Here is a 56,177-nt window from a genome sequence, read left to right on the forward strand (position 1 = left end):
GGTCGTCCGGAACTCCCACCACTGCGACCTCGGCGACGGAAGGATGTTCGGAGATGACCGATTCGACCTCGATCGGGTAGACGTTCTCACCCCCGGAGATGATCATGTCCTTCACGCGGTCGGTGACGAACAGGTAACCGTCCTCGTCGATGTGCCCGGCATCGCCGGTGCGCAGAAAACCGTCCTCGGTGAACAGGGCGGCGTTCTCGGCCTCGCGTCGCCAGTAACCCGGTGTGTTGTTGCGCGACCGGCTCACGATCTCACCGGTTTCGCCGCGGGGGAGCGGTTCACCGGTGGCGAGGTCACGGATCTGGACCTCGATCCCCGGCAGTCCGGTGCCGGCCGAACGTAGGAGGTAGGAGCGCGGACCGTGCGGGTCGTGGTCCTCGGCACGCAGCGCTGTGAGGGCGCCCATCGTCTCGGTCATGCCGTAGCGCTGCACGAAGCGGCAGTCGAGGGTGTCCATGGCGCGGGCGAGTTGCGTGGGCGTGATGGGGGAGGCGCCGTAGGCGACGACGCGCAGGCTCGACAGGTCGTAGTCCGACAGGTCGGGCATCTCGACGAGCATGTTGATCACCGACGGCACGAGGAAGGCATGGGTGATGCCGTGCTCGGAGATGGCGGCCGCCACCAGATTCGGGCGCATCTCACCGAGCAGCACCAGGTGCAGGCCGGCGGAGAGCGACGTGCTCATCCACCCAGCGCCGGCGATGTGGAACAGGGGCAGTGCGTCGAGCGACACCGAGTCCTCGGTGAATTCGTACAGCGCGAAGTTCTGCGGCTCATTGAACAGGTTGTGATGCGTCGCCACAACACCTTTGGGACGTCCGGTGGTACCCGAGGTGTAGAGCTGCAGCAATTCGGTCCGCGGGTCGTCGCCGAAGCCGGGATCGATGCCGTCGCCGGAGGCGAGGAAGTCGTCCCACGACCGTGCGCCGGGAACCGTGCTCGCGTCACCGACCACGACGATCTGCGTACCGGGCAGGACCTCGGCGGCGGCGCGCGCGGAGGCGGCGAACTCCTCCTCGACGATCAACACGTCGAGCTGCGCGTCGTCGGCGATGTCGGCGATCTCGCCCGGGTTCAGGCGCCAGTTGAGGGGGGTGAACACCAGTCCGGCCTTGGCGCAGCCGACGAACGAGGCCGCGCCGGGAAGGCCCATGCGCAGGAGCGCGCCGATGCGCCCGGACGTGACCGGAACCGTCGTGAGTGCCGAGGCGACCCGGCTGGTGAGGGCGTCGAACTCGGAGTAGGTGAGTGTCGTGCTGCCGGAGCTGACCGCCGCACGATCCGGATGCTCGACTGCCAGCTGCCGAATTCGGTTGGGAAGGTGCAACTCGCTCACATCACGCTCCTGATCGACACGGCCGACGCGCGGACATGCCGTCCACGCCGGTCCAGTCGATCACGAGCGTGACTGCTGCCACAAAGACCTGCGGCCGCACGAAACGTTAGGACAAACCTATGGGCGCACATCGAGACCGAGGTCGTGTGCGAGATTCTCGTGAATCCCGCCCACGACCCCGGGCTCGAACCGGTCGATCAGCCGATCTCGAGCTCCCCCATCCGCGACCACTCGGTGCCGGGAATCTCCGTGTTGAGGATGCGCGGGGTCTCGCTCAGCGCCGGGCGCATCGCATCGAGTCCCTTGCGGAAGTGATCGGACTTCACGTGCTCGGCACCCGCATCCCCATCGCGGAAGGCCTCGACCAGAACGAATTCGGACGGATCGTCCACGCTGCGGGACCAGTCGAACCACAGGTTCCCGGGTTCGCTGCGGGTCGCCTCGGTGAACTCCGCGGTGGTCTCGAGCCAGTTGTCCTGGTACTCGGGCTTCACCTTGAAACGGACCACGATGAAGATCATCTTGCCTCCGGTCAGTAGATGTTCGACGGGCGGATCATGCCTTCGGCGAGGTCGCCGAAGCCGGGCGCGTGGATCGCCCCGGGGTGGCCCATGACCTCCTCGACCACGGCGGTCTCGGTGGTGATGAGCAGGGCCGCGATCGAGGCCGCACTCTCGAAGGCCGCCCGCGTGACCTTGAACGGATCGATTACGCCCTCGTCGAACATATCGCCGTACTCACCGGTGAGGGCGTTGAATCCGTGACCGAGCGGCAGTCCCTCGACGACCTCGGCGACCTGGTCACCGTCGAAGCCCGCATTGATGGCGATGCGGCGCATCGGCTCGGCGAGCGCCCGTCGCACGACATCACGTCCTACCGCTTCGTCGCCGGGAAGATCGAGGTCGGCCAGTGCCCGGTGGGCCTGCCCGAGGGCCGTGCCCCCACCGGCGACGACACCCTCCTCGAGTGCCGCACGGGTCGCGGCGAGTGCGTCCTCGACCCGCAGCATCCGTTCCTTGAGTTCGACGCTGGTGGCGCCGCCGACCTTGATGACCGCGACACTGCCGGTCAGGCGCGCCAACCGTAGCTGCAGCGCGTCCTGGTCGGCGTCGATGCGGGCCCGGTGGAGCTGGGTCTCGAGCTGCGAGATGCGCGCCTCGACGAGTTTCGGATCGCCGTGACCACCGACGATCGTCGTGTCGTTCTCGGTCACCGTGATGCGATCGCACGAGCCGAGGTGCTCACGGGTGACCTCGGACAGTTCGATGCCGGTGTCCTTGGCAACGACATGACCGCCGAGCGCCACCGCGAGATCCTCGAGCTCCGCGACCCGCCGGTGACCGAATCCGGGTGCGCGCACGACGACCGACTGCATCGTCTTGTGCATGTTGCCGCCGACGAGCAGATGCAGGGCCGGCCCGTCGACGTCCTCCGCCAGCACCACCAGCGGCCGGTCTGCGCGTTTGGCTGCCTCGATGCTGGGCATGATGTCCTGCACCTGGCTGATCTTCTTGTTGGTGAGCAACACCAGCGGGTTCTCGTGGACCGATTCCATCCGCTCGGGATCGGTGACCATATAGCCGGAGATGTACCCGTGGTCGAACTCGATGCCGTCGACGACGTCGACGGACATGCCGAGCGTGTCGGATTCCTCGGTGGTGACGATGCCGGAGCGTCCCACATGGGCGACGGCGTCGGCGATGACCTCGCCGATCGCGTCGTCGTCGCTGGCCGCGAGGGTCGCGATGCGGGCGAGGTCGTGGCGGTCGCGGATCTGCACGGCGTGCGCACGAACGGCATCGACGACGACGGGGACCGTGCGTTCGATACCGCGACGCACCCGCATCGGATTGGCCCCCGCCTCGACCGCCCGGAGCCCCTCGCGGACCATGGCCTGCGCGAGCACGGTGGCGGTGGTGGTGCCGTCGCCGACCGTCCCGTTGGTCTTCATGGCGACTTCCTTGACCAGTTGCGCCCCCATGTTGGCGAACGGGTCGCGTAACTGGATCTCCCGGGCGATCGTGACACCGTCGTTCGTGATGGTCGGAGGACCGGTCAGCTTCTCGAGTACGGCATTGCGGCCCTTGGGGCCGAGCGTCACCTTCACCGCGTCGGCGAGAGCATTGACGCCGTATTCGAGCAGTGTCCGGGCTTCCTGTTCGAACCGCAGATCCTTGGCCATGGCGGGATTTCCTTTCGTCGGTGACGCGGTTCAGGAGCCGGGGACGAGGATCGCGCGGCCGCGTACGCGACCGGCGTCGAGATCGTCGATGGCCTGCTGGAACTGGTCGAGCGGGTACTTCGTGGTGTGGAGCGTGACCTTGCCTTGCGCGGCAAGGACCATCAGGTCCTGCAGGTTGTTGTAGGAGCCGACGAGATTTCCGATGAAGTTGATCTCCGTCGAGATGACGTCGATGGTGGGCACGTCGATGTTCTCGCCGTAGCCGACGACGTAGTAGTTGCCGGCGCGCCGCAGCATCGCCACGCCTTCCTTCGTGGCGCCGCCTTCACCCACGAAGTCGACGACGGCCTCCGCGCCGTTGCCGCCGGTGAGGTCGAGGACCTGCTGCACGTGCGTGCCGTCGGCGACGATCGCGTGGTCGGCGCCGATCTCGGCCGCGAGCGCCGTCGCGTCCGGATTGCGGTCGACGACGACGAGCGTGGCCGCCGAGATCGCCTTCAGCACCTGGATGCCGATGTGCCCGAGACCACCGGCGCCGATCATCACGCAGGTGTCGCCGGGGCGAAGTACCTTCGCGGCCTTGGCAACAGCGTGGTAGGCCGTCAATCCGGCGTCGGCGAGAGCGGCGACGTCCGCGGGTTCGAGAGAGTCGTCGATCCGGACGACGCTGCGGGAGGTCGTCTTCAGGTATTCGGCGTAGCCGCCGTTCGTATCGATGCCGGGGAAGGCATTGTTCTCGCAGTGGACGTCGTCACCGGAGCGGCACGCGCGGCACTGACCGCACGTGATCAGCGGGTGCAGGATCACCTTGTCGCCCACCGCGACGTTCGTGACCGCATCACCCACCGCGTGCACCCAGCCGGCGTTCTCGTGACCGATCGTGTACGGCAGTTCGACGCCGCTCTTCTCGGCCCACTGCCCTTCGAGGATGTGGATGTCGGTGCGGCACACGCCGGCCCCGCCGATGCGGACGATCACATCGAGCGGCCCTTCGATCTTCGGTTCCGGGACCTCGGTGAGCTGGAGTTTGGTGTGGTACCCCACGACCTGCACGGCCTTCATGACACTCTCCTGACGGGAACGGGCGAAGTTGATCGGGCGTCGACGATCTGCGGGACCGCCGCCCCGTCGTCGTCGGAATAACGGGTGGCGAGCAGGCCCCGGCAGAAATGGGAATTGCCTTCCATGGAAATGCGCACGGACTTCGCGAACCGCAGTCGCATCGGAATATTCTCGGCCGGAATGGTTCTGCCCTCGTCGTCGACGAAGACCCGGCCGGCCGGGCACAACGTCAGGCCGAGGGCCAGACGTCGCCGGATCAGAGCGGACCGGTACCGGCCCGGCGGGATGTCGCTCAGCGTGAGCGACCCGATGTCGTCGAGGGTGACGGACGTATCGCGGAGCAGCGCCTCGATGCAGCGTTCGAGTGCTGCGAGGTGCGCCTTGCGCAGGAAGATGCGGCGCAGATCCTCGAGGCTGTCGACGGCCTCGACCCCGAAGGTGCCCCGATATCCCGCATTCGCCGCGAGACCACTGTTGATCTTGTGGCTGTCGTGGTGATCGTCGAGCAGGATCCGTACGTGCCCGATCCCTTCCACTGCCTCGAGCACGTCCTGCGCATCCGAGGCCATCAGGTACGCGAAGTTGGGGGAGCAGAAGGCGGTGGGCAGACGCAGGTGCACGGTGACACCCTCGTCGTCGAGGACCACCGAACGGACGAACCCGAGATCGGTGATGGGTTCGTCCAGTTCGGGGTCGACGACGTCCGACAACGCCCCCAGGACGTCGTCGGCCGTCACCGGTTCGGTGGTCATGACGACACCGCTTCCTGCGCTCCCGCGGCGACCTCGACCCCTTCCTGCCCGGCCGGTTCGGGAAGCCGCAATTCGGCCGGCACGTCGATGTCGTACAGTGCGGCGGCGTTGAGGCCGAGGATCTTCTTCTTCTGGTCGGTCGTCAGCGGCGCGTACTCGGTCATGTCCTCGGGGATCTGGAAATCGACGAACTTCTCGATCAGCCACCGCGGTGTCCACAGTGCGTAGTCGCTCGAGAACAGGATCTTGTCCTCTCCGATCCAGTACATCAACTCGCCGATGATCTGCGCGAAATAACGCGGGCGGGTGTGGATGAACGGAATCGCCACGGCCAGACCGCCGTACACATTGGACTCCTGCGTCGCGATCCAGCAGAAGTCCTCGAGGCGGGGCAGACCCACGTGTTCGACGATGAACCGCAGATCCGTGTAGTCGGTCGCCACCTTGTCGACGTCGGCGACGTCGAAGGCATCCCGATCGAGGGGCCGGATGGTCGGGCCCTTGTGGACGTGGATGTTCTTGATGCCCAGTTCGATGCACTCCTCGAGGTACCGGCGCGACCACTTGTCGTCGAGCTTGTATCCGCGTGAGTCGCCGAACCATTCGGCAGTGTAGAGCTTGACGCCCTGGAGGTTCATGCTCTCGGCGTCACGACGGAGCTGTTCGAGGCCGGCCTCCTCGTGGCGAGGATCGTAGGCGTGGTTGTAGGTGAGCTTGCCGGGATGCTTGCGGGTGAGCTCGAGGCACTCCTGCGTCTGCCCGAAACCGGTCTTGTAGAACTCGCTCAGCAAGGTCGCCTGGAAGATCGCGTGGTCGACGTAGCCGTCGACGAACAGGTCCTTCATGAACCTCTCGCTGCCGTAATAGGCGTAGGTGTCGAAGTCCCACACCTCCTCCTGCGGGCTGAGGTTCTTGTGGTAGTCGTAGAAGCAGTCGATGAACTGCTGACCGTGGATGTTCTTCAGGTTGGAAGGTCGTGCGTCCCAGATGTGTACGTGAGCATCAACGATGAAGTAGTTCTCGTCGTCCTTGGTGTACATGTCGTCCTCGATTCCTAGGGCGCGGTGAGGTCGAAGCCGATGTACTCGGCGGCATCCTCGGGGCTGGCGAACAACATGGTCTTGTCGTCGAGATGCACCATGCGTCCGTAATGGGTCGAGCTGATCTCCTCGAAGACGGAACCGTCGAACTCGCTGCCGAGAGCGTCGGTGAGCTCGTCGTAGTCGAATTCGAGCAGCTTCGTGCCGTCGACGCGGATCATCGAGGGGTACTCCGTCAGTTCCACTCCGTCCTTGGCGCCCATCACGTCGGCGACGACCCGTCCGATCGGAGTGTTCATGAGCGTCACTCCGCACTTGTTGGAGAACTCGGTGGAGGATCCGAAATTCATGCTCACTGGTCCAGCTCCTTCGGTGCTTCCAGGCCGATCTCCTCGAGCAGGGATCGGAACTTGGACTGGGCGGATTCGAAACTCGAGGCGAAGGTGACCGCCTTGTCGGACGGCTGCGACCAGATCGGCTGCAGCGATCGTGCCGCTTCGATGCAGCGAGGCACCCACGTGCTCATCCAGGTGGCGAACACCTCCTTGTTGGCTTCGCCGAATTCCTCGTCGCGCGTGAGCATCCGGTACAGGGCCCGCGTGTAGGCGAGATCGCGGTCGTAATCGTGCTCTCCGGTGCCGACGATCGTCGGCGTGATGTAGTCGCCGTTCCGCGCGGCGATCTGCATGATCAGTTCGGATCGGAAGAGCGAGCCCACCAGCTGTTCGAAGACGATGTTGGTGGCGAACAGCAGTTCGCACCAGTCGCCGACCGCCGTCAGCCGTTCGACGACCTCGCGGGTGGCCTGCCATTCGGGAGCGGACTGCCAGACCTCCTTGTGCGCCGACCCGTCGAACGGCACACCGGATTCGGAGAGGTCGAGATTGAACAGCGCCAGATCCTGCGCGAAGCGCAGCTTGTGCGCTGCGTTGACCGCCACCGCGGTGTTGATCATATTGGTCGGGCCGGACCGCTGGATCGAGGTGAACACGTGCAGTCCCAGACCGTTCTCGGCGTGCATCCAGGCGCCGAGGTTCCGCGCGATGAACGTCAACCAGGGGGTGTTCCAGACCTCGTACGCGCGTGCTCGTTTCGCGTTCTTCAGGCACAGGTCCACCTGCCGGACGACCGCCGCGTTGTTGCGGTAGATCGACTGGTCCCATTCCTCGTTGGGATCCCGGAATTGGTGCCAGTCCGACGATTTCGCGATCGTCCATTCCTTCGGGTAGCCGCCGGGGCCGTTGCCGAAGCCGTAGATCCAGCCCTGGCTCAGGTGCCGCTCCGGGTCGGGTTGCACGTCGACGGTGACGTCCTCGTAGGTCGTCGCCCGCAGCTTCGCCGGCTTGTAGTAGTTGTAGGTGCGGCTCTTCGAACTCGGGAACTCCAGGGCGCCGGCCTCGGCATCGGTGAACTCGATGCGCGGAAAACTGCGCCGCTGGGGCTCTGCAGTGGCGGTCATCTGTGGATTCTCCTGTCGCTGGGACGAAGTGGGGACTTCGATCACTCGAAGGTCGGGCTGGTGAACTTGTCGTAGAAGATCTGGTCCTTCGGGACGCCTCTGCTCTCGAGCAGATCCAAGGTCGCGTCCACCATCGGGGGTGGGCCGCACAGATACGTCTCGCACCGGTGCAGTTCGCTCTCGTGGGCACCGACGACGTCCGGGACCATTCCCGTCTCCACCCCGGTGAGGCCGTCGGGTAGGGAGTCCGCGTTCTCCGACAAGCATGGCACGAAGGCGAAGTCTCGTAACGTATTTGCGAATTCTCGTATCTCGTCGAGATAGAACAGGTCGGCGGCGGTGCGGGCACCGTAGTAGAAGCGGACCGGCCGGGTGTCGCCGGTCTGGCTCATGTGCCGTAGCAACGACAGGATGGGAGCCATCCCCGCACCTCCGCCGATGCAGACGACCGGTAGTACGTGGCCGTCCTTGAGGGTCGACGATCCGTAGGGGCCGGTCAGGGCCAGTTCGTCGCCGACCTTCAGGCCGTCGTCGAGCAGGCCGGAGAAGACACCACCCGGGTACTTCTTGATGAGGAACTGGACGCGGCCGGAGGTCGCGGGGGTGGTGGCCATGGAGAACGACCGGTGGTCGTCCGTGCCGGGAATGGTGATGTCGGCGTACTGGCCGGCCTTGAACTCGAACGTCTCGGGCTCGACGGGGCGGAGTTCGAGGGAGACGATGTCGCGCGTCACGGGCTCGATCGAGATCACCTGTGCGCGCACGTTCTGGATGGGCACTCCGCCGAGGAGTTCGTCCTCGTCGAAGTTGAGCAGTTCGATGGTGCAGTCGCTGAACGAGTGTGAGCGGCACAGTAGTACGTAACCCTCTTCGACTTCTGCGTCGTTGCACGCGAAGGTCGAGTAGCGATCCATCTGGATCTCGCCGTCGAGGACGTAGGACTTGCAGGCCGAACATTGCCCCTCACGACATCCGTGCATCAGGTGGATGCCCTGCCGGAAGGCCGCGTCGAGGATCTTCTCGTCCTCGGCGACGTCCATCTCGATGTCGACGGGTTCGAAGTGGATGCGGTGAATGTCGGCCACTGGAACCTCCTGTACTTCGGGTAGGGGACCCGGCCGGCGCGGATGCAGGGGATGTCACCGCGCCGGCCGGATCGGGGTGTGTCAGAGCGGAGTGGCACCGGCGCGGTATTCGGCGACGTGCGCTTCCCGTTCCGCGTCCGACATCTGGTTCAACAGCACGTTCGGGCTCTGGAAGGTGTTGCCCCGCACGTCGTCCAGAGTCCACATCTTCTTCGGATCCAGGTCGAGATGCGGCTGCCCGATGAGGGTCTTGCCGTCGTCGCGGACGTAGCCGAGATCCTGGACGATGTCGGCGAGATCCTTGTCGTGGTGCAGGGTCTCCCATTCACGGAAGCCGGTGAGACGTCCCATGTTCGGAGTCTCCCGCCCTTCGTACTCGCTGCGGAAGGCGACCGCGTCGGTCCAGTAGCAGGGCTCCGAACAGTAGGTGCGCCACTGGTCGTCGACCTTCTCGACCACCATGTCTTCGCGGACGAGGCACGGCACCATGCAGGTCCAGCACCGGTGGGGGTACTGGTAACCGACGTCCTCGAAGGCGATCGGCTTGTTGCGGCCGGGATGCGCGAGGCGGTTGTAGTTCTCCCACCACTTGCCGAACTTCGAGTACCAGCCGGGGTACTTCTCCTCGAACCACTCGAAGTCGGCGTCGGTCATCGCGTCGATCCGCCAGTAGTTCACCGGCCAGCCGGTCGCGAAGAACCGTGCCACCTCGTGCACATAGCCCTTCTCGGTGATGCGCTTCCACGCCTCCTCGACGAGGTCGTGCGGGATGGTCAGCCCGTACTTCTCGAGCGGCAGCAGGTAGCTGCGGTAGTAGTCGTCGTAGATCCACCGCCGCCACATCTCCGCATATGATTCGCGGTCCTTGCGGCGGTCCTTCGTGCCGTACTCGATGAAGGTGCCGATCGCGGCGTCGACGACGCAGTGGTTGTTCCACCAGGCGTACCGCAGGTCGCGCTCGAGGAGCGGACGGTTGCGCTCGTCGGCGAGAGCCATCAGCAGGATCGAGTAGCCGTTGGAGATGTGCCGGGACTCGTCCGACTGCACCGAGTGGAAGACGGTCGGCAGCAGATAGTCGCCGTTGGCGGCGGCCTCGTCGGGCATGGCGACGAAAAGCGTGTTGGTGAAGGCGGTTTCCGCGACCACTGTCAGGTAGATGTTCGCCGCCGTGATCGCGTCGCCGGTGATGAAGCCTTCACCGAACTGCCGGCCGATGGTGCCTGCGTAGTTGTTCGCGAAGGCCTTCTCCGTGATGTCGAAGCCGGCCGGATCGATGTAGTTGTTCATGTACAGCTTCTTGAGGTTCATCTGGATCGTGGAGTGACGAACCTCGTCGATCATCTGCACCGCGAGCCCGTTGTGGATCTCGGGATTGGGCACGGCGTCGATCGCCATGGGCATGGCTCGTGCCGCCGAGATCTCGGGGAACGGGATGATCGACAGGAACAACTTCTGCCATTCGAGCCAACGTTGCTGGACCTGGCGGAACATGTTGCCGCGGATCGCGCCGTCCATCGCGCCGTAGACGCGGTTGTCCTTCTCCTCCTCCATGGGGAAGTACGACCGCATGATCTGCTTGAGCGGATCCTTCTTCGGGGCCTTCTCGAAGGTGTAATCGGTGCCGAAGCGGGTCGCGGGTGTCGCGAAGGTGGGTTCCCACGACAGTTCGGTGATCTTCGCATGCGCCTTGGTAAGGCTCTGCCTGCTCAATGTGTGCCTCCTGGATCGGGAGCCGGCTGCTGCCGGCCGTGGGAGATCGGGGGTGATGCCGATACAACCGCGTAGGAAACACACAATCTGTCTCAATGTGAGACGCGGATCACAGTTTGAAGCGTTACAGTGACGATCGAACAATCCGAACAGCGATCCGTGGCGACCGACAATCGGGAGATCGACGGTGAGTGCACACAGGCCGGGCGCTGCGTCGAAGCACGCAGCGCCCTCTGACGAACTCGGAGGTAGTGCGATCGGATCAGGCGACGGTGGGCGGATGCGGAACTGGTTGCGCGTGTCCTGGCTCCGGTCGGCGCAGGCGAACGTCGATACCGACCAGCCGGGCGCCGACTACATCGACCCGGATTCGGTGGACACGGTGCTCACACGTGCCGCTGCGCCGGTGCTCGACGCGATGGCGCAGGAGATCGAGAGCGAACCGGTCTCACTCATTCTCACCGACGCGTCGGGAACCGTGCTGCGCCGACGCCTCGGGGACATCGGTCTCGCCGCTGCCCTCGACAGTGTTCACCTCGCCCCCGGGTTCCGGTACGCGGAGACGAACGTCGGAACGAACGGCATCGGAACGTCACTCGAGGTGGGCGCCCCCCTGCTCATCCGCGGGGACGAGCACTACAACGGACGTCTGCGGCGATTCTCGTGCGCGGGTGCTCCGGTGACCCACCCCGTGACCGGAGCCGTGCTCGGCGCCGTCGACCTGACCACGCTGGCCGAGAACACCAATGCACTGTTGCTGTCGTTCGCGAAGATGGTCGCGCAACGTATCCGGGAACAGATCCTCGAAGAGGCCGGCGAACTCGACAGGGCGCTGCTGCGCGACTACCACCTGGCCTGTCAGCATTCGGGGCGGCCCGTCATCGCCATCGGCGACGAAGTGCTCATGATCAACGACCTCACACACCGCGTGTTCGATTCGCGCGACCAGGCCGCGATCATCGACCGCACCCGCGACTCGCGGGGCCGGTCCGAGCCGTTCACACTCCTCGCCGACCTCCCGAGCGGCGTCACCGCGCGACTGTCGTATCGCCCCACCTTCGTCGACCACAGGCTCGCGGGCGGCATCGTGCACATCAAGGAGCAGGTGGACGGACGACGAACGCGCTCCGGTGACCGCGATCGGGCACCCGTCCTCCGTTCCGTCGCAGGAACGAGTGCCACCTGGACGCGGACCGTGGAAGAGATGATCGACGCCTGCGCCCGGGGCGAGTGGATCGTCGTCGACGGTGAGCCCGGCACCGGGAAATCCACGTCGGTTCGGGCGGTACACGAATACTCCCGGAACGGACACGAGCTCGTCTGCGTGGACGCCTCGACGTCGAGCACCGACGAGATCGTCGAGCGGGTCGCTACGGCCGTGGAGGACGGTTCGGATCTCCTGATCCATCGTGTCCACAGCCTCGACGAGGACACGCTCGATGCCGTGAGCGATCTCCTGCTCGACGTGTCGTCGAACTCCGCTGCGGACGACTCCTGGGTGGCGGTCACGATGCACTCGGCCCAGGGCCTGCCCGACACTCACCCGTTGCTGCGCTTGTTCCCGAAGACGGTGCAGGTGCCACCGCTGCGCCATCACATCGAGGACCTCCCAGAGCTGTCCCGATACTTGCTCGACGGCATGGGCGCTGCGAATCTGACGTTGTCCCGTGCCGCGGCGAACCAGCTCGCACGAGTCTCGTGGTCCGGCAACGTGGCACACCTGAAATCGGTGCTCGAGGACATCTGCAGGCGCCGGCGGTCCGGAACGATCGAACTCGACGACCTGCCCGCGGAGTGCCGGTCGACCACCCGCCGCCGTCTGACGAGACTCGAGTCGCTCGAACGCGACGCGGTCGTCGAAGCCCTCGCGCTCCACAACGGCGACAAGGTGGCCGCGGCAAAGGCACTCGGGATGTCGCGCGCGACGATCTATCGGAAGATCCGTGAGTACGGGATCGAATACAGAGCAAGATCGGTCAGGTCTCGCGACCACTCGTGATGCGAGCATGACGGCATGCGCGAAACTACCGACGAGCTCGGCGAACTCCAGACCCTCCTCGACGCGTCACTGTCCCGGTCCACCGGGCATCTGCGGTCGATCATCGACCGGCAGAGCACTGCAACCGCACAACAACTCGTCGAGGTGCTCACGGGCATGTGTGTACTCACGCTGGCGACGGTCACCGCCACCGGTGAACCACGGATCAGCGGCGTGGACGGCCACTTCCTGCACGGGAAATGGCATTTCGGTACGGCCCGCAGTGCCGCCAAGGCCCGGCATCTCGCTGCTCGTCCCGCCGCCGGCGTGGCCCACATGCGCGGGGAGGACCTGGGGGTGTTCACCCACGGGAGGGTGGAGATCCTCAACCCGCAACACGGTGCGCCGGCCGACGACTGGCCGGAACTGCTCGCGTACTTCAAGTCCTTCTACGGTGCGGATGCGTTCGACTGGGACAACGATGTGGTCTACTACCGCCTGCACCCCGGGTGGACGACCGTCTACGCGCCCGATATCGCGAAGCTCGTCGGCGGGTGACGATCGAGCCGTCCGAGTCGATCAGTCCTGCAGCGAGTTCCCACCCAGCACACCGCGAAGGTGTTCGGTCTCTGCGGGCAGCCTGTCGGGTGTGAAGGCCCAACGGCCGCCCGTCCACGGATCGGTCAGCTGTTCGTCCGCAGGCAGGTGCTGGGCCGCGCCTCGAAGGATCTGCACGACCGGATCGTCGTCGTCGTCCGGTGGATCGCCTGCGAAGACCATCGAGATACGGCCGTTACCACCGGCTCTCGTGATCCGGACGATCTGCACGAGGTCGTCGTGGTCGTAGCCGTACGGGAATCCGGCGAGGACGACGAGCGCCGGTGAGGTCGGCGTGCTCCCGTCGACCTGCTGTGCGAGCGCGTCCAGATCCGCGGCATCGGCCAGGCCCCGGAGTTTCGCCGGGACCTGTGCTCGGTCGTGAACGGGTGGTCCGGCGAACCTCGCTGCGGTGAGCGCTTCCAGTTCGGGCAGGGTCCGTCCGGGGTCGACGAGATGCACCAGCGTGCCCAGCTGTGCGGCGAGCAGTCTCACGACCAGGGACGAGACGACGGGACCGAGTTCGGCGGGTTCGCCCTCGATCCACAGCGGACGCAGCAGCGGTGCCGGCAGACACAGCGGAATGCGCAACGGCCCGTGATCTGCTGCCACTTCACCCACGCGCACACCGTCACTCGGCGTGGATGATCGGATCCAGGCGGGGGAGGTCCAGGACGCGAGTGCGGGTGGCAGGGTCGCGTCGACGGTGAGCAGTTCCGCGGCGAGCACTGCACTGTCGTTCCGGTAGCGTGTTTCGGCGACCTCCACGAGTTCGTCGTAGCGTTGTTGCGCACGCTGTCTCGACTGTTCGGCCTCGAGGCCGGTACGGCGGGCGGGGTCGGCTACTGCCGCCGAGAGCTCGTCGTCGAGTCGCAGCCGGGCGAACTCGAGGCTGGACGTGCATGCGGCCGCCGAACGCGCGGCGTCCTCGAAGATCCGCCACAACAATTCGAGCGGTGGGAGTCCGACAGCCGGAGCGGGCACCGTTTCCGAGTCGGAGATCTCCGCCGAATCGTCGACGTCGACTCCGTGCGCGGTGAACATCTCGACGAGTCCGCCGGTGTAACCCTGGCCGAGGGCGCGCACCTTCCACACGTCGTTACGACGGTAGATCTCCCAGCACAGCAAAGCCGTCTCGCTACCGGCCGCCGGTTCCACGTGAAACGTCGCGAGTGAGGTGCCCGCCGCATCGGACAAAGAGGTCGACACCGCAGCGGGGCGTTCGCAGCCGACCGCGCACAGCACACGTGCGCCGCGGCGGACAGCGCCGACGTCGACGACGATCACCTCGCCCTCGAGCCGGACGCCTGCCGTCCTCGGTTGGTTGTAGAACACGACGTCGTCGGAGGAAGCGACCCGCAGGCGGTCGTCCACGACGAATGCGCACACGTCCAGCGGGACGGCGGCGGACGCCGTGAAACGGACCGTGCGGATCGCCAGCGGAGCATTCTGCCCTGCCGTGAAGCGCTCGCCCATCGGGCTACGAGGCCAGGAACCGGCCCAGTTGCGGCGCGGCCTCACCGGGATGCTTCGCCTGCATGCCCTCACCGATGGCCTGCAGTTTCCATTCGCTGCCCTGGCGGTAGACCTTCGCCATCACCATGCCCGTGAACGGCATGCCGCCCTGCAGCGTGTAGCGCGCGAGCTCGGTATTGATCGTGCCGTCGACGAGTCGGCAGAACGCGTTCTGCACCTGCTCGAAAGTGTGGCCCTTGTAGGAGGTCACGATGAACATCACCGTCGTGACATGGGCGGGAACACGGGTGAGGTCGACGAGCATGACCTCGTCGTCGCCCTCACCCGCACCGGTGAGATTGTCGCCCTCGTGCTGGACCGATCCGTCCTTCGAGCGCAACTGGCCGTAGTACACGACGTCGGCGATCTGGTTGTCGGCGAACAGCACCGCCGACGCGTCGAGGTCGATGTCGGCGGAGCGATTCCCGAACAGGCCGCGCTTCTCGACCGGATCCCAGCCGAGACCCATGCGCAGGAAGGTCAGCGCGACGCCGCCGTCCTTGCGGAGGGTGACCTTCTGGCCCTTCACCAGGCTCACGGGACGATTCTTCGTGAGGCTGACCTCCGCCGGCTGTGCCGGCTGGGCCGGTTGCGCGGGAGGGCTCGGTTGGACCGGCGGAGCAGACGGCTGCGGTGCCGCAGCAGCCGGTTGAGCCGGAGCGTCGTCGACGCTGACGCCGTGGTCGGTCACCAACGCTGCGAATCCGCCCGCATATCCCTGCCCCACGGCGCGGACCTTCCAGGCGCCCTGACGTCGGTACAGTTCCAGCGCGATGACGATGGATTCGCTGCTCAGCCCGTCGATCCGGTACTCGTACAGCACGGTTCCGCTGCTGTCGGACACCCGCGCGGTGGGCGACGCGAACCGGCCGAAGTTGCTCGACGGGTCGTCGAGGGTGATCACGGCGCGCACCTGATCGATGTCGGCGGGGACCTGCGCGAGCGACACGGCGAGCGACGCGGCCTGACCGGGCGCCCCGGAGACGAGGCGCACGCCCGGCCCCGTCGGCTGGTTGAAGAAGACGAAGTCGGCGTCCGAGCGCACCTTGCCGTCGGCCTTGACGAGTAGTGCGGACAGATCGGCAGGGGTGGTCAGCTCGAGCGAGACGACGACGTCGGACGCGGTGAGCGGTCCGTTCTGACCCTTGGAGAGCGGAGTCGGCAAGAGATGTGTCCTCACTGTGTCGGTGGCCGGGCGCCTTCTACTCTACGAAGGGGCCGGAAGACGAGCGGATCGGGCGAACCAGGCGAGGATCTCCTCCCCGGCCGTGACGCCCGCAGCGCCGGTCACCGACACGGTCGGGTGGCGCCAGTCCATCAGTTCCAGTTCGCCGTGACGAGGCCGGATCGCGGCATCCGCGGCCTTGAGCATCTCCGCGTCGAGTGCGCCGTCGCCCGCGGCCAAGACGGGCGCGCCGTCCGTGAGAACTCCCCGATCGCGGAGCCTGCGGTGCACCTCCGCCACCGCGCGGCTCTTGCACACGCTGTTCGGCATCGTGTAGATCTTGCGGCCCTGCTGTGAAGCGTTCCAGCCCCGCGTCGAACACCAGTCGTGCCAGTCGTCGAGGAATCCGGCAGGTTGCGCTGCGACGTCGACGACGAGATAGCAGAACAACTCGTCGGCGATGCGGAACTTCGACACCCAGTCCTCGGAGATACGACTGCGCAGTTCGGTCGTGATCTCGTCGAGGCTCGCGCCCCCCTCACGTACCGCTGCCTCCACGCTCCGGCGCCAGTGGGGGTCGAGATGTCCGTCCTCGAGGATCGACCCTCCGTTGCTCGCGATGGCGTACCGCCACGGACCGCCGGGGAGGTCGATGCGGCGGAACTGTTCGGGTGTGCGCGTGGTGGTCGGTACCACCGCCGCGTCATCGGCGAGGGCGCGAAGTTGTTGTGCTGCAGCGCCGGTAACGTACGACAGTGGTGCGCCCTCGTAGTACTCGACACACAGCAGGTCCTGCGTGGCGAACTGGTCGCCGGTCATCGCGGCGCGCGAATAGATGAGCGTGCGGTCGAGGTCGGTGGCGACCAGTGCGGGCGCAAGGGTATTCACGGCAGATCCTTGATCAGTCCCATACAGGAGTAGGCGAGGTCCGGGACCTCCTCGACGGGAACGTTCCGAGCGGCCGCGAGCATGCGGATGTGGGCGTGCTCGTCGGCGGTGAGGTCGCGCACCAGCACCTTCCAGGGAACGCGGCGCAACAGCACGCGAGTCGTCTCCCCGACACCGGGTTTGACGAAGTTGACACTCGATATTCCGTACTGGGCCCGTACTCGTTCGACGGACTCCCAGCCGGCCCACGTGGGGGCACGGTCGGAATCGAGCACCCTCCGTGCGGCCGATTCGACGTCCCCGCGCGTGTCGAACTCCGCGGTCACGGCGTCCAGCAATTGATTCGACACGTCGTCGGCAGCCAGTTCGGCGTAGAACTTGGCGCCGTGGAACTCACCGGGACCGATCAACGTGTCGTTGAGGACCGTTCGTGACACCAAGCCGGAGACGGTGGAGTTCAGGCAGGCCGAGGCGATGAGGAAGTCGTCGCGCGTGCCGTAGGTACGCACGCAGTGGCCGGGGTCCGCGAGCACGGCGAGATCGTCCGACAGGACGGGGCCACCGCACGCGGCGTATTCGGCGAGGGCGGCGGACAGCTCGCGTGCGATCGCGCCTTTGCCGGTCCAGCCGTCGACGAACACGATGGACTCGGGGTCGTGTCGCTCGGTGATGTAGTCCAGAGCGGCGGAGTCGATTCCGCGCCCGCGAACGATCGACACCGTGTAGTGCGGCAGCGACAGGCCGTGCTGTCGTAGAGCCCATCGGCGGATCAGGATGCCGATCGGAGTGCCCGCCCGCGCGAGCGACACGAGGGTCAGGTCCGTCCCGCGTTCGGCGAGAAGCAGTTCGGTGACCGTGCCCACCGCGTGCGCCAACCGGCCTGCCGTCGTGCCGAGTGCCTTGTCGAACAGTTCGCGATAGGCGGCGTCGGGTTGGTACTCGATCGGCAGGGACTCGGCGTAGTGAGCGAGACCCGCTTGGATCCGTGCCTCGCGTTCGGCGATGTCCCCCTCGAGGTCGACGTGGGAGAGGTCCTTGAGCAACCACGTCACCTCGTCGGGTGCGTAGGAGCCGAACTCGGGTCCGGTGAGTGGCACGGTCATGAAGTCTCCCTGTGGGTGCGCAGCACCGTCGGATCGGTTGCGGGCACGACCGCGACGAGGACGTCCTCGCCGGCCGCGGTGAGTACGTCGAGAACACCTCCCGGTGCGCGGAGGCGGTCGGTGTCGGCAGGCGAATCGATCACGAGGATCAGCTCGGGCCGGACCTCGGTCGGTGTGGGCCACTGCGCGTTGTAGAGATAACGCGGCACCTCGTTCTCGAACTCGGTGTCGATGTGTTCGGGTGCGGTGAAGCGGAATCCACGACGCAGGGGATATCCGTCGACGTCCATCACGTAGGCGGGGGATCGGGTCGTGGTCTGGAACCGCGTGGGCGTGCCGCGTTCGGTGAGTGCGTCCGCCAGCCGGAGCGGCAGGTACATGAGTTCCTCGTGCCCGATGACCACGGCAGGTCGCTGCGCGTCCCGCACCTCCGCGATCGTGTCGGCGAGCGTCGCCAGAGCCGCGTCGAATCCCTCTGTGTCGGTTCGCAGCATCCCGTGCCGGCCACCGTCCGGCACGTGCGAGGGCCAGGGTGCACGAACGAACCGGACGTCGCCGCGTCGATCACCCTCGGGATTGAGAGGAGGCTCGGGCAACGACGCGACCCGCGCGACGAGATCGTCGGGCACGACGGAGCGCCCGTTTGCCAGGCTCACGTGCTCGATGGTCGCGCCGAGTTCCGCTGCGACCTCGGTCGTCCGAATGCGGTTCTGCTCCGAACGCATGTCGACGAGGGAGGCGAGCACGTACCGATCGCGAGGGTGGTCGCGGTGCAGTGCGCGGATCGCGTCGAGAGCTGTTGCTCCCGTGGAAATCTCGTCGTCCACGAGAACGAGCGGCGCAGGATTGGCGAACAGGGCGCCGGAGGTCGGTTGGAGCAGGTGGAAGGTGGCGTGCGAGTGCCCTTCCTCGAATCCGGTGAGCACCTCCGCTCCGGGAGTGCGCCGCCGTGTCGAATGCAGGTAGCACGCCGCGGCGAGGGCATCGGCCACGCAGTGGCCCAGACCCGTTGCCGTCTCGGCGAACCCGAGAACGACCGCATCGGACGATGCGTCGCCCAGCAGATCGGCGACGAGTTCACCGAGGCGGTGACCGGCACCGCGGACCGCCGCGGGCTCGGTGGGGATGTGCTTACCGAGCACCGTGGAGACCAGTAGGTGTGCTCGACGCGGATTACGTCGCAGTCCCGGCCGGACGAGTTCGGGCACGGTGAATTCGCGCGAGGAGTCGACGTGTTCCAGCGCAAGTCCGAGCTCTGCTGTGGCCCAGGGAATATCGAACAGTCGGGTCATCGGTCCACCAACGCCGTCAGCAGGTCGACGAAGGTGATCCCCTTACGCGTGACACCGAATACCGACGCGCGCAACAGGGTCTGCTCGGCCCATGTGCGGTGCGGGCGGCGTTCGTTCATCTTGTTGCCGTATCCCGACGCCTGCACACCCCCGGTGTCGCGATCGAGGATGTCGGTCGCATCGTGGTACTCCTCATGGGTGACGGCCGACAAAGCGTGCACTGCAGCGACATGAGACGGATGGATGACCGTTTTTCCCTGGATTCCGTTCGCCCGGTCGAGGGCGATCTCGCGTAGCAGGCCGTCGAGATCGCGGCTGACGAGCTGCTGCCGGAACAATACCGCGTCCTGCTCCTCGAAGGGGGTTGCGCGCAGCATCGGACGGAACATGCGTTCGTGGTCGGCGAAATACTCCCAGACCGGACCCGTGATCACGAAACCCGTTCCGTCGGTTCGCCCCAGATGGTTCACCACATCGGCGATCACGTCGACGACGACCCGCACGTCGTAGATCGTCAGGTCGCGGTCGCGCCGGATCCCGAAGGTGGCGCACATGTCCGTGGCTCCGATCCGGACCGCGAGCACGCGGTCGCGATGCTCGGCGAGGATGTGGGAGATCGCGCGTAGTTCGTCGTCGCGTGTCTCGCGGTGGACGACCTCGGCCGATTCGATGACGGGCATGGCGTAGAGGTGACGGTCGATCAGGGTCGACGCCGCAGCGACCGCCTCGAGGAAGGCGGGACCGGTGCGTGCGGTGAATTTCGGCACCACGAATCCGGTCAGCACGGTCTTGCCGGCGCCGAGCATGGACGCCACCCGCCCGATGCCGTCGGCGGTGCGGACACGGACGAACAACATCATCGTCGACGGTCCGTTCGCGGCGAGCGCATCGAGGGTCGCGACAGCGTTCTGCAGGCCCTGTTCGACTTCGTCGTCGGCGACGGCGTCCTCGAGGTCGAGCACCATCGAGGTCACGCCCTCCGCGGCACGCCTCGTGATCGTCGCGACGAGATCACTGCGCGTCGCGGGCACATACAGTGTGGCGCCGAGGGCGGTCGCCAGACGGTCGCGATTGTCGCTGTGCCCGAACGGTTCGGGACGGTGCAGGAACAATTCCTCCAACGTCGCGTCGTCGAGATGCCGAAAGTGCTGCATGGCGCGCACTTCGGTAAGCGTGGCCCCCCTCATGCGTTCTCGGTCCGTCCTCTCATTCGATCGACCACTCCTGCGATGAAGGTCGACACCGCATCCAAATCTCTGACGTAGGCCCAGTAGTCGGGGTGCACACCGGTGAGTGCGTCGACGGCCCTGTCGATCCGGCTCAACTGCGAGTCGAGAACGGAACCCCATTCTGCGGTCAGGCCGCGCTGCACGGCCAGGTGTTGTGCGTCACGGAGGCGGAAACGTACCTCGTCGACCTTGGCACCCGGATTCTGCCGGACTGATCGCAGGGTCGCGAGTCGTGAGGTCACGGCGTCGACGAGTCCTTCGGCGCGGGACAGTTCGGCGCGGATCGCCGCGACCAGCTCGAGCGCGTCCTCGGGCCTGCCCTCCTTCGCTGCCGCGCGAGCCTGCGTGAGCTGGTCTTCCGCGCGAGTGAGAAGCTCTCTCGCCCGTGTCTCGTTGCCGGACAGATCCGCGGAACTGGCAGCGTTGAACTCCCTGAGCAGCGCGGAGAAGGCGGGTGCGAGACCCTCGGCTCGTGTCCGGACCGCTCCGAGCCGGGTGGTGACCGAGGCGAGTGTGCGCGCGGCCTCGTCGCGGCGCCCCGGAGCCTGCGCGAGCGCGGTGCGGAGGCTCGTCGTCGCTTCTTCGACCCGAAGGGCGGCCGTGCGGGTCGCGCCCACCCCATGCGCCGCATCGAGACTGTTCAGCGCTTTTTCGAGTGCTTCGGTGGCCGTGCGCACCGATGGAAAGTTCGCAAAAGCAATGAAATCCGGCTGCTGTGTCATACCGAGAACGCCCTGCGCTTCGGTACGCATCCGGTGCGCGAGCTCGGGCACGGTGTTCGCCACGGCCGTCATGCGCTCGAGGTGACCCTGGTTGTTTCCGAAGAATTCATCAAGTGTTCGTGTTGCGTCGGAAATCTGGCGCAACGCCTGCTCGTAGGCCGGGGCAGGCGCGAGCGGTTGATCCGGATCCGTCACTGCCAGCTGAAGATACGTCTCCCCGGCGCGGTAACACGCCTGCCGGATCGGATCCCACTCGCGGAGCAGGTGCCGTTCGGGTTCGAACTCGTAGGAGGCGGCGACACCGGCCTCGATGACGGACTGGCGCTTGTCCATGTCGAGGAATGCCGCGACCATCGCATCGTGTGCACGACGAGCCGCGGGATCTTCCGTATCTTCCCCGCCGAACAGGCGGCGCGTCCATCGGCTCGCCACAGAACCGAATGGTACTGGGCGCACGTCCGCAGGGCCGACGCGTTGCCTTTCCGCCGGTCGGAGCCGTGGTCCGTGCAGATCACGGAAGCGCTGCGCGGGACCGGGCATAGTGGATATGGGCGTACCCCACGCCAACAACTAGTGTGGGGAGAAACGCACACCGGGCGTGCCCTACACCGGTACGTCGACCGTTGGAACGATCGAAAGGACCCCGCATGGGTGTCAGCTTGACCAAGGGCGGAAACGTCTCCCTGACCAAGGAAGCTCCGAACCTGACGGCAGTGTCCGTCGGCCTGGGCTGGGACGTTCGCAGCACCACCGGCACCGACTTCGACCTCGATGCCAGCGCCATCGCGACCGGGGCGGACAAGAAGGTCGTGTCCGACCAGCACTTCATCTTCTTCAACAACCTCAAGTCGCCCGACGGCGCGATCGAGCACGCCGGCGACAACCGCACCGGCGAGGGCGAGGGCGACGACGAGGTCATCAACGTCGATCTCGCCGCCACGCCGGCGAACATCGAGAGCATCTTCTTCCCGGTCTCGATCTACGATGCCGACTCGCGCAGCCAGTCGTTCGGCCAGGTCCGCAACGCGTACATCCGCGTCGTCGACCGTGCGAACGGTAACGAACTCGCTCGTTACGACCTGTCCGAGGACGCGTCGACCGAGACCGCGATGGTGTTCGGCGAGCTGTACCGCAACGGTGCGGAGTGGAAGTTCCGCGCCATCGGCCAGGGCTACGCGTCCGGTCTGGCGGGCATCGCTCGCGACTACGGCGTCAACGTCTAGTTCGTAGTCCGCCGGATCCGGCTTCGGTCGCCTCGTACCGCAGCCGGACCCGGCGCTCCGGGTCACCCCGATGGTGTGCAACCGACATCTGCAGTAACCACCCTGCAATGCCCTGATTCCTACGAGAAAGGCCACGCTTCGTGGTTCTGCGAATATTCGGTGCCTCCTTTGCGGTCACCGTCGTCTCTCTGGTGGTCGCCTTCCTCTACGGCGGCCCCGAAGCTCTGTTCCTCTGCGTGATCCTCGGCATCCTCGAGGTGTCGCTGTCGTTCGACAACGCAGTCATCAACGCCACCGTGCTGCGGCGGATGAGCGAGTTCTGGCAGAAGATCTTCCTCACCATCGGCATCCTCATCGCCGTCTTCGGTATGCGTCTGATCTTCCCCCTCGCGATCGTGTGGGTGGCGTCCGGACTCGGACCGATCGAGGCGTTGAATCTCGCGCTCAATCCGCCGGCCGACGGAGCCGCCTACTTCCCGGACGGCAGCCCCAGCTACGAGACCCTGATCACCGACGCGCATCCGCAGATCGCAGCGTTCGGCGGCATGTTCCTGCTGATGCTGTTCCTGCACTTCATCCTCGAAGACCGCGACATCAAGTGGCTCGAATGGCTCGAGCGGCCCCTCGCGAAGGCCGGCAAGCTCGAGCAACTCGAGGTTGTCATCGCGACGGTGCTCCTGCTGATCACCGCCACCGTGATCGCTCCCGACGACAAGGTCTCGACCGTCATGATCGCCGGCGCACTCGGCATGATCACCTACATCGCGGTCAACGGACTCGGCGAGATGTTCCACATCCCCGAGGAAGGCGAAGAGTCCAGCGGCGGCCCGAGCGGCCTCGCCAAGGCCACCGGTAAGGCCGGCTTCTTCCTGTTCCTCTACCTCGAGGTGCTCGACGCATCGTTCTCGTTCGACGGTGTCATCGGCGCCTTCGCCATCACGTCCGACCCGATCATCATCGCCCTGGGCCTCGGCTTCATCGGCGCGATGTTCGTCCGTTCGATCACCATCTTCCTGGTGCGCAAGGGCACGCTGTCCGATTACGTGTACCTCGAGCACGGTGCTCACTGGGCCATCGGTGCGCTGGCGCTGATCCTGCTGTACTCCATCGGTACGCACGTGCCGGAGGTCATCACCGGCCTGGTCGGAGTCGCCCTGATCGGTGCAGCGTTCGCCTCGAGCATCTACCGCAACCGCAAGATCGCGGCGAGGGAAGGTGCGGATGCTGTGAAGACCAGCATCCCCTGATCCTCGACAGTTCGAATCACATGCAGATGGGAGCCCTCGATCCGACAGCTCGGATCGGGGGCTCCCATCGCTTTTCCGTATCACGTGCGCATTCGCGCAGCTACTTCGACGAAAGGCTCGACATGGCCATCGACTACAACAAGAAGCCCGAGCAGAATGCCGGCGGCATCAACCTGAGCAAGATCAACCTCACCAAGGAATCGCCCACCGTCAGCCTCTCCAAGGCCGGATCGGGCCAAGGTGTGACGCGGGTGAACCTCAACTGGTCGCGCGGTGAGCAGAAGAAGGGCTTCCTCGCCAAGCTCACCGGCGCGAGCGGTGGTGTGGACCTCGATCTCGGTTGCCTCTTCGAACTCGCCGACGGTTCCAAGGGCGTCATCCAAGCCCTCGGCAACAGCTTCGGCGCGCTGAACACCCCGCCCTACATCCACCTCGACGGCGACGATCGCACGGGTTCGAGCACCGGTGGCGAGAACATGTCCGTCAACCTCGAACGTCCCGAACTGTTCAAGCGCGTGCTGATCTTCGCGATGATCTACGAGGGTGCCCCGAACTGGGCGGCCGTGGACGGCGTCGTCACCCTGACCCCGCCGTCCGGCCCGCAGATCGAGGTGCGCCTGGACTCGCCGAACAACGGCGCGCGGATCTGCGCGATCGCGATGCTGCAGAGCGACGGACAGGGCATCACCGTCGAGCGCCTCGTGCAGTACATCGACGGCAGCCAGTCCGATCTCGACCGCGCGTTCGGGTGGGGCATGCAATGGCAGGCGGGGCGTAAGTAGCTCTGTCTTGGACGTCGCCCCGGTCGACATGATCGGCACGGGAGATCCCGTCGGCGCGTGCCGGCGGGATCTCGGTGGTTCCGACCCTGCTCAGCGGGCTCGGCACCACCGAAGTGTGTGTCACTCCTACGGGGCGAGCCGTCGGCTGTCGAACTCCTGACCGCCGGAGGGAATCAGCTTCGGTGGAGAGCGAGGACCGGAATAGTGCGCACTCCGCGGGTCTTTTCCTCGTACTCGGCGAAACCGGGGTAACGACGGGCCTGCTCGGCATAGATGCGGTCGCGTTCGGCGCCGGTAATCTCCTCCACGGTGACCGTGAGGGTCTCGGTGCCGATCTCGACCTCCGCTCGGCCGGCCGTGGTGAGGTTGTAGTACCAGGCCGGATGGGAGGGTGCGCCCCCTTTGCTCGCGAAGACGTACATGATCGCAGCATCCTCCGGGTCCGGCAGATACAGCGTCGGAGTCACCGTCTCGCGACCGCTCTTGCGGCCACGATGGTGAACGAGCATCATCGGTGCTCCCTCGAAGCTGCCGCCGACACGGCCTCCGTTGGCTCTGAATTCGGCGATCACCTGCGCGTTCCAGTCGTCGGACGTACTCATGGGGCGAATCCTCCTGACTACTGCGGGCGGCTTGGACTCATCGGTTCTTCCTCACACATCGTGTCGGGTCCACAGTTCGACCGGCGCTCACGAGGTCGACGTCGACGCCTCCGTCCCACCCGGCGTCGTCACCGCCTCCACCGTCATCAGCCGCGTGATCTCCTCCCCATCCGCCTGTGACGGCAATCCCCAGCCGTCCCGGTAGCCGTACAGCTCGCGCAGGGTGATCGCGTGCCGGTTGCCGTCGGCGATCTCGATGTCGTCGACGGTGATCAGGCCGGGATGCGCCACACCCGTCGCCTGCGCGATCTTGAACACGTCGCGGCGTAGGGCTTCGATGTAGTCGGCGACGCGGTCGGCCTTGGACGGGACGTCGAGTCCTCGGGTGAGCCAGCGGTTCTGTGTGGCGACTCCGGTAGGGCAGCGGTCGGTGTGGCATTTCTGTGCCTGGATGCATCCGATGGAGAACATCGGTTCGCGGGCGACGTTGACCATGTCGCAGCCGAGTGCCATTGCGACCACCGCATTGTCGGGTAGGCCGAGTTTTCCGGCGCCGATGAAGGTGACGTCGTCGGTCAGACCGGCCTCGGCGAACGTCGCGTAGACCCGCGCGAAGCCGCTGCGGAACGGCAGTGAGACAGCGTCGGCGAACACCAAAGGTGCTGCGCCGGTGCCGCCTTCGCCCCCGTCGATCGTGACGAAGTCGACGCCGCGGTCGGTCTCGCTCATCTGCCGTGTGAGTTCGTCCCAGAAGGTCGTATCGCCCACGGCGGACTTGACCCCCACGGGAAGTCCCGTCTCGGCCGCGAGCATTTCGACCCAATCGAGCAGGCCGTCGATGTCGTGGAACTCCGTGTGGCGCGATGGGCTCACGCAGTCCTTCCCGATGGGGATGCCCCGGACTTCGGCAATCTCCGGGGTGACCTTCGCGGCAGGGAGCAAGCCACCGAGCCCCGGCTTGGCACCTTGACTGAGTTTGATCTCCAGGGCACGCACGGGCGCCGACTCGACGACCCGCTTCAATCGTGCGAGGTCGAAGTTTCCGTCCTCGTCGCGGCAGCCGAAATAGCCGGTGCCGATCTGGAAGATCAACTCCCCGCCGTTGCGGTGGTACTTCGTCAGACCACCTTCGCCCGTATTCTGCAGACAACCGGCCGCCCGGGCACCCCGGTTGAGTGCTTCCACAGCGGCGCCCGACAGTGAACCGAAGCTCATCGCCGAGATGTTGACGAACGACTCGGGACGGAAGGCGCGGGCACGTCCCCGGGCAGCGCCGAGCACCTTCGCGGACGGGATCGACACTTTCTCACCCCCGTGAGGGGCACTCGACGGCGGCAGGTCCGAGAACGTGCGGTGCTTGATGATCGTGTATCCGTCGGTGTACTCGATGTCGTTGTCGCTACCGAAACCGAAGGTGTTGGTGACGTTCTTCGACGAGGCGTATATCCATCTGCGCTGGTCGCGGTTGAACGGCCGCTCCTCGTCGTTGTTCGTCGTGATGTACTGCCGCAGTTCGGGTCCCAGCGACTCCAACAGATAGCGCCCGTGCCCGAGAATCGGGAAGTTGCGTAGCAGCGAATGTCGCTTCTGCACAAGATCGTAGGCGCCGACAGCGGCCGCCGCAGCGGCCGGGATTCCGAGCGTTTTCGACCATCCCATCTCCCGAGAGTACGTCCGGACGATGCTGGTCCGGGCGTAATCGCCGACCCGTTTCGGCAGGCGGAGGGCCGGGGTATTCCTCGGCAAACCGTGCGTGGCGAGAGGTGATCGAATGCTGAACCGTGACCGGCAGGCCGACTACGACGAAGGCGACCTCGAGGTCGGGGACCGTAAGAAGGCCGCAGCGGGCGTCACCGGTGTCGCGGTGGCGATGAAACGATCCCTCGAACAGATGGGGCTGGTGCGCTCCGCCGAGACGCTGCTCGAGTTGAACCAGGCCGAAGGGTTCGACTGCCCGAGCTGCGCGTGGCCCGATCCCGACCCCGGCCATCGCAAGATCGCCGAATTCTGCGAGAACGGCGCCAAGGCCGTCGCCGAGGAAGGCACCACCCGACGCGCCGACCCCGGGTTCTTCGCGCGGTACAGCATCGCCGAACTCGCCGAGCACAGCGAACTGTGGCTCGGTAAACAGGGCCGCATCACGCACCCGATGGTCAAGCGACCCGGCGCCACGCACTACACCCCGATCGGGTGGGACGAGGCCTTCACCCTCATCGGTGAGCAGCTGAAGTCGCTGGACGGCCCCGATCAGGCCACCTTCTATACGTCCGGACGCGCATCGAACGAGGCCGCCTTCGTGTACCAGCTGTTCGCGCGGGCGTTCGGGACGAACAACCTGCCCGACTGCTCGAACATGTGCCACGAATCCACGAGCATCGCGCTGCAGGAGTCGATCGGCATCGGCAAGGCCAGCGTGATGCTCGACGACGTGCACAACGCCGAGCTGATCATCCTGCAGGGGCAGAACCCCGGCACCAACCACCCGCGCATGCTCACCGCACTCGAAGAGGCCAAGCAGAACGGCGCGAAGATCCTGACGATCAACCCGCTGCGCGAAGCGGGCCTGGTCAATTTCCGGAACCCGCAGACACCGCGCGGCCTGCTCGGTCGAGGAACGGATCTGTCCGACCTGCATCTGTCGATCAAGGTCGACGGCGACCTCGCGCTGCTGCAGGCGTTCGGGTCGTTGCTCGTCGAATGGGATGCGCTCGACCACGACTTCGTGCAGAACCACACCCAGGGATTCGACGAATGGGTCGAACACATCCGGAACATCGACTGGGACGAGGTGGTCGCCGCGACCGGCCTGTCGCGACAGCAGATCACCGAGGCCGCGCAGATGTTGCGCCGCTCGAAGGCGACGGTCTTCTGCTGGGCTATGGGGATCACTCAGCACCGCAACGCGGTCGCGACCATCAAGGAGATCTGCAACCTTGCGTTCGCGCAGGGCAACATCGGCAAGCGCGGCGCCGGACTGATGCCGGTGCGCGGTCACTCGAACGTCCAGGGCGACCGCACGATGGGAATCTGGGAGCGGGCACCGCAGAGCTTCCTCGACGCGATCGAGAAGGAGTTCGGCTTCGATCCGCCTCGTGAGAACGGTTACGACACGGTCGATTCGATCCGGGCGATGCGTGATGGCAAGGTGCGCTTCTTCCTCGGTCTCGGCGGCAACTTCGTGCAAGCGGCGCCGGACACCGCCGTCACCGCCGAGGCGATGGCCGGCATCGACATGACAGTGCACATCTCGACGAAACCGAACCGCTCCCACCTGGTCTGCGGCACAACGGCATTGATTCTCCCGACGCTCGGACGTACCGACAGGGACGTCCAGGCTTCCGGACCGCAGTTCGTGTCGGTCGAGGACACGACGTGCGCGGTCCACGCCTCCCGAGGACCGTTGAAACCGCCCAGCGAGCACGTGCGTTCGGAGGTCGCGATCATCACCGGCATCGCCGAGGCCACGCTCGGCGACCGCTACGGGCTCGACTGGAAGGCGATGCGCGACGATTACGCGAACATTCGTTCGCGCATCTCCCGCGTCGTCCCGGGTTGTGAGGGCTACGAGGTCAATGTCCGGCGGCCGGGAGGATTCATCCTGCCGCATCCACCCCGGGACACTCGAACCTTCCAGACCGATTCGGGCCTGGCAGAATTCGCGGTCTCTCCGGTGGAGGTGGTTCAGGTACCGCCCGGCCATCTGCTGCTGCAGACGATCCGCAGTCACGACCAGTTCAACACCACCATCTACGGTCTCAGCGACCGCTATCGCGGGATCGAAGGCGGACGGCGCGTCGTGTTCATGCATCGGGACGACATCGCGACGCTGGGCTTCGACAACGGGGACTTCGTCGACCTGTTCACGCTGTGGGACGGCGACGAACGCGAGCGGTGTGCCACAAGGTTCCGGATCGTCGAGTACGACCTGCCGCGAGGGAGCGCGGCCGCCTACTACCCGGAGACCAACCCTCTCGTGCCGCTCGATTCGACGGCGTTGAAGAGCAACTGTCCCACCTACAAGTCGGTCGTGATCTCCCTGGCGCCCGCCGGAAGTCGCGACGACGAGTGTCCGGACGTGCTCGGAACCGCACCCGTGGGATCGGACTGGTCGCACAAGACGAGTCCGGAGCCGAAGCACCTCTCCTGACGGGTGGTCAGGACGCGTCGAATACTCCCTCGCGCAACAGAGTCTCGGCCGCTGCGAAGGCTGCAGCTCGTCGCCTCACGGTGGGCGGTGCCGGTGGGTTGCCGTTCCACTGGTCGAACAGGGTGCTCAGGCTCGAGGCGATGCGTTCCGGCGACTTCCAGTGGCGCCACGCATCGAAGTCCTTCGTGCGCGCGAGTTTCCGTGCTGTCTCGAGCGGGCCGAGTCCGGCCCGATGATGGTCGCGGGCAGCGTCGCGCAGCCACAGCCAGTACTCGCGCAGTGCTCGGATCTCCGTCGCGCCGCACGTCGGCCCGTGTCCGGGCACGTACGCCGCGGCGTCCCAGCCGAGCAGACGGTCGAGCGCCGACAGCCAGTTGTCGAGCGGGCCGTGCCACAGGATCGGCGTCGAACCGATGAACAGTAGGTCGCCGGTGAAGACCACGCCGGCGTCGGGAACACGAGCGACGAGATCGCCGGCCGTGTGGCACGGTCCGAGCTGCTCGAGTTCGACCACGCGACCACCGATCTCCAGAGTCAGGGCGGTCGCGAAGGTGGTGTCGGGCATCCGGGGTGTGCGGCGGGGAAAGCGGGCGTCGCCGCGGACGCGCGCCATGTAGGCACCTGTCGCGCCGATCGGTCCCGGCATCCACCGGATCAGCGAGCCCGTGCCCGCGAGCACCGTGAGAGCGCGCGGTGGAAGATCTTCGCGCATCGCGTCCAGTGCTGCCGTGCTGGTGATGATCCGTGTTTCGGATGGCAGCGTGTCGTTGCCCCACCAGTGGTCGCCGTCGTTGTGGGTGTTCACGGCATCGGTGATCGGAGCATCGGCGACGAGCGGTGCCTGAACCTCGGCGATGCGTCGCGCCCACGCGACATCCCACGCCGTATCGACGACCAGCGATGCGGATCCCGGGGAGACGACCAGTCCCGTGTTGGCCTCGCCCCAACCGCCGGGTGTGCGCACGAACGCCCAGACACCGTCACCGACCTGCTGTAACCCACTCATATCGTCCTCCTCTCGCCACCCTACCGACGTGTCCGTTTCCCGGATGTTCGACTCGGGTAGCCCATGGGCAGCCGTCCTCGACAGGAGCCGATACGACATGAGACTCAGCACCGTGCTCGCGACCGCCGCCGCTACGACGACCACCGCGCTCGTCGGATCGATCGCCTCCCAGGACACGAACTCCCGGTGGTACCGCAAGCTACGCAAGCCGGGTTTCCAACCTCCGGCCGCAGCGTTTCCGATCGTGTGGACCGCGCTGTATGCCGATATCGCAGTGACCTCGGCTGTCGCGATCGACGAGTACACCGATGCCGACGACTACGCGGGTCGCCGCAACTACATCGCTGCGCTCGCCACGAATCTCGTCCTCAACGCGTCGTGGTCATGGGTGTTCTTCAAGTGGCATCGGCTGATGCCTGCCACGGTGGTGGCCGCGCTGCTCGCTGCCAGCACGGCAGATCTGACCCGCCGGACGGCCGAGGCGAATCCGGCTGCGGGTGCCGCGCTGGCTCCGTACTCGGCGTGGACGGCGTTCGCCACACTGCTGACCGGACGGATCGCGCAGCTCAACCGCTGATCCGCGGACGTCACGAGCGGTAATGAGACACTTCTTCGCAATCTGTCTCATCTGTGCGACTGTCGGTACATGACTGTTGCAACGGGGGCGTCGGAGCAGGAAGCGCAGGAACTCGGGGGATCACCGTGGGACTCCCAGCATCGGGAGTTCGACTACGACCTGCACGACATCGAGGGCACGATCCCCGAGAGCCTGAGTGGCACGCTCTACCGGATCGGACCCGGCCGCTTCGACATCGACGGTCATCCCCTGAGCCACATCTTCGACGGCGACGGCATGGTGTCCCGGATCCGCATCGGACCGGACGGTATCCACTATCGGAACCGGTACGTGCGCACGAAGAGTTTCGCCAGGACGAACGAGACACGTCGTCCTCCGAAAGGATTCAGCACGCAGCGGCTCGGCGGTCCGCTCGCCAACGCGATGAGGTTCCCCGAGAACCTCGCGAATACCAGTGTGCTGCTGCACGACGATGCGCTCTACGCCCTCTGGGAAGGGGGACGGCCGCACCGGCTCGACGCGGAGACCCTTCGGACCTACGGTCCCGAATCGTTCGACGGCGCGTTGAAACGGCTCGGCGCGTTCTCCGCGCATCCGAAGATCGACCCGATGACAGGGGACGTCTTCAACTTCGGGCTCGACTTCTTTCCCCGGCCGATGATCCGCTGCTACCGGCTGGACCGTGGTGACCGGCTGCGCGGGCTGGCAACGATCCCGATTCCCAAGCTCGGATTCGTCCACGACTTCGCGCTGACCGAACGGCACATGGTGTTCGTGCTGGGGCCGTTGGTGGTTCGGAATCCCGTCCCGGTCGCACTGGGGTTGCGGCCCTTCGACGATGCGTTGTCGTACCGACCGGAACTCGGCACCACCATCGTCCTGGTGCCGCGGGACGGTGGTGACCCGACGGCCTTCGAACACGACGCGCTGTTCCACTTCCACGTCACCAACGCCTACGAGGCCGGCGATCGCACCGTCGTCGAACTCGTCGCGCACGATCCGGCCGACGGTTGGGAAGGATGGAACGGTCACCTGCGCAACTATCGTGGCGATGCCGGACCGGCCTTCGGCGGCACGCTCACTCGGCTGTCCGTCGACCGCAGGACCCGCCGCATCACCGCCACCGCGGTCGACGATCACGGATGCGAGTTCCCTCAACTCGACCAGCGGTTCGCCACCACCGAGCATCGATTCAGCTACACCGCGTCGGCATCGGTTCCGGGAGGGGATCCCGACTCGGTCACCACGATCGATCACCGCACGGGCACGACGAGCCGGTACACGGCCGAGGCCGGCGACACCGTCTGTGAACCTCTGTTCGCACCGGGCAGCGACACCGAGGGTGACGGCTGGTTGCTGACGCTCGAACACCAGCCCGCGCGCAGGGCCAGCAGGCTTCTCGTCCTGCGTGCCGCCCGGCCGGGCGACGGACCGGTCGCGACGGTGAACCTGCAGCATCACGTGCCGATGACCTTCCACGGCGCGTTTCGGCCCGACAGTGGCGCTACCTCCGACCGGCGGTAGGCCGATCGTCATCTCGCTTCTGACGGATCTACCGTTGCGGCTCGACCGGTCTCGGCTGGGACGTGAAGCGCCGACGCGTGGCGTAGATCAGCCCGCCCACTGCGATCACGGCCGCACCGGTGAGCACCGATGAGCCGGGCAGCGTGAACGCCAGGGCCAGGCATCCGGCCAGCCCGAGTGAAGCAATGATGCGCCCGCGTCGCCCGCCGTCCGGAAGCGTCCAGGCGGAGGCGTTGGCGAGGGCGTAGTAGACCAGCACCCCGAACGACGAGAACCCGATCGCGGCACGGACATCCGCGGTCGCGGCGACGACCGCGACGATCACTCCGACGGCGAGTTCGGCCCGGTGTGGCACCGCGAACCGAGGGTGCACCGCGGCCAGTGCGTGCGGCAGATGCCGGTCCCGTGCCATCGCGAAGGTGGTGCGCGAGACCCCCAGCACCAGGGCGAGCAGTGAACCCAGAGCGGCAACGACGGCCCCGGCGCGCACCACCGGCTCCAACCACTCGACTCCGGCCGCGGTCACCACACTCGACAACGGTGCAGTCGCCTCGGCCAGCCCGCGAGGGCCCAGCACCAGCAGCGCGACCGCAGCGACCGCCAGATAGACGAGCAGGGTGATGCCCAGTGCCATCGAGATCGCGCGCGGTATCGTGCGCGCCGGTTCGCGTACCTCCTCGCCGAGGGTGGCGATCCGCGCGTACCCGGCGAAGGCGAAGAACAACAACCCGCCCGCCTGCAGCACCCCGCCCACGGTGATGTCGGTGCCGAACCCGAGGCGGGTCGCCTCGGCGGAGCCGGAGTTCGACCCTGCGACAACCACCGCGGCGAGTACGGCCAGCACGACCGCCACGATGATCCGGGTCGCGAGTGCCGATTTCTGGATACCGCGATAGTTCACCGCCGTGAGCAACACGACCGCGGCGACCGCGACCGCGTGCGCCTGCTCCGGCCAGGCGTAGAGGCCGACGGTCAACGCCATGGCCGCGCACGAGGCGGTCTTGCCGACCACGAAACACCAGCCCGCCAGATACCCCCAGAACTCGCCCAGCCGTTCGCGTCCGTACACATATGTGCCGCCGGAGACCGGATACCGCGCCGCCAGTCGTCCCGACGAGGACGCATTGCAGTACGCCACGATTGCCGCCACCGCGAGCCCGATCAGCAGGCCCGACCCCGCAGCTCCGGCTGCGGGCGCCAGGGCCACGAAGATCCCCGCCCCGAGCATCGATCCGAGACCGATCACGACTGCATCGGCCGGCCCGAGGCGTCGTTGCAGCCCCTCGGGCGTGCCCGTCCCTGTCGTCTCCGACATCACGGCTCCTTCGCGCGCACCCAGATTGGATCAAAATGATTTGATGTATCTGGTGCTATCATCAGGTGATGGAGTCGGTGCGTCAACCTGTCCCGGCCTTCGTGCAGTTGGCCGCCCATCCGGTGCGGTGGCAACTGCTCACCGCGCTGTCCGGCGGCGACTATCGGGTCCGGGAGATGGTGTCGCTGGTCGGGGAGCCGCAGAACCTCGTCTCCTATCACCTCCGCCTGCTCCGCGACGGCGGGCTGGTGCGGGCTTCCCGCAGCAGCTTCGACGGCCGCGACAGCTACTACCACCTCGACCTCGACCGGTGCACCGAGATGCTGGCCGGTACCGGCGCGGTGCTGCATCCGGCGTTGGGGTGCAACCGCCCGCCTGTGACGTTCACGTCCGCGAAGCCCTCACCGGTGCTGTTCGTGTGCACCGGTAACAGTGCCCGCTCCGTGATCGCGGAAGCTCTGCTCCGGCAGCGCACCGGCGGGACCGTCGACACGACCAGCGCAGGCACCCGCCCGAAACGGGACATGCACCCGAACACGGTGCGGGTGCTGCGGGAAGAGTTCGGGATCGACATCACCGGCCGGCATCCCCGCCACCTCGGCAGTCTTGCCGGCCGCCGCTTCGGCACGGTGATCACCTTGTGCGACAAGGCGCGCGAAGCCTGCCCCGAGTTCGACGACGACACCCGCTCGATCCACTGGAGCATCCCCGACCCGGCGGCAGCCGGCGATGTCGGCGACGACACCTGTCCTGCATTCCGGGCCACCGCTGCCGAGATCGACACCCGCATCCGGTACCTGTGCGAGACCCTCTACGCCACAACATGATCAGGAGTGACCGATGACCACGACCGACGAATATGTCAGCGTCCGGTACCTCGTCGACGACGTATCCGCGGCCGTCGACTTCTACACCCGCCATCTCGGCTTCACCGTGCTCACCCATCCCGCGCCCGCCTTCGCCGATGTGATCCGGGGGTCGCTGCGGCTGCTGCTGTCCGGGCCGGCGAGTTCGGGGGCCCGCGCCACCCCCGAGGAGTTCGCCGGTCCGGGCCGCAACCGGATCCACCTCGTCGTCGACGACCTCGACGCCGAGATCGCTCGCCTGCGCGGTGCCGGCATCGAATTCCGCAGCGATGTGGTGACCGGGCCGGGCGGTCACCAGATCCTGCTCGCCGACCCTGCCGGCAATCTGGTCGAACTGTTCCGACCTGCCGCCGAGAGATGACCGACACCGAAGCGCCGACCCGTGATGGGCGATGATGGAGGCATGCTGGAAACACCCGTCGTCATCGGTATCGGATCCATCTGTGTGGGGTTCGTCTTCTTCATGCTCGCCGCGACAGGCACGCGATCACGCTGGGACAAGAAGATCACGATCACGCTCTTCGCGATCGCGATCGTGTTCATGACGATCATCCCTGTCATCGGCGCGGTGGGGTTCGCGGCCTGACACTCCACGAGGTTGCGGCCGAAGCACTCGCACACCTCGGACAGCCGTGGGAGTATCCACCGCAGGAAACCGAACAGGGGAGGTCGCGGTGGGTGGAGTCAGCGGTGAATTGAAAGATGAGCTGACGAAGCGCCTTTCGTCGGTATTCGACGGAAGCTGGACGCTGCGGCGCATCGAACGGCTCACCGGTGGCGCGAGCCGGGAGACGTGGGCGCTCACAGCGGCGTCGTCCACCGGCACCGTGCGGGAGTTGATCCTGCGCCGCGACCCGCCGGGGCGCGAGGACGCCCACCGGATCGCGATGGAAGCGGCGTCCTTCGACGAGGCGGCGCGAGTCGGTGTGCCCGTGCCCGACGTGATCGACCGCAGTGGTGAGGAGCCACGCCCCGGAATCGGCGCCTATCTCGTGATGTCGCGGGTGTCCGGTGAGGCACTGCCGCAGAAGTTGCTGCGCGACGAGAATCTGGCCGAGATCCGCGCGGCGCTGCCCTACGAACTCGGGCGCATCCTGGCGAAGATCCACCGCATGGACATCGGGGCCGTACCGAATCTCCCCGAGTACGATCCGCTGTGCTTCCTGTTCGACGAGTACGTCGCCACCGGCGCGCCCGTGCCGGCCCTCGAGGCGACGTTCGCCTGGCTGACCGGCAATCGCCCGCCGGCAACCGGAAAAGCATTCGTACACGGCGATTTCCGCAACGGCAACCTGCTCGTCGACTCGGAAGGGGTGCAAGGGGTACTCGACTGGGAATTGGCGCACGTCGGTGATCCGATGGAGGATCTCGGGTGGCTGTGCACCAGGACGTGGCGTTTCGGGTCGCCCCACCCGGTCGGTGGGTTCGGTTCCCGCGACGACCTGTTCCGCGGTTACGCCGACGAATCGGGACAGAGTCCCGATCCTGACGTCGTCCATTGGTGGGAGGTCTACGGATCGCTGCGGTGGGCGGTGATCTGCCGGATGCAGGCCGCCGCGGCCTCGTCGGGAGGCGACAACACCCTCGAACTGCTGGCCATCGGTCGCCGCGTCGCCGAGTGTGAACACGATCTGCTGGATCTGCTCGGCGTTCCCCCGTACGACGATACGGCCGAAACCGCTCCCGATGCGGATCTTCTCGGGACGCCCCGAGTGGAGGAGTTGCTCGAGGCCGTCCGGCAGTTCGTTCTCGAGGTGGGTTCCGGCGCCGATGCGAAGACCCGGTACCGCAGTCGGGTCGCGGCACACGTACTCGGAATCGCCGCGCGGGAGGCCACCATCGCTCCCGCGGTGCGCGAGACGTACCGGGTACGGCTCGCAGGGCTCGGCTACCGTACGGAGACCGAACTCGCCCTCGGAGTGCGTGCAGGACGAGATCACCTCGGCGACCAGCAGGTCGCCGAGGTGATCAGGGGGTTGGCCGCGAACCGGTTGAAGGTCGCGAACCCGAAATATCGATGACGGATCAGTGCGTGCCGGCGACCTCCGCACCGATGCCGGTCTCCGCCCGCACGAGCATCTCGGCGAACTTCTCGTCCTCGAGGCGGCCACGTCCACGACGCTTCTCGCCGACGATCGATCCGATCACGCAGGCGGCGATGCCGAGCGGCATGGTGACGATCACCGGAAGTTGGATGGTCAGGGGAGCGGCACCGCTGCCCATCCACAGCGCTTCGGTGAACATCAGGCTCACGATCGTCGAGACGAGACCGGTGAGCACACCCCACACCGCGCCGGTGGCGTTGAACCGTCGCCAGTTCAGGCTCAGAACGAGGGCGGGCAGGTGTGCGCTGCCGGCCACCATGAACGCCATACCCATGAAGAAGGTGATGTTGGTGTCGTCACCGATGAGCATGGCCAGGGCGATCGCAATGACACTGAACGTCACCGCACCGTAGCGGGCGATGCGTGCCTGCGCGTCGTCTTCTCGGACCTGATCGTCCGCATCGAGGTTCTCGAGCGGTTCCTTCCGGGTGAGGGCAGGCCACACGTCGCGGGCGAAAGTGCCCGCCGCAGAGATCACGACACCGGCGACGACTGCGACGATGGATGCGAAGGCCACTGCCGCGACCAGCGCGAGGGCGACCGATCCGCCGATGGTGCCGGCGCCACCACCGAGTTCGGTGACGAGGACCGGTGCGGCGAGGTTGCCGCCCGGGCCGACGAGGTCCGTTCCGTTCGGGCCGAGCAGTGCCGCGGCACCGAAGCCCATCACGATCACGACCAGGTAGAACAGGCTGCACAGCGCGACGGTCCAGCCGAGCGAGCGTCGTGCCGTGGTCGCTTCCGGAACTGTGAAGAACCGGATGAGGATGTGTGCCATGCCCGCGGTGCCCAGGGCGAATGCGAGGGCGTAGGAGACGAGGTTGATCGCGCTCGTCTGACCGAAGATCAGGCCGGGCGACAGGATGGCGTCGCCCGCGACGGCATTGTCGGTCGCGGCATCGAGGACCTTGGGGAAGGCGAAGCCGAACTGAGCCAGGATGCCGAAGCACACGATGATCGCGAGCACCGACAGGATCGTCGACTTGATGACCTGCACCCAGGTGGTGGCGAGCATGCCGCCGACGAAGACGTAGACGCCCATGAGCGATCCGGCGACGACCACCGACAGCCAGAACGGGATGCCGGAGACGGATTCGAGGAGCACGCCCGCGGCGACGAGCTGGGCGAGCAACACGAAGGTGCCGGTGGCGATGGTGCTCAACGCGACCGCAACCCGCACATTACGGGAGTCGGTCCGGAAGACGAGGACGTCGGCGAGGGTGTACTTGCCGAGATTGCGCATCTTCTCCGCGAGGAGGAACAGGACCGGCAGGAACGAGATGACGGACGTGAACAGGATGACCGTTCCGTCGACGCCCTTCGAGAAGATCAGGCCGGTGGTGCCGAGGAAGCTGCCGGCGGAGATGAATTCGCCGGCGATGGCGAATCCGTTCTGCCAGCTCGAGATCGAGCGTCCGGCGGCGAAGAATCCGTCGGCGCTCTTGGCGCGTCGGGACGCAGCGAAGGTCACCCACAGGGTCAGCGAGATGACGGCGCTGCAGATCGCGATGGCGAGATAGTCGGCGTCGCCGCTCATGATTCGATCTCCTCGGATGCGGGACGGTTCTGCTCGACGGCCGCGACGGCGTCGTCGACGGCAGGGCCGATATAGGTGCGCGAGAGGCGGAAGTACGCCCAGACCAGCACCCAGGTGCCTGCGAACTGTGAGAACACGACCCACAGCGACAGCGGGATGCCGAGGACGGAATTGTCTCCCAGCTGGTCGGGGAATCCGATGAACGCGATCAGGAAGGTCGCGAACAGCACGACGGTGATACCGCCGAGGGCGTTCGTGACACGACTGCGTCGGCGACGCAGTTCCGCGACCTCGGGCAGGTGGAGCATCCTTGTCCAGACGAGCTCGTCCTTCGGGGATGTCGCGTTGTCGCCGGCGACGGTGTCGGTCATGCTCGCACCGCCGCACCACGGGCGCTGTCGAGCGCGAAGAGGTTCTCGTCCCAGCCGGCCTCGAGCGGGCCGAAGAAGTGGAAGCGCACCTGCTTGACCTCGTAGAGCCAGCGGCCGTCGATCTTGACGAGCCGATCGTTGTAGCGCCCGGCGGCGATCGCGGGGGTGCCGTCGGTGACGCACGGTTGCCACAGGAACGAGCGCACCGTGGCGCGGTCGCCGTCGAGGTCGATCTCGAGGTTCGTGATGAAGTGCCAGAAGGAGGTCAGGCCGCCGTCGGCGAGTCCTGCGAAGAAGGAGCGCATCTCCTCCTTGCCTCGGGGATGGGACAGACCGTCGAATTCGCCGTCGTCGGTGAACAGATCCATCAGGGCATCCCAGTTGCCGTCGTCGAGGTGGCGGCAGTACCGAGCGTCGAGCTGCCGGATCGCCTCGAGGTCTTCGAGACGGGTGATGCGTTCGAGAAGGGAGGGTTCGAGCTGGGGGCTGGACACAGAAGATCCTCCGAAGTCCGTTTATTAACGACCGTTCATGTGAGCTGGACCATAACAAGCGCGTAGATCTGCGTCAATGGGAAGGTTGTTGCTGGTCGGCGCCCCTCGTGCTTACTGTGCAGGGATGAACAGCCGGTCGAACGGTACGTCCTCGTCCATTCGCGAACGGATTCTCGAGACCGCACTCGACGAGTTCTACGAGTGCGGTTTTCACGGCGCGACGATGCGCAACATCGCCAACGCCGCAGGTTGCAGCGCTGCCAACGTCTACAACCATTTCGAGAACAAGTCGGAATTGCTCGTGGAGATTCTGCGTCGCGCGAGCGACGAGCAGTTCACGGCGACCCGCAATGCCCTACGGAAGGTCGGCGACGACCCCGCCGACCGGTGGCGCGCGGCCGTGGCCGCCCACGCGCTGTACACCGCGCGGAATCCGCGTGCGTGCCTGGTGGCGAACTCCGAACTGCGCTATCTCGGCCGGCTCGACCGCAAGCGCGTGGTCGGTTCCCGCGACGCGCAGGAACAACTGTTCGTCGACATCGCAGAAGACGGTGTTGCGCAAGGGATCTTCTCCTTGGAGCGGGTGCACCAGGGCGTCACCGCGGTGCTGACGATGTGCGCCGGCATCCCTCTGTGGTTCCGGGAGAACGGCCCGCTCACGGCCCAGGAGGTCGCCGACGACTTCGCCGGATACGCGCTCAATCTGGTCGGATATTCGCTCTGAACCGTTGACGGGCTTTGGGTGCCGTGCTGTACTGGGTGAACAAGCGTTAATGACCTACTCCGGTCCATCGAAGGAGTGCACCTCCCATGACCCACCGCCCCTCGCAGCCGCGCATCGACTCGCCGCGTTATCTCACCGAGGAACGACTCGCGATCCGCGACCTCGCCCGCGACTTCGCGATGACGAAGGTGCTGCCCGTCGCCAACGAACTCGACCCGGTCCAGGGCACGATCCCCGACTCGCTCAAGAAGGAGATGGCCGAGATCGGCTTCTTCGGGATCATGATCCCCGAGGAGCACGGCGGTCTCGGACTCGGCGTGTTCGAGTACTGCCTCGTCGCCGAGGAACTCTCGCGGGCTTGGATGAGCGTGTCGGGTCTGCTCGCCCGCGGCAACGGCATGGGCGGCGGCTTCACACCCGAGCAGGAGGCGGCGCTGCTGCCCAAGGTCGCGCGTGGTGAGTATCTCGGCGCGTACGCGCTGTCGGAGGCCGAGGCCGGATCCGACGTCGCCAACATCTCGTGCCGCGCCGTGCGCGACGGCGACGACTGGGTCGTCAACGGCACCAAGATGTGGTGCACCTACGCCGACGAGGCCGACTACCTCGTCCTCTTCGCCCGCACCGATCCGAACAAGGATCCGGCCAAGCCGCACCGGGGGATCAGCGCCTTCCTCGTCGAGAAGGAACGCGGCGTGTTCCCCGAGGGCGTCTCGGGCACCAAGGTCCGCAAGATCGGTTACTTCGGCTGGAGCACCTGGGAGCTCTCGTTCGACAACTTCCGCATCCCGGCGGACAAGATGCTCGGCGAGGAGGGTAAGGGCTTCTACCTCGCCGTCTCCGGTCTCGAAGTGGGCCGCGCGCACACCGCCGCCCGGGCGATCGGTCTCGCCCGCGCCGCGCTCGAGGATTCGATCGAGTACGTGCACACCCGCCGTCAGTTCGGCCGCCCCATCGGCGACTTCCAGCACCTACGGTTCAAGATCGCGAAGATGGCCGCAGACATCGAGGCCGCGCGTCAGCTGATGTACTCGGTGGCTACCGACATCGACACCGGCCGCCGGTGTTCGCTCGAGGCGTCGATGTGCAAGCTCGTCGCCACCGAGATGGCCGAGCAGGTCACCAGCGAAGCCGTGCAGATCCACGGTGGCGCCGGCTACACCACCGACTTCCAGGTCGAACGCCACTGGCGCGACGCGCGTCTGACGAAGATCTTCGAAGGCACCAGCGAGATCCAGATGCGCATCATCTCCGACGAACTCCTGGGAAGGCCCGAATCGGCATGAGCGCACACACCACCACGCGACCGCTCACCGTGGGCGACCGGGTCGCCTCCGAACCTCGTGCCGTGGCCGACGTCCTGACCGCCGCCGGTTCCGTCGCGCCGGCCGGCACGCCCGTCCTCGGTGCCCTGACCGTCGCATCGCTCGTCCCGCCCGTGCCGGGTGGCGTTCCGTCCGGATTCGACTGGCACACACACGATCCGGTCTCTGCCTCGGACATCGTCTCGGCGGACGCCGTGATCACCCGCGTGGCCGGCCGAACGATACGCCGTTTCGTCCGACTCGTGGACGCCACCGGTGTGGTACGCGAATCCGGAACCGAAACCTGGTCTTTCGGCAGCGAACTGCCCGTCCTTCCCGAACTGGATTTCTGCACACCCGTCTGGGGCGGCCTGCTCGCCGTGAGCCTTTCCGAGGACCGGGAATTCACCTCGTCGCTGTCCACCTGGGATGGCACCATCGGGTTGCGCAGCGGCGAGACCGAACTGCACCTGCGCATCTACAAGGGCCGGATCGTCGACGTCACCCGGCGCACCCCGCACGGCGCGACATTCACCTTCGTGGCACCCGACCACGCCTGGACCGACCTCGTCCTGTCCGAGGAGAACGACTTCATGCGTCGCGCCATCCGCGGTGAGTTCTCCTCCACCGGGGACGGATACGAGTACCTGCGCCTGACCAAGCCGCTCAACACGATCATCGGGCACGCCCGTGCCCTCGCCCGAAAGGCCCGCTCATGATCGAGGCCCGCTACCTGGAGATCGGCGGAGCGCTCGGCTTCGTCGAGATCGTCACGCCCGACGCGCATTCCGGCAATGGGTTCGACGTGACGGAACTGCCCACGGTCCTGTGCATCCACACTGCCGGCCAGAGCGGGGTGCAGTGGCGTCACGTCGCTCGCGCTCTCGCCGAGCGCGGCTACCGCGTGGTGGTACCCGATCTGCCCGGGCACGGTCGTTCGGAGCCGGCGCCGGATGGTCCCGTGACGAGTCTGATCACCTACGGCGACTGGTTGTGCGCGGTGCTCGACGAGCTCGGCGTCGACCGGCCGTTCGTCATGGGCTGCTCGATCGGCGGCAAGCTCACCCTCGAGCTCGCGACCCGCCCGGACCGCCCGCTGTCCGGTGCCGTGGCCATGGAAGCCGAGGCCGGCCCGGGGCGCGTGAACGTGGCCGGATTGCGCCGCGAACTCGAGGACGTCGCCGGACCGTCGCGGTCCGAACGCACCTATCTGGGAACCCTTGCATCCGTGGGGCGTTCGGTCCCGGAGGCGCAGGCGCACACGATTGCGCTCATGCACAAACGGGAGGATCCGGAGATCTCGTCGTCGGATCTCATCGGCTGGGGAACCCACGACGTGCGCGACCGGCTCGGCCAGGTGACCGCACCGATCCACCTCGTCGCCGGTGTCGACGACCCGTGGATCGACCCCGATGCTGTGGCGCAGGCCGCGGACATGATCAACGACGCTCTTCCCGGACGGGCCCGCTTCACGGCACTGGCCGGCATCGGGCACTATCCGATGGAGGAGATCGACGACTTCGCCGCACTCGCCGACACCTGGATCGGTGAGTTGCGCCGGGCCGGTATTCCCGAGGAGGCAGCGCTGTGACCACCACCCGACTCGACACCCTGCCTGCCCTGCTCGACGGGCTCGTCGCCGCGAATCCGGATGCACCGATCGCCTACGACATCGTCGACGACGCAGCGGTGGCCCGCAGTCGCGGAGAGTTCCGCGACCGCGTCGAGGCCGTGCGAGGCGAACTCGAGCAGATCGGCCTGAGCGCCGGTCGATGTGTCGCCGTGATGCTGCCGAACTGGTCCGACGCACTCGTGTGGCAGTTCGCGGCCTCCGCGCTCGGCGCCCACGTCATCGGCGTCAACACCCGCTACAACACCCGCGAGGTCGCCCACATCCTCACCGCCGCGCGACCTGCCGTCGTCGCGGTGCCGGCCGCCTTCCACGGACTCGACCTGTTCGGTCGGCTCACGGAGGCCGCGGAGTCCGTGTCCGAGGTGGCCACCCCGGTGGTCGCGGTGGTGCCCGGGCCGGCGAACGCGTCGGCGTCCCCGGCCGATTTCGACCTCGGTGGAGGGGCCTGGACCGCAGGCAGCGGCGACACGCGTGGTTCGAGTGCACCCGAGACGCCCGACACCGCGACACTCACCCCGGCGGGTGCCGACGACGATCCCGAGGACCGGATCGCGGTGGCGTTCACGACGTCCGGTTCCACCGGCGTACCCAAGCTGGCCGCACACCGCGACAGCGCGATCGTCCGCCACGGTCGCGCCGACGCCGCGATCATGAAGGTCACCGAAGGTGATGTCGCCCTGTGCGTGCTTCCCGTCTCAGGTGTATTCGGTTTCAGCACAGCGATGGCTGCCCTCGCCGGTGGTGGAGCACTGCTCATGGAGACCGTCTTCGACCCGGCCGCCGTACTGCGCCGCATGCGGGACGTGAAGGTCACCCATGCGGTGGGCGCCGACGATCTGTTCGGCCGCCTCTACGACACCTGGCACGAGGGTGAACGCGTCGACCTGTCGTCGTTGCGCTGGGTGGGTATCGCCGACTTCCTCGGCCGCTCCCACGAGATCGCCCGGTGGCTGCGCGACGAATTCGGCACCCACACCTCCGGGGTGTTCGGCTCGTCGGAAGTGTTCGCTCTCGCGATGCTGTGGAACGCCGACGATCCCGAGTCGGTGCGGTGGAACGGTGGCGGTCGCGCTGTCGACACCGCGATCGAACTGCGGGTCGCCGATCCCTACGACGACCGGGTCCTGCCGGCCGGAGAACAGGGCGAGCTGCAGTTCCGCGGTCCGAACGTCGTCGACGCCTATCTCGGCAACCCCGATGCTGCTGCGCGCGCGTTCACCGCGGACGGATGGTTCCGCAGCGGCGACCTCGCGGTCGACCTCGGTGACGGTGGTTATCGCTACGTCTGCCGGATGGGTGACGTGCTGCGCCTGCGTGGTTTCCTGGTCGACCCCGCCGAAATCGAGGTACGGCTGGCCGAGCATCCGGGCGTGGGCACCGCCAAAGTTGTCGGTCTCACCGGCGAGGGCGGTTACACGGAGGCGGTCGGCTTCGTCGTGCCGACACCCGACGCTCCGGCCGGCACCACCGCCGACGCATTGAAGGCGTGGTGCCGCGAGACCCTCGCAGCGTTCAAGGTGCCCACGGCGATCCACATCATCGAACGGATGCCCACGACGGTCGGCGGCAACGGTTCCAAGATCCGTGCCGTCGAGCTGCGCGAATGGGCCCGGGAGTGGGCGGGTACCGAACGCGACTTCCGAAGCGTCTGAACGATCTACGACGCGCCCGGCCGGCTCGGTTACCCGGCCGGGCGCTCGCGCGTGGGCGGTGCGTGATCGGGGGCGACCTCCGCCGCGATCCTGCGGAACAGGGCATCGGCCTCGTTCACGTATCCACCGGTGTCGTCGAAGGCCTCCGGCTCGTAGGTCACTGCGACCGCGATCGCCACCTCCCGTTCGGGCAGATACGCCTCGACGGCGGAGTAACCACCGAACATCGGATTCTGAATCAGCCAGTCGCCGGTGATCACCACACCGAGTCCGTAGGTGTACGCCTCCGACTGTTCGAAGCAGGTCGGGCAGTCCGGTTGCGCGTGGGTACGACCGCGTAGATCGGTCGAGACCATTGCCTCGTACGACTTCTCCGAGAGCAGTTCGCCGGTGCCGATCGCCACGGCGGTGTCGTGCAGGTCGAAGATGGTGCTGGTCTGCACGCCTCCCTCGGTGATGGTCCACGACGGGTTCCAGAAGGTGCTCTCCTCATAGAAGGGGGTGCCCGCCGGAACACCCAGGAACTCGCGCCGTTCGGAGGAGAAGGCGTGCAGCACCGGGTCGGGCATCGCGGCCGTCTGCGATGCCGTGGTGCCGTCCAGTCCCAGGGGTTCGAGCACCCGTTCCCGAACGAGTTCGTCCATCGGCCGGCCGGTGATCTCCTCGAGCGCCAGGCCGAGGATCACATAGTTGGTGTGGGCGTAGTTCCAGTTGGTGCCGGGATCGTAGAGCAAGGATGTTGACGTCACGTACTCGAGGAGTTCGTCCGGAGTCCACGCGCGGAACGGATCCGCGTAGTTCGCATCGGCGAACTCGTCGTTGCCGAGGACGTAATCCGGGTAGCCCGAGGTCATCTGCGCCAGCTGGCCGAGGGTGACACGCTCGGCGTGCGCGAGATCGGGCAACCACTGCGACACCCTGTCGTCGAGGCCCACCACGCCCTCGTCGACGAGTTGCAGCAGCACCGTCGCGACGTACGAGATGGCGACGGCGCCGTTGCGGAAGTGCATGTCGGTGGTCGCCGGCACACCGGTCATCGACTCCCCGAACGCACGGGTGACGATCTCTTCACCGCCCTCCGAGACCCGCACGAGGACGGCGCGCAAGTGCCGGTCGGCCATGGCCTCGTCGACGAGCCGCACGATCGCGTCGGCCTCGGCGCTGTTCGCCGGCTGGGCCTGGGCGGCCGGATCGTCACCCGATGGTGAACAGGCGCACAGGATTCCGACGGCGCAGATCAGCGCCGGAGCCTTTCGTCCGATCAGCATGCCGAAAGTGTGACAGCTCCGCGCCGCCGGAAACAGTCGATTCGTTCAATTGCGACATTCCGTGGCGACGCGACCCCTCGTGAGGATCGACAGCGAGGCGGCGACCGCGCACAGGGACGCTCCGGCCCACCATGCGTAGGTGTAGGTGCCGAGGTTGTCGCGGATGACCCCGGCACCGAAAGCGGCCGCCGCGGCACCGATCTGATGGGAGGCGAACACCCAGCCGAACACGATCGTTCCGCGGTCGCCGAAGATCCGGCGGCACAGCATCGCGGTCGGCGGCACGGTGGCGACCCAGTCCAGGCCGTAGACCACGACGAACAGGATCATGCTGGGATGCACGGACTCCTGCAGTAACCAGGGCAGCAGGAGCAGACCCACGCCGCGGAACGTGTAGTAGAACGCCAGCAGCTTGCGGGGATCGAACTTGTCGGTCAGCCATCCGGAGGCAATGGTGCCGACGATGTCGAAGATTCCCACGGCGGCCATCAGGCTCGCCGCGGTGGTCGTGGGCATGCCGTGGTCGTGGGCCGACGGGATGAAGTGGATGCCGACGAGTCCGTTGGTGGTGGCTCCGCAGATGGCGAAGGCGATCGCCAGCGCCCAGAACGCCCGGTGACGCACCGCGAAGGCCAGCCCTTCGAGAGCGCGGGTGACAGCACCACCGGTCGCTCGCGCCGGCGCGACGTAGGTCTCGGGGTCGGCCCCGTAGGGCAGGACACCGCGCTCGTCGGGGTGGTCGCGGATCACCGCCCACACCAGCGGGACGACGACGAGCGCCGCCGCGGCGATCACGAGGGAAGCCTGTCGCCACCCGACGTTCTCCGCGAGCGCGGCCACGGGAGGGAGGATCACCAGCTGACCGGTCGCGGAGCCGGCCGTGAGGATGCCCATCACCAGGCCGCGCCGTTCGACGAACCACCGGTCGGCGATGGTCGCCGCCAGGACCAGGGCCATCGACCCTGTGCCGGTACCGATGAGCAGTCCCCAGAAGACGAGCAACTGCCACGAGGCGGTCATGGCGATACTGCCGCCGGCGCCGAGGGCCACCAGGAACAGCGCCGACGAGATGACCCGTCGCATGCCGAACCGGTCCATCAGAGCGGCGGCGAACGGTGCGACGAGCCCGAACAGGACGAGGTTGATGCTCACCGCGAGCGACATGACGCTCGTCGACCAGCCGAACTCGTCGTGCAGCGGCACCATGAGCGCGCCGGGTGCCGCCCGGAAGCCGGCGGCGCCGAACAACGCGAGGAAGGCCACCGCGGCGACCCACCATGCCGGGTGGATCCGGGCCGGGCGGCGGTCGCTGCGCTGGGCCGGGCGCACACTCATCACGAATTCACTTTCTTCGAGAAAGCAACAGGATGAGCAGACGATACCCAGCAGCTCGTCGTGGGAGACGAGCGGTCAGCTGCCCGAGCTCCCCGGCGTCCGGTAACTCGCGTCGCGGCGCGCGGCCTCGTCGACCTGTTCGGGGGTGAGCAAGGCGATCGGCGTGGAGCGCGCGGCGCCGGATGCGATGGTGCGGAGTTCGAGTGTCGCGGCCGCGATCTCGTCGGGCACCTCGCCGAGCACGTACAGATCGTGACCACCGAGCGCGAAGTGCACCGAATCGACCGTCCCGCCCACGCTTTCGACCATCCGGACGATGGCGTCGCGCCGGGACGTGCCACCGTCCGTGAGCAGACCGCGGGCACCGTCCGCGGTGTAGTTCACCTGCCAGAGATATCGCGGCATGATCGTCTCCTTTTCGGGGGATGTCGACCTCCATGGTCGGTCCTCCTCACGTCGTCGCGGACGGTTTCGCCGGTAATCGAGGCCTAGTCTCGATACGAAAGACCGCATCCGTCATCGAAAGGGAGTGCCGTGCCGAAACGACCCATGCCCGAGGCCGTCGCCGAATTCCTCGCCCAGCCCAACTACGCCACGATCAGTTCCCTGCGCCCGGACGGTCAGCCCGTCTCCGTTCCGACCTGGTACGTCTTCGAGAACGACCGCATCCTCGTCAACATGGACTCCGGCCGCAAGCGCCTCGAATACCTGCGGAACGATCCGCGGGTGAGCTTGTCGGCGATGGATCCGCAGGACTGGATCACGCACGTCAGCATCCAGGGACGGGTCGTCGAACTCGTCGACGATCCGTCCCTGGAGGACATCGACCGGATTGCTCGCCACTACACGGGCAAGGCGTACCACGCGCGGGACGGCAAGCGCGTGAACGCATGGATCGAGATCGACCGCTGGCACGCCTGGGGACGTCTGCGCAACGCCTGAGATGGATCGGGGAGAAGGTCGGTGGTCAGAGGATGCCGGCCTTCTTCGCCGCGCTGCGTGCCTGGAACGCCAGGATGATGAGCAACACGCCGAACAGGATCGCGTAGATGCCGAGCAGGACGATCAGGCTCAGGATGCCCTCGCCGGGGAAGATCAGCAGCACGATGCCGAACAGGACGGCGACGACGCCTGCGAGCACCGACCACACCCATCCGGACTCGGGGACCTTCCGGAATCGGATACCGCCGACGATGCCGGTGATGCCGAACAGAATGGCGTAGAACGCGATCACGTACAGCAGTGCCAGTGCGGTGATGCCGGGCCAGAACAGCGCGACGAGACCGGCGAGGACGGAGACGACACCCATGGCGAGCCACCAGCCCCAGCCCTCGGGCTTGTCTCGGACCGACTGGACGACCAGCACGATGCCGTCGATGATCGCGTAGGCCGCGAAGACGACCACCAGAGCCCAGACGGTGATGCCGGGCCAGACGAGTGCGACGACACCGAAGAGGACGGCGAGGATGCCGCGCAGCAGCACCACCCACCAGATCTGCTTCAGCAGTGATCGGAACGGATCGTTGGAAGAAACCGAGCTCGTGGACATGACGGCTCCTGGCGTGTGATGTGATCTTGTAGCCCAGAGGATAAGCGCGGTTGTGGTGCTGCGCGTGCCGAATCGAAGCCGAGGTTACGCTCGGAAACGTGGCCGCGGCGAGGATCGGGATATCGGGATGGCGCTATCCGGGCTGGCGCGGAGACTTCTACCCGGAAGGACTCGTCCAGCGCCGGGAGCTCGAATACGCCGCCCAGCGGTTCGGATCGATCGAAATCAACGGCTCGTTCTACTCGCTGCAGCGCCCGAGCAGTTATCTCGCGTGGCGGGACGCCGCACCCGACGACTTCGTCTACGCCGTCAAGGGCGGGCGGTTCGTCACCCACATGAAGCGGCTCGCGGGTGTCGACGACGCCCTCGCCAATTTCTTCGCCTCCGGTGTGCTCGCGCTCGGCCCGAAACTCGGACCGGTGCTGTGGCAGCTCCCGCCGACCCTCGGTTACGAGGAGGACAGGCTCGCGGACTTCTTCGCCCGGTTGCCCCGCACGACGACGGCCGCCGGCGAACTCGCCCGCCGGCACACCGACAAGCTCGCCGACGACCGGGCGTGGGTGGAGGTGGACGCCGAGCGTCCGTTGCGTCACGCCGTCGAGGTGCGGCATCCCGACCTTGCAAGCCCGGAGGCCGTGGAGTTGCTGCGCACGCACGACATCGGGCTCGTCGTCGCCGACACGGCCGGAAAGTTCCCCTTTCTCACCGACGTCACGAGCGATTTCGTCTACGTACGGATGCACGGCGACAAAGAGTTGTACGCGAGCGGGTACACCGCCGAGGTCCTCGACGTGTGGGCCGAGCGGATCCGCGGATGGCTGGATGACGGCAGGGACGTCTACGTGTATTTCGACAACGACATGAAAGGCTGGGCACCGCACGACGCGCTCGCGTTGCAGCAACGCCTGTGACCGGGCGTCCGGAGGAAGGACAGGAGATCACTGTGTGGCCCGACCACTGGCCGAGGACGCCGCGGGAGATCGCGACGGCCACCGCCGATGCGCTCGCTGCTGCCCGCAGCGAGTCGGCCGAATCCTTCGACGAGGCGGTCGCGGTGCTGGCCGACCTACCCTACGAGCAGGTCACTGCCGTGCATGCGGGCATGGTCCGGGAGTTGCTCGAGGAACTGCATCCCGACGGTCTGGCCGGTGAGGACGTGCAGGCCGTGCTCGAACGCTCCGTCCGCTCCGGGCTGCGATGGTTGCCGTCGCTCGAACCCGAGGCCGTAGTCGCCGTGCTCACGGGTGCACTCGGCGTGTCCGATCCCGACGCCGAACGCCCGAAGATCCGTCCCGAGCAGTATCTGGCCGCGGGCCTGCTCGTCGTCACCGATCTCGTCGCCGCACGTCGCGTGTCTCCCGAGGCGTATCTGCGCCACGCCGTGAGCGAGATCGAACGGGCCGAGACGCAAGAGATGCCCTGATCCTCCGGATCAGGCCGGGTAGTGGTTCTCGACGTTGCGGACGACCTTGCGCAGCAGGTCGGACAGGACCTGCACTTCGTCGTCGTCGAGTCCGTCGAGCATCTGCCGCTCGCGCGCCAGGCGCCGTGGGAATTCCTTCTCGACGAGTGCGCGCCCGTCGTCGGTGAGGGTGAGCAGCACCACGCGGCCGTCGCGCTCGAGTCGTTTGCGTTCGACGAGACCGAGTGTGGCGAGTCGCTCGGTGTGCTTCGTTGTCGACGCACCGGAGATGCCCGTGATGGAGGTGACCTCGCTGGCCCGCAACGGATGGTCGCTGCGGGCGAGTGCGCTGAGTACCTCGAATTCGCTGCGGCTGATGCCGCTCGCCTCGAGTTCTCGATCGAAGTAGGTGAGCGCGAGCGACCCGATTCGGGTGATGCGCCCGATCACGTCGATGGGACGGACGTCGAGGTCCGGGTACCGGGCTGTCCATCCGAGACGTACGCGATCGACGTAATCGGGCTGGGGTGTCTCGGAGGGCATGTGGCAAGTCTAACTGTAGAAGCCAAACAATTTCATAGATATTTCACCAGTAAAGTAATATCGTGGGTGAATGCTTGCCCGCCGACTCGAAGACCGCTCCCAGCTCCGTCACGCCCACGGAGCGCTCGCGCATTCACTGTCGGCGACCGCGTGGAAGGACGCCCTCGAGGTGCGGCGCGGCGATCCGACCGTGGCCGTCGCGCTCCGTGTGGGGTTCGCGACGATGCTCGCCCTCGTCGGCGGCGGTCTGCTCGGTTACGGACAGGTGGCCGGCTTCGCCGCCCTCGGTGCACTCACCAGTGCCTTCCTGCGATACGAGCCGTATCCGCGTCTCGCGGTACGACTTCCGTGGGTCGGTCTCGGCATCGTCGGTTACACCGCGTTCGGCGCTGCGCTGGGTGCGATGGGTGCTCCGCTGTGGGTGCAGATCGTCGTGCTCTCCCTGGGCTCGGCCGTCGCCTACTGGGTGTTCACGGCCTTCTCCCTCATGGGCCCCGGCCCGGTGATCCTCATCTTCGCGGCCGCCGGCGCCGCCGGTTTCTCCGACGGATGGGGAGATGCGGGCCTGATCGCCGCCGCGGCGGCGATCGGTGCGCTGCTCGGCTACGTCGTGGCGATGCTGCCCGCGCTCTCCCATCCCCATACGCCGGCTCGTCTCGCGGTCGCGCGCGCCCTCGCGGCGGTTTCCGCCGTCGAAACCCGCGGTGCGGACGCCGTTCCCGCAGCGCGACAGAGTATCCGGAAGGCACGCGAGACCGTCGCGCTGAATGCCCCGCGGCGTCCGGACGTCCATGTCCATGAACTGGTCGCTCTGCTCGACGCGGCCGACACGGTGCTCGACAGCGGGTCGCACGACACCTCCCGCGCACGCCGCGACGACTTCGCCCGGTTCGAGGCGGAGCTTCGGAAAGCGCGGCGCGACATCGAGATTCCACGCGTCGATGCCGAGGGGCGGGCGGTGCTGCCGACGCCGCCCGGCTTCGTCCGCGAAGGATGCGGTCGTCTGCTCGACCGTCTCGTGCTGATCGGAGCGGCCCGGATCTTCGTCGCGTCGTTGCTCGCCGCGTCGTTCGCCGCACTGATCGGGCTCGACCATCCGTTGTGGGCTGCGATGGGCGCGATGGCGGCACTGCAAGGTCTGAACTACCGAAACACCGTCCAGCGCGCTATTCAACGTCTGCTCGGAAACGTGGGCGGCGCGGTGATCGCCGCCGGGCTGCTGGCGCTCGACCTGGGCTACTGGCCGGTGGCCGCAGCCGCCGTGTTGTTCCAGACGCTCACCGAACTCACGGTGACCCGGAACTACGGCCTCGCCTCGGTCGGGGTGACGACGATGGCGTTGCTGCTTACGGGTCTCGGGCAGCACGCGGGTCCGGGCCTCGCCGTCAACCGGGTCGCCGACACCGTCATCGGCGTGGTCGTGGGCGTGATCGTCGCTGCGGTGACCATCCGACGCGACGACCGGCACCATCTCGTCGCGTGACGAGACAGCGCCGGTCGTCGGTGAGGATCGTCCGCCCCGGGAGGCGACGGTGGTGATGCTCAGGAGTGAGCGGCTTCGAACCGCTCGAGGATGTGCCGCGGGATGCGACCGCGCGAGCTGACGTCGTAACCCTTGTTGCGGGCCCAGTGCCGGATCGCGGCGAGTTGCTCCGGCGATCGGGTGGGCGGGATCGCCTTGTGAGTACCCGATGTCCGGGTACGGGCCTTGGCCGCAGGCTTCTTCGGCGTGATCGTGTGTGTGGTCGAGGCGTGCTGAGCAGGCGCCGTCTCGTGAAGCCACGGGCGGAGTACCGCCAGGAACTTGTCGGCGTTCGCCGGTCGAAGATCGATCTCGTACTCGTCGTCGTCGACCGTGATGCGGAACGACTGTGCCAGACCCTCCATGATCGGTTGGCCGTCGATATCGTCGAAATATTGGACGCGCACTTTCTGTGCCACGTTTATCTCCTTGTCCCCGAACTGTGCGCTGTCGACGCTAGTTCTTACTCGGGGGTAGGTTCAAGTCGCGAATGTACGATCCCACCCGCTCGACGAAATGATCGAAGAACTCGGCCGGACGGGTGCCCGCCACGATATCCGCGTTCGGCGTCCTCTGCCACATACCGGACCGGTCGGCGACCGTGGTGCCACGGGTCAGCCGGCCGTCGAGTTCGACGTCGACCGTTGCGGGGCGGGAGGTGTACGGAACCGTGCCGAGCGCGACCGCTGCGGCGAACGGGTCGTGCACGTGTGCGAGGAAGCCGAGTCCCTGGTCCCGATGGAATTCCATGTAGAACCGCAACGCATCGGAGATGTAGCGGATGAGAGGCACATCGGCCGACGACCGCGTACCGCGCGGAGCGTCCGGTGAGAGCTCCCCGGATCGGGGCACACCGACCACGTCCCCGATCCGCGCGACATGCTCGGGATGCATCTCGATCGACTCCGTGACGTCGAGCGGGCACACGACCGGCCGCCTGTCGGGAGGAACGATCGAGAACGCGTCGAACACGACTTTGGCGGCCTCCGGGTCCACCGCGACGTTCCATTCCGAGGTCGGCGTCGTATTACCCGGATGGTGGAAACACCCACCCATGATCACGAGGCGACGCAACCGCGACGGCAGTTCGGGATCGATGCGCAGGGCGAGGGCGAGGTTGGTGAGCGGACCGGTGACGAGCCCGGTGAGCTCTCCCGGATGCTCGCGGGTGAGATCGACCCAAGCCTGCGCGGCCGACCGCGACGACCGTGACCGCGACGCCGCGGGAAGCTCCGCGTACCCGATTCCCTGCGGACCGTGTGTGTCCTCCGTGGTCATCAGCGGCGCGACCAACGGAACCTGCGATCCGGCAGCCACTTCGATGTCGGGCCGGCCGCACACCTCGAGCCAGGACAGGGTGTTGGCGGTGACCTGGTCCACCGGCACGTTCCCCGCCGTGCACAGGGCGGCGACGATCTCGGCCTCCGGGCTCGCGACGAGATAGAGCAGGGCGAGGGCGTCGTCGATACCGGTGTCGACGTCGACGATCAGGCGGGTACGGGCGGCCGGAACATCGGGTTCGTGTACGTGCACGATCCCATCTTGGGGCATCCCGATGAGCGTGCCGCGGCCGGTGCTGGGAGAATTCCCGAATGCACGAGCGTAAGAACCGCGGTTATTTCACCGAGGACGACGGTGTCTACCTGCCGACGAAGTACGCGACCAGCCCGTGGTCGGACACGATGCTCAACGGGCCGTGTGTGAGCGGTCTGGTTGCACGCGAGCTCGAGATCCACCATGCCGTCGAGGGTTTCGTCCCGTCCCGGTTCACGCTCGATCTCTTCAGGCCGGTCCGTAACGAGCCGATCACCTTCACCACGACCCGCGTGCGCGACGGCAATCGCATCCGCGTCGCCGACGCGAACCTGATGCAGGGCGGTGAGGTCTCGGCGCGCGCGACGCTGACCTTCCTGCGCACGTCGGCGCCGCCGCCCGGATCGGTGTGGACGCGCGGTGAGTCCCCGACGCCTCCTCCCGGTTCCCTCGAGACCCAGCCTGGGCCGCTCCAGGTCTCGTCGTGGTACGGCAGTGACGGGCCTGGATGGACGCGGGTGCGTTCGGAGCACCAGAACTCCGACCGGAAGCGACTGTGGTCGCGGCAGCTGTCGATCATCGTCGGCGAGGAACTGTCGCCGTTCGTCAACACCGCGACCGTCGGCGAGGGAACGTCCTTCGTGACCAACTGGTCGGACAAGGGTGTCGGCTACATCAATTCCGATGTCACCTTGGCGCTGTCCCGCCTGCCGGAGGGGCCCGAGGTCGGTATCGAGGCCGACAACCACATCAGCAGCGAGGGCATCGCGGTCGGTACCGCGGTGCTGTTCGACCGTCTCGGCGCGTTCGGCACCGGCGTGGTGACCGCCCTCGCGAACGCGCACCGGCAGGTCGATTTCGGATGACACGAACAGGAGCGATGTCATGCGCGTGCGGCGGATCGTCGATCTGACCCACGTCGTCTCCCCGGACATCCAGGTCTATCCCGGGGATCCGGCACCGATATTCATCCCGCACGCCACCGTCGAGGCCGACGGATTCGACCTGATGCGCATCGACATGGGATCGCAGACGGGCACCCACGTCGACGCGCCCCGGCACGTACGCAGCGGTGGTGCCGCGATCGACGCGGTGCCACCGGATACCTTCGTGGGACGCGGTGTGGTGCTCGACGTGCGCGCCCGCGTCGATGCCGGTTCGCTCGTCACCGCCGACATGTGGGGTGAGCCCGCGATCGGTTCCGGCGACATCGCGCTCGTCCTCACCGGTTGGTCGCAGCATTTCGGTACCGATCGCTATTTCGAGCATCCGGCCCTGAGCGTCGACGCCTGCCGGTGGTTGCTCGACCGCGGCGTCCGCACGATCGGGATCGACGCGCCGAGCGTGGATCCCACCGGGGACGAGACGCTCGCGGCGCACCACGTACTCGCCGACGCGGGGGCGGTCATCTGCGAGAACCTGCGCAACCTCGAGGCGGTCGACTTCCCGGATCCGCTCGTCTCGCTGTTGCCGATCCCGTTCGCCGGGATCGACGGCGCACCGGTGCGGGCCGTCGCCATGCAGGTCGGGAACTGAACGCCGGCAACAAATCCGGTCAGTCGAGGATGTCGCGCACCTCGACGTCCTCGCGGCCACCGACGACGAGTTCGCGCGCGGCCGCCATGTGCTTCTGCCAGTGCGTGAAAGCGCCCTCGCCGTCGCGGGCACGCAGCAGACGGATGAGCTTGCGCTGCGAGCGGACGAACACCTTGTAGTGGTCCTCGTACTTCTCCGCGTCGCGCTGCATGCTTTCGCGCGTGACGTTCATGGTGTGCCGCTCGTAGATCTCGTGCAGCATGCCCGCGATGAGCGATAGCGACGCGTTGCCGGCGAGCTGAACCATCCTCAGGTGGAACATCGCCGCGGCCTGGCCGAAGGTGCCGTCGGCGAAGGACGACGGGATGGTCTCGTCCACCAGGCGTTCGAGTTCGTCGAAGGCCTCTTCGCTGCCGTTCTCCGCGAGCAGTCGCGCGGCGGCGGGCTCGACGGCCTCACGGGCGACGTAGACGTCCGCGACGGTGGCACCGGCGAGTTCGAGCAGCAGGGACGCCGGTCGCGCCACTACCTCGGGGCCAGGGACACAGATCCGCGCGCCCGAGCGCGACCCGCGTCGCACCTCGACGAGCCGTTCGGCCTCGAGGACGCGGACCGCTTCGCGCAGCGTCGGCCGGCTCACCGAGAAGTGCTCCATGAGCGAGGCCTCATGGGGCAGGTGGTCGCCGTCCTTCAGCTCCCCGTCGACGATCATCCGGCGGAGCTTCCGGGCGACGAGTTCTGCGGTCTTGGGGGTGCGGATGGCCCGGCCACCGCCCGCGCGAGTGTCGAATCCGACTCCCGAACGCGCGTCGAATCCGGGCGCCAACACTTCGTCGGTCACGGGAACGGCCTCCTGCTCCGAGATCACTTCGACTACTTGGTGAAAGTTCCTGCCTCATCGTACTCACAGGTAACCGGTCGCTGCGGGGTGAGGCGACGAGCCGACGACTATTGCTGATGCTTACATAGTCAACTATGTTACCTATGTATTGCCCGGCTGGCCTCGGACAGGAGCATCCATGCTGAACACGCGGTTCACGGCTGAATTCGGGATCGAGCACCCGATCGTCCAGGGCGGCATGATGTGGGTCGGCCGCGCCGAACTCGCGGCAGCGGTCTCCGAAGGCGGCGGACTCGGGATCATCACCGCGCTGACCCAGCCCACCCCGGAGGACCTGGTCACGGAGATCGAGCGGTGCCGCGCGCTGACCGACAAGCCGTTCGGCGTCAACCTCACCCTCACGCTGTCGATCAACCAG

56 protein-coding genes (2 of these 56 running past the window's edge) are annotated in these 56,177 nt (G+C 66.7%); 24 read left to right on the forward strand and 32 right to left on the reverse strand.

Features of this window, described 5'->3' with window-relative positions:
* The 10 genes from GON09_RS18680 to GON09_RS18725 form a co-directional block, all read right to left on the reverse strand.
* Positions 1-1,345: the 5' portion of a long-chain-fatty-acid--CoA ligase gene (locus tag GON09_RS18680; RefSeq protein ID WP_213933101.1), read on the reverse strand. 221 nt of this gene lie to the left of the window's left edge; the window shows 1,345 of its 1,566 coding nt (coding positions 1-1,345); its start codon is at positions 1,343-1,345; the stop codon falls past the left edge of the window.
* A gap of 197 nt (positions 1,346-1,542) precedes the next feature.
* Positions 1,543-1,866 carry a putative quinol monooxygenase gene (locus GON09_RS18685; RefSeq protein ID WP_213933102.1) on the reverse strand — a complete coding sequence of 108 codons (324 nt, stop codon included), beginning with the start codon at positions 1,864-1,866 and terminating at the stop codon, positions 1,543-1,545.
* Positions 1,867-1,877: 11 nt separating this feature from the next.
* A complete protein-coding gene (gene groL, locus GON09_RS18690) occupies positions 1,878-3,527 on the reverse strand; it encodes a chaperonin GroEL (RefSeq protein WP_213933103.1) in 1,650 nt (549 codons plus the stop codon).
* A 30-nt stretch (positions 3,528-3,557) separates the two neighbouring features.
* A complete protein-coding gene (locus GON09_RS18695; protein WP_213933104.1) occupies positions 3,558-4,589 on the reverse strand; it encodes an NAD(P)-dependent alcohol dehydrogenase in 1,032 nt (343 codons plus the stop codon).
* Positions 4,586-5,341, reverse strand: coding sequence for an iron-sulfur cluster assembly protein (locus GON09_RS18700; RefSeq protein ID WP_213933105.1), 756 nt, complete (start codon positions 5,339-5,341; stop codon positions 4,586-4,588). The genes GON09_RS18695 and GON09_RS18700 overlap by 4 nt, the downstream gene beginning before the upstream one ends.
* Entirely contained in the window at positions 5,338-6,381 is a 1,044-nt protein-coding gene (locus GON09_RS18705; RefSeq protein ID WP_213933106.1) for an amidohydrolase family protein, read from the reverse strand. The genes GON09_RS18700 and GON09_RS18705 overlap by 4 nt, the downstream gene beginning before the upstream one ends.
* A gap of 14 nt (positions 6,382-6,395) precedes the next feature.
* Positions 6,396-6,737, reverse strand: coding sequence for a propane 2-monooxygenase effector subunit MimD (gene mimD, locus GON09_RS18710; RefSeq protein ID WP_213933107.1), 342 nt, complete (start codon positions 6,735-6,737; stop codon positions 6,396-6,398).
* Complete coding sequence (locus GON09_RS18715) at positions 6,734-7,840, reverse strand: aromatic/alkene monooxygenase hydroxylase subunit beta (RefSeq protein WP_213933108.1); 1,107 nt, start codon at positions 7,838-7,840, stop codon at positions 6,734-6,736. The genes mimD and GON09_RS18715 overlap by 4 nt, the downstream gene beginning before the upstream one ends.
* Positions 7,841-7,881: 41 nt before the next feature.
* Entirely contained in the window at positions 7,882-8,925 is a 1,044-nt protein-coding gene (locus tag GON09_RS18720; RefSeq protein WP_213933109.1) for an FAD-binding oxidoreductase, read from the reverse strand.
* A gap of 81 nt (positions 8,926-9,006) precedes the next feature.
* A complete protein-coding gene (locus GON09_RS18725) occupies positions 9,007-10,635 on the reverse strand; it encodes a methane monooxygenase (protein WP_213933110.1) in 1,629 nt (542 codons plus the stop codon).
* Between the two features lie 280 nt (positions 10,636-10,915).
* Between GON09_RS18725 and GON09_RS18730 the strand changes: the two genes are divergently transcribed.
* Together GON09_RS18730 and GON09_RS18735 are read left to right on the forward strand one after the other, a co-directional pair.
* Positions 10,916-12,634, forward strand: a complete 1,719-nt coding sequence (locus GON09_RS18730) for a sigma-54-dependent Fis family transcriptional regulator (protein ID WP_213933111.1) — start codon at positions 10,916-10,918, stop codon at positions 12,632-12,634.
* A 15-nt stretch (positions 12,635-12,649) separates the two neighbouring features.
* Positions 12,650-13,171, forward strand: coding sequence for a pyridoxamine 5'-phosphate oxidase family protein (locus tag GON09_RS18735; protein WP_213933112.1), 522 nt, complete (start codon positions 12,650-12,652; stop codon positions 13,169-13,171).
* Between the two features lie 21 nt (positions 13,172-13,192).
* Here the strand turns inward: GON09_RS18735 and GON09_RS18740 are convergent, their stop codons facing one another.
* From GON09_RS18740 to GON09_RS18770, 7 genes are all read right to left on the reverse strand, one after another.
* On the reverse strand, positions 13,193-14,686 hold the full coding sequence (locus tag GON09_RS18740; RefSeq protein WP_213933113.1) for a TerD family protein: 1,494 nt from the start codon (positions 14,684-14,686) through the stop codon (positions 13,193-13,195).
* Between the two features lie 4 nt (positions 14,687-14,690).
* Positions 14,691-15,890 (reverse strand): TerD family protein, encoded by a 1,200-nt coding sequence (locus GON09_RS18745; RefSeq protein WP_213933114.1) that lies wholly within the window; start codon positions 15,888-15,890, stop codon positions 14,691-14,693.
* Positions 15,891-15,932: 42 nt separating this feature from the next.
* Positions 15,933-16,709 (reverse strand): HAD family hydrolase, encoded by a 777-nt coding sequence (locus GON09_RS18750; RefSeq protein WP_244866783.1) that lies wholly within the window; start codon positions 16,707-16,709, stop codon positions 15,933-15,935.
* 65 nt (positions 16,710-16,774) lie between these two features.
* Positions 16,775-17,881 (reverse strand): cysteine protease StiP family protein, encoded by a 1,107-nt coding sequence (locus GON09_RS18755; protein WP_213933116.1) that lies wholly within the window; start codon positions 17,879-17,881, stop codon positions 16,775-16,777.
* Entirely contained in the window at positions 17,878-19,173 is a 1,296-nt protein-coding gene (locus GON09_RS18760) for a phosphoribosyltransferase family protein (RefSeq protein WP_213933117.1), read from the reverse strand. The genes GON09_RS18755 and GON09_RS18760 overlap by 4 nt, the downstream gene beginning before the upstream one ends.
* Positions 19,170-20,327: an HpcH/HpaI aldolase/citrate lyase family protein gene (locus GON09_RS18765; RefSeq protein ID WP_213934518.1), complete on the reverse strand. Its 1,158-nt coding sequence runs from the start codon at positions 20,325-20,327 to the stop codon at positions 19,170-19,172. Before GON09_RS18765 ends, GON09_RS18760 begins: the two co-directional genes overlap by 4 nt.
* A 29-nt stretch (positions 20,328-20,356) precedes the next feature.
* Entirely contained in the window at positions 20,357-21,478 is a 1,122-nt protein-coding gene (locus tag GON09_RS18770; protein WP_213934519.1) for a hypothetical protein, read from the reverse strand.
* Between the two features lie 293 nt (positions 21,479-21,771).
* Between GON09_RS18770 and GON09_RS18775 the strand changes: the two genes are divergently transcribed.
* The 3 genes from GON09_RS18775 (at position 21,772) to GON09_RS18785 (ending at position 24,376) form a co-directional block, all read left to right on the forward strand.
* On the forward strand, positions 21,772-22,347 hold the full coding sequence (locus tag GON09_RS18775; protein WP_213933118.1) for a TerD family protein: 576 nt from the start codon (positions 21,772-21,774) through the stop codon (positions 22,345-22,347).
* A 140-nt stretch (positions 22,348-22,487) separates the two neighbouring features.
* The gene (locus GON09_RS18780) at positions 22,488-23,594 is read left to right on the forward strand and encodes a DUF475 domain-containing protein (RefSeq protein ID WP_213933119.1); all 1,107 of its coding nucleotides are present in this window, start codon (positions 22,488-22,490) and stop codon (positions 23,592-23,594) included.
* Between the two features lie 122 nt (positions 23,595-23,716).
* Positions 23,717-24,376, forward strand: coding sequence for a TerD family protein (locus GON09_RS18785; protein ID WP_213933120.1), 660 nt, complete (start codon positions 23,717-23,719; stop codon positions 24,374-24,376).
* A gap of 173 nt (positions 24,377-24,549) precedes the next feature.
* Here GON09_RS18785 and GON09_RS18790 read toward each other — a convergent pair whose 3' ends face one another.
* Together GON09_RS18790 and GON09_RS18795 are read right to left on the reverse strand one after the other, a co-directional pair.
* Positions 24,550-24,978, reverse strand: a complete 429-nt coding sequence (locus GON09_RS18790; RefSeq protein WP_213933121.1) for a nitroreductase family deazaflavin-dependent oxidoreductase — start codon at positions 24,976-24,978, stop codon at positions 24,550-24,552.
* A gap of 87 nt (positions 24,979-25,065) precedes the next feature.
* A complete protein-coding gene (locus GON09_RS18795) occupies positions 25,066-26,637 on the reverse strand; it encodes an FMN-binding glutamate synthase family protein (protein WP_213933122.1) in 1,572 nt (523 codons plus the stop codon).
* 112 nt (positions 26,638-26,749) lie between these two features.
* Between GON09_RS18795 and GON09_RS18800 the strand changes: the two genes are divergently transcribed.
* Positions 26,750-29,125, forward strand: coding sequence for an FdhF/YdeP family oxidoreductase (locus GON09_RS18800; RefSeq protein ID WP_213933123.1), 2,376 nt, complete (start codon positions 26,750-26,752; stop codon positions 29,123-29,125).
* A 7-nt stretch (positions 29,126-29,132) separates the two neighbouring features.
* Here GON09_RS18800 and GON09_RS18805 read toward each other — a convergent pair whose 3' ends face one another.
* Positions 29,133-30,131 (reverse strand): MBL fold metallo-hydrolase, encoded by a 999-nt coding sequence (locus GON09_RS18805; RefSeq protein WP_213933124.1) that lies wholly within the window; start codon positions 30,129-30,131, stop codon positions 29,133-29,135.
* A gap of 97 nt (positions 30,132-30,228) precedes the next feature.
* On the opposite strand from GON09_RS18805, the gene GON09_RS18810 reads away from it, so the two are divergent.
* Positions 30,229-30,708: a TspO/MBR family protein gene (locus tag GON09_RS18810; protein WP_213933125.1), complete on the forward strand. Its 480-nt coding sequence runs from the start codon at positions 30,229-30,231 to the stop codon at positions 30,706-30,708.
* A 69-nt stretch (positions 30,709-30,777) separates the two neighbouring features.
* Positions 30,778-32,232 (forward strand): carotenoid oxygenase family protein, encoded by a 1,455-nt coding sequence (locus GON09_RS18815; protein ID WP_213933126.1) that lies wholly within the window; start codon positions 30,778-30,780, stop codon positions 32,230-32,232.
* Between the two features lie 28 nt (positions 32,233-32,260).
* Here GON09_RS18815 and GON09_RS18820 read toward each other — a convergent pair whose 3' ends face one another.
* Positions 32,261-33,547 (reverse strand): APC family permease, encoded by a 1,287-nt coding sequence (locus GON09_RS18820; protein WP_213933127.1) that lies wholly within the window; start codon positions 33,545-33,547, stop codon positions 32,261-32,263.
* Between the two features lie 68 nt (positions 33,548-33,615).
* Between GON09_RS18820 and GON09_RS18825 the strand changes: the two genes are divergently transcribed.
* The 4 genes from GON09_RS18825 to GON09_RS18840 all read left to right on the forward strand — a co-directional run bounded on the left by GON09_RS18825 (position 33,616) and on the right by GON09_RS18840 (position 36,434).
* The gene (locus GON09_RS18825; RefSeq protein WP_213933128.1) at positions 33,616-34,374 is read left to right on the forward strand and encodes an arsenate reductase/protein-tyrosine-phosphatase family protein; all 759 of its coding nucleotides are present in this window, start codon (positions 33,616-33,618) and stop codon (positions 34,372-34,374) included.
* Between the two features lie 13 nt (positions 34,375-34,387).
* Positions 34,388-34,774, forward strand: coding sequence for a VOC family protein (locus GON09_RS18830; RefSeq protein ID WP_213933129.1), 387 nt, complete (start codon positions 34,388-34,390; stop codon positions 34,772-34,774).
* Positions 34,775-34,816: 42 nt separating this feature from the next.
* The gene (locus GON09_RS18835; RefSeq protein ID WP_026061210.1) at positions 34,817-34,999 is read left to right on the forward strand and encodes a hypothetical protein; all 183 of its coding nucleotides are present in this window, start codon (positions 34,817-34,819) and stop codon (positions 34,997-34,999) included.
* 88 nt (positions 35,000-35,087) lie between these two features.
* Entirely contained in the window at positions 35,088-36,434 is a 1,347-nt protein-coding gene (locus tag GON09_RS18840; protein ID WP_213933130.1) for a phosphotransferase family protein, read from the forward strand.
* Positions 36,435-36,438: 4 nt separating this feature from the next.
* Here the strand turns inward: GON09_RS18840 and GON09_RS18845 are convergent, their stop codons facing one another.
* The 3 genes from GON09_RS18845 to GON09_RS18855 are packed head-to-tail and all read right to left on the reverse strand — an operon-like array spanning position 36,439 to position 38,920.
* The gene (locus GON09_RS18845; protein WP_213933131.1) at positions 36,439-38,055 is read right to left on the reverse strand and encodes a solute symporter family protein; all 1,617 of its coding nucleotides are present in this window, start codon (positions 38,053-38,055) and stop codon (positions 36,439-36,441) included.
* On the reverse strand, positions 38,052-38,426 hold the full coding sequence (locus GON09_RS18850) for a DUF485 domain-containing protein (protein ID WP_213933132.1): 375 nt from the start codon (positions 38,424-38,426) through the stop codon (positions 38,052-38,054). Before GON09_RS18850 ends, GON09_RS18845 begins: the two co-directional genes overlap by 4 nt.
* A complete protein-coding gene (locus GON09_RS18855; protein WP_213933133.1) occupies positions 38,423-38,920 on the reverse strand; it encodes a nuclear transport factor 2 family protein in 498 nt (165 codons plus the stop codon). The genes GON09_RS18850 and GON09_RS18855 overlap by 4 nt, the downstream gene beginning before the upstream one ends.
* Positions 38,921-39,044: 124 nt before the next feature.
* On the opposite strand from GON09_RS18855, the gene GON09_RS18860 reads away from it, so the two are divergent.
* The 5 genes from GON09_RS18860 (at position 39,045) to GON09_RS18880 (ending at position 44,230) form a co-directional block, all read left to right on the forward strand.
* Complete coding sequence (locus GON09_RS18860) at positions 39,045-39,644, forward strand: TetR family transcriptional regulator (protein ID WP_213933134.1); 600 nt, start codon at positions 39,045-39,047, stop codon at positions 39,642-39,644.
* Positions 39,645-39,730: 86 nt separating this feature from the next.
* On the forward strand, positions 39,731-40,927 hold the full coding sequence (locus GON09_RS18865; RefSeq protein WP_213933135.1) for an acyl-CoA dehydrogenase family protein: 1,197 nt from the start codon (positions 39,731-39,733) through the stop codon (positions 40,925-40,927).
* On the forward strand, positions 40,924-41,664 hold the full coding sequence (locus GON09_RS18870; RefSeq protein WP_213933136.1) for a hypothetical protein: 741 nt from the start codon (positions 40,924-40,926) through the stop codon (positions 41,662-41,664). The genes GON09_RS18865 and GON09_RS18870 overlap by 4 nt, the downstream gene beginning before the upstream one ends.
* Positions 41,661-42,536, forward strand: coding sequence for an alpha/beta fold hydrolase (locus GON09_RS18875; RefSeq protein WP_213933137.1), 876 nt, complete (start codon positions 41,661-41,663; stop codon positions 42,534-42,536). The genes GON09_RS18870 and GON09_RS18875 overlap by 4 nt, the downstream gene beginning before the upstream one ends.
* Positions 42,533-44,230, forward strand: coding sequence for an AMP-binding protein (locus GON09_RS18880; protein WP_213933138.1), 1,698 nt, complete (start codon positions 42,533-42,535; stop codon positions 44,228-44,230). The genes GON09_RS18875 and GON09_RS18880 overlap by 4 nt, the downstream gene beginning before the upstream one ends.
* 29 nt (positions 44,231-44,259) lie before the next feature.
* Here GON09_RS18880 and GON09_RS18885 read toward each other — a convergent pair whose 3' ends face one another.
* The 3 genes from GON09_RS18885 to GON09_RS18895 all read right to left on the reverse strand — a co-directional run bounded on the left by GON09_RS18885 (position 44,260) and on the right by GON09_RS18895 (position 47,238).
* Positions 44,260-45,498, reverse strand: coding sequence for a serine hydrolase domain-containing protein (locus GON09_RS18885; RefSeq protein WP_213933139.1), 1,239 nt, complete (start codon positions 45,496-45,498; stop codon positions 44,260-44,262).
* Positions 45,499-45,543: 45 nt separating this feature from the next.
* Positions 45,544-46,833 carry an MFS transporter gene (locus GON09_RS18890; protein ID WP_213933140.1) on the reverse strand — a complete coding sequence of 430 codons (1,290 nt, stop codon included), beginning with the start codon at positions 46,831-46,833 and terminating at the stop codon, positions 45,544-45,546.
* Positions 46,834-46,908: 75 nt separating this feature from the next.
* Positions 46,909-47,238 carry a GYD domain-containing protein gene (locus tag GON09_RS18895; protein ID WP_016692595.1) on the reverse strand — a complete coding sequence of 110 codons (330 nt, stop codon included), beginning with the start codon at positions 47,236-47,238 and terminating at the stop codon, positions 46,909-46,911.
* Positions 47,239-47,367: 129 nt separating this feature from the next.
* Here GON09_RS18895 and GON09_RS18900 point away from each other — a divergent pair, with 129 nt between their 5' ends.
* Entirely contained in the window at positions 47,368-47,775 is a 408-nt protein-coding gene (locus GON09_RS18900) for a PPOX class F420-dependent oxidoreductase (RefSeq protein WP_213933141.1), read from the forward strand.
* Between the two features lie 25 nt (positions 47,776-47,800).
* Here the strand turns inward: GON09_RS18900 and GON09_RS18905 are convergent, their stop codons facing one another.
* The gene (locus GON09_RS18905) at positions 47,801-48,382 is read right to left on the reverse strand and encodes an HdeD family acid-resistance protein (RefSeq protein WP_213933142.1); all 582 of its coding nucleotides are present in this window, start codon (positions 48,380-48,382) and stop codon (positions 47,801-47,803) included.
* Between the two features lie 98 nt (positions 48,383-48,480).
* Here GON09_RS18905 and GON09_RS18910 point away from each other — a divergent pair, with 98 nt between their 5' ends.
* The gene (locus GON09_RS18910) at positions 48,481-49,293 is read left to right on the forward strand and encodes a DUF72 domain-containing protein (protein ID WP_213933143.1); all 813 of its coding nucleotides are present in this window, start codon (positions 48,481-48,483) and stop codon (positions 49,291-49,293) included.
* Positions 49,290-49,805: a hypothetical protein gene (locus GON09_RS18915; RefSeq protein ID WP_307854411.1), complete on the forward strand. Its 516-nt coding sequence runs from the start codon at positions 49,290-49,292 to the stop codon at positions 49,803-49,805. Before GON09_RS18910 ends, GON09_RS18915 begins: the two co-directional genes overlap by 4 nt.
* A 9-nt stretch (positions 49,806-49,814) precedes the next feature.
* Here the strand turns inward: GON09_RS18915 and GON09_RS18920 are convergent, their stop codons facing one another.
* Positions 49,815-50,327, reverse strand: coding sequence for a MarR family winged helix-turn-helix transcriptional regulator (locus tag GON09_RS18920; protein WP_213933144.1), 513 nt, complete (start codon positions 50,325-50,327; stop codon positions 49,815-49,817).
* A gap of 70 nt (positions 50,328-50,397) precedes the next feature.
* Here GON09_RS18920 and GON09_RS18925 point away from each other — a divergent pair, with 70 nt between their 5' ends.
* Positions 50,398-51,810, forward strand: coding sequence for an FUSC family protein (locus GON09_RS18925; RefSeq protein WP_213933145.1), 1,413 nt, complete (start codon positions 50,398-50,400; stop codon positions 51,808-51,810).
* A 59-nt stretch (positions 51,811-51,869) separates the two neighbouring features.
* Here the strand turns inward: GON09_RS18925 and GON09_RS18930 are convergent, their stop codons facing one another.
* Positions 51,870-52,268: a histone-like nucleoid-structuring protein Lsr2 gene (locus GON09_RS18930; protein ID WP_213933146.1), complete on the reverse strand. Its 399-nt coding sequence runs from the start codon at positions 52,266-52,268 to the stop codon at positions 51,870-51,872.
* A gap of 37 nt (positions 52,269-52,305) precedes the next feature.
* Positions 52,306-53,400: a nucleoside hydrolase gene (locus GON09_RS18935; RefSeq protein ID WP_244865561.1), complete on the reverse strand. Its 1,095-nt coding sequence runs from the start codon at positions 53,398-53,400 to the stop codon at positions 52,306-52,308.
* A 41-nt stretch (positions 53,401-53,441) separates the two neighbouring features.
* On the opposite strand from GON09_RS18935, the gene GON09_RS18940 reads away from it, so the two are divergent.
* Both GON09_RS18940 and GON09_RS18945 read left to right on the forward strand, forming a co-directional pair.
* Positions 53,442-54,248: an acyl-CoA thioesterase domain-containing protein gene (locus tag GON09_RS18940; protein WP_213933147.1), complete on the forward strand. Its 807-nt coding sequence runs from the start codon at positions 53,442-53,444 to the stop codon at positions 54,246-54,248.
* A gap of 19 nt (positions 54,249-54,267) precedes the next feature.
* Entirely contained in the window at positions 54,268-54,918 is a 651-nt protein-coding gene (locus GON09_RS18945) for a cyclase family protein (RefSeq protein ID WP_213933148.1), read from the forward strand.
* A gap of 19 nt (positions 54,919-54,937) precedes the next feature.
* Here GON09_RS18945 and GON09_RS18950 read toward each other — a convergent pair whose 3' ends face one another.
* Positions 54,938-55,759, reverse strand: a complete 822-nt coding sequence (locus tag GON09_RS18950; RefSeq protein ID WP_307854412.1) for a FadR/GntR family transcriptional regulator — start codon at positions 55,757-55,759, stop codon at positions 54,938-54,940.
* Between the two features lie 178 nt (positions 55,760-55,937).
* Here GON09_RS18950 and GON09_RS18955 point away from each other — a divergent pair, with 178 nt between their 5' ends.
* A protein-coding gene (locus tag GON09_RS18955; RefSeq protein WP_213933149.1) for an NAD(P)H-dependent flavin oxidoreductase crosses the window boundary here: on the forward strand, positions 55,938-56,177 show its beginning. Its footprint extends 750 nt past the window's final position; 240 of the gene's 990 nt are visible here — the first part of the coding sequence; its start codon is at positions 55,938-55,940; its stop codon lies beyond the right edge, outside the window.

This window comes from Rhodococcus sp. B50 (genome assembly GCF_013602415.1).
Classification (GTDB): domain Bacteria; phylum Actinomycetota; class Actinomycetes; order Mycobacteriales; family Mycobacteriaceae; genus Rhodococcus.

Bases quoted from the DNA above. Each gene is read 5' to 3' on its own strand.
- GON09_RS18685 (WP_213933102.1), bottom strand. From the start codon at position 1,866: ATGATCTTCATCGTGGTCCGTTTCAAGGTGAAGCCCGAGTACCAGGAC.
- groL (WP_213933103.1), bottom strand. From the start codon at position 3,527: ATGGCCAAGGATCTGCGGTTCGAACAGGAAGCCCGGACACTGCTCGAA.
- GON09_RS18695 (WP_213933104.1), bottom strand. From the start codon at position 4,589: ATGAAGGCCGTGCAGGTCGTGGGGTACCACACCAAACTCCAGCTCACC.
- GON09_RS18700 (WP_213933105.1), bottom strand. From the start codon at position 5,341: ATGACCACCGAACCGGTGACGGCCGACGACGTCCTGGGGGCGTTGTCG.
- GON09_RS18705 (WP_213933106.1), bottom strand. From the start codon at position 6,381: ATGTACACCAAGGACGACGAGAACTACTTCATCGTTGATGCTCACGTA.
- GON09_RS18715 (WP_213933108.1), bottom strand. From the start codon at position 7,840: ATGACCGCCACTGCAGAGCCCCAGCGGCGCAGTTTTCCGCGCATCGAG.
- GON09_RS18730 (WP_213933111.1), top strand. From the start codon at position 10,916: ATGCGGAACTGGTTGCGCGTGTCCTGGCTCCGGTCGGCGCAGGCGAAC.
- GON09_RS18735 (WP_213933112.1), top strand. From the start codon at position 12,650: ATGCGCGAAACTACCGACGAGCTCGGCGAACTCCAGACCCTCCTCGAC.
- GON09_RS18740 (WP_213933113.1), bottom strand. From the start codon at position 14,686: ATGGGCGAGCGCTTCACGGCAGGGCAGAATGCTCCGCTGGCGATCCGC.
- GON09_RS18750 (WP_244866783.1), bottom strand. From the start codon at position 16,709: ATGACCGGCGACCAGTTCGCCACGCAGGACCTGCTGTGTGTCGAGTAC.
- GON09_RS18755 (WP_213933116.1), bottom strand. From the start codon at position 17,881: ATGACCGTGCCACTCACCGGACCCGAGTTCGGCTCCTACGCACCCGAC.
- GON09_RS18760 (WP_213933117.1), bottom strand. From the start codon at position 19,173: ATGACCCGACTGTTCGATATTCCCTGGGCCACAGCAGAGCTCGGACTT.
- GON09_RS18765 (WP_213934518.1), bottom strand. From the start codon at position 20,327: ATGCAGCACTTTCGGCATCTCGACGACGCGACGTTGGAGGAATTGTTC.
- GON09_RS18770 (WP_213934519.1), bottom strand. From the start codon at position 21,478: ATGGTCGCGGCATTCCTCGACATGGACAAGCGCCAGTCCGTCATCGAG.
- GON09_RS18775 (WP_213933118.1), top strand. From the start codon at position 21,772: ATGGGTGTCAGCTTGACCAAGGGCGGAAACGTCTCCCTGACCAAGGAA.
- GON09_RS18785 (WP_213933120.1), top strand. From the start codon at position 23,717: ATGGCCATCGACTACAACAAGAAGCCCGAGCAGAATGCCGGCGGCATC.
- GON09_RS18790 (WP_213933121.1), bottom strand. From the start codon at position 24,978: ATGAGTACGTCCGACGACTGGAACGCGCAGGTGATCGCCGAATTCAGA.
- GON09_RS18795 (WP_213933122.1), bottom strand. From the start codon at position 26,637: ATGGGATGGTCGAAAACGCTCGGAATCCCGGCCGCTGCGGCGGCCGCT.
- GON09_RS18800 (WP_213933123.1), top strand. From the start codon at position 26,750: ATGCTGAACCGTGACCGGCAGGCCGACTACGACGAAGGCGACCTCGAG.
- GON09_RS18805 (WP_213933124.1), bottom strand. From the start codon at position 30,131: ATGAGTGGGTTACAGCAGGTCGGTGACGGTGTCTGGGCGTTCGTGCGC.
- GON09_RS18810 (WP_213933125.1), top strand. From the start codon at position 30,229: ATGAGACTCAGCACCGTGCTCGCGACCGCCGCCGCTACGACGACCACC.
- GON09_RS18815 (WP_213933126.1), top strand. From the start codon at position 30,778: ATGACTGTTGCAACGGGGGCGTCGGAGCAGGAAGCGCAGGAACTCGGG.
- GON09_RS18820 (WP_213933127.1), bottom strand. From the start codon at position 33,547: ATGTCGGAGACGACAGGGACGGGCACGCCCGAGGGGCTGCAACGACGC.
- GON09_RS18825 (WP_213933128.1), top strand. From the start codon at position 33,616: ATGGAGTCGGTGCGTCAACCTGTCCCGGCCTTCGTGCAGTTGGCCGCC.
- GON09_RS18830 (WP_213933129.1), top strand. From the start codon at position 34,388: ATGACCACGACCGACGAATATGTCAGCGTCCGGTACCTCGTCGACGAC.
- GON09_RS18835 (WP_026061210.1), top strand. From the start codon at position 34,817: ATGCTGGAAACACCCGTCGTCATCGGTATCGGATCCATCTGTGTGGGG.
- GON09_RS18845 (WP_213933131.1), bottom strand. From the start codon at position 38,055: ATGAGCGGCGACGCCGACTATCTCGCCATCGCGATCTGCAGCGCCGTC.
- GON09_RS18850 (WP_213933132.1), bottom strand. From the start codon at position 38,426: ATGACCGACACCGTCGCCGGCGACAACGCGACATCCCCGAAGGACGAG.
- GON09_RS18860 (WP_213933134.1), top strand. From the start codon at position 39,045: ATGAACAGCCGGTCGAACGGTACGTCCTCGTCCATTCGCGAACGGATT.
- GON09_RS18865 (WP_213933135.1), top strand. From the start codon at position 39,731: ATGACCCACCGCCCCTCGCAGCCGCGCATCGACTCGCCGCGTTATCTC.
- GON09_RS18870 (WP_213933136.1), top strand. From the start codon at position 40,924: ATGAGCGCACACACCACCACGCGACCGCTCACCGTGGGCGACCGGGTC.
- GON09_RS18875 (WP_213933137.1), top strand. From the start codon at position 41,661: ATGATCGAGGCCCGCTACCTGGAGATCGGCGGAGCGCTCGGCTTCGTC.
- GON09_RS18885 (WP_213933139.1), bottom strand. From the start codon at position 45,498: ATGCTGATCGGACGAAAGGCTCCGGCGCTGATCTGCGCCGTCGGAATC.
- GON09_RS18890 (WP_213933140.1), bottom strand. From the start codon at position 46,833: ATGAGTGTGCGCCCGGCCCAGCGCAGCGACCGCCGCCCGGCCCGGATC.
- GON09_RS18895 (WP_016692595.1), bottom strand. From the start codon at position 47,238: ATGCCGCGATATCTCTGGCAGGTGAACTACACCGCGGACGGTGCCCGC.
- GON09_RS18905 (WP_213933142.1), bottom strand. From the start codon at position 48,382: ATGTCCACGAGCTCGGTTTCTTCCAACGATCCGTTCCGATCACTGCTG.
- GON09_RS18920 (WP_213933144.1), bottom strand. From the start codon at position 50,327: ATGCCCTCCGAGACACCCCAGCCCGATTACGTCGATCGCGTACGTCTC.
- GON09_RS18925 (WP_213933145.1), top strand. From the start codon at position 50,398: ATGCTTGCCCGCCGACTCGAAGACCGCTCCCAGCTCCGTCACGCCCAC.
- GON09_RS18935 (WP_244865561.1), bottom strand. From the start codon at position 53,400: ATGCCCCAAGATGGGATCGTGCACGTACACGAACCCGATGTTCCGGCC.
- GON09_RS18940 (WP_213933147.1), top strand. From the start codon at position 53,442: ATGCACGAGCGTAAGAACCGCGGTTATTTCACCGAGGACGACGGTGTC.
- GON09_RS18945 (WP_213933148.1), top strand. From the start codon at position 54,268: ATGCGCGTGCGGCGGATCGTCGATCTGACCCACGTCGTCTCCCCGGAC.